The organism is Methanosarcina mangrovi (genome assembly GCF_052057765.1).
GTDB lineage: Archaea > Halobacteriota > Methanosarcinia > Methanosarcinales > Methanosarcinaceae > Methanosarcina.
This window is the reverse complement of record NZ_CP195120.1, coordinates 4,668,922-4,726,592: the sequence shown is the minus strand read 5'-3', so window position 1 is coordinate 4,726,592 and position 57,671 is coordinate 4,668,922. Positions and strand designations below refer to the sequence as shown.

The 57,671-nt window shown below is 43.5% G+C and carries 42 protein-coding genes and 1 pseudogene (2 of these 43 only partly in view); 19 read left to right on the top strand and 24 right to left on the bottom strand.

Annotated features, from left to right (window positions below):
* The 4 genes from ACSAZL_RS20785 to ACSAZL_RS20770 form a co-directional block, all read left to right on the top strand.
* Positions 1 to 285, top strand: partial view of a TatD family hydrolase gene (locus ACSAZL_RS20785; RefSeq protein ID WP_440946454.1) — the 3' portion only. 489 nt of this gene lie to the left of the window's left edge; 285 of the gene's 774 nt are visible here — the last part of the coding sequence; its start codon lies beyond the left edge, outside the window; it ends in the stop codon at positions 283 to 285.
* Positions 286 to 319: 34 nt separating this feature from the next.
* Complete coding sequence (locus ACSAZL_RS20780) at positions 320 to 532, top strand: hypothetical protein (RefSeq protein WP_440946453.1); 213 nt, start codon at positions 320 to 322, stop codon at positions 530 to 532.
* A 52-nt stretch (positions 533 to 584) separates the two neighbouring features.
* The gene (locus ACSAZL_RS20775; protein ID WP_440948924.1) at positions 585 to 1,226 is read left to right on the top strand and encodes an MBL fold metallo-hydrolase; all 642 of its coding nucleotides are present in this window, start codon (positions 585 to 587) and stop codon (positions 1,224 to 1,226) included.
* A 414-nt stretch (positions 1,227 to 1,640) separates the two neighbouring features.
* A complete protein-coding gene (locus ACSAZL_RS20770; protein ID WP_440948923.1) occupies positions 1,641 to 3,479 on the top strand; it encodes a YgiQ family radical SAM protein in 1,839 nt (612 codons plus the stop codon).
* Positions 3,480 to 3,778: 299 nt separating this feature from the next.
* On the opposite strand, the gene ACSAZL_RS20765 is transcribed toward ACSAZL_RS20770, so the two are convergent.
* The 5 genes from ACSAZL_RS20765 to ACSAZL_RS20745 all read right to left on the bottom strand — a co-directional run bounded on the left by ACSAZL_RS20765 (position 3,779) and on the right by ACSAZL_RS20745 (position 7,885).
* Positions 3,779 to 4,033 carry a hypothetical protein gene (locus tag ACSAZL_RS20765; protein WP_440946452.1) on the bottom strand — a complete coding sequence of 85 codons (255 nt, stop codon included), beginning with the start codon at positions 4,031 to 4,033 and terminating at the stop codon, positions 3,779 to 3,781.
* A gap of 421 nt (positions 4,034 to 4,454) precedes the next feature.
* Entirely contained in the window at positions 4,455 to 4,736 is a 282-nt protein-coding gene (locus ACSAZL_RS20760) for a hypothetical protein (protein WP_440946451.1), read from the bottom strand.
* A 57-nt stretch (positions 4,737 to 4,793) separates the two neighbouring features.
* Entirely contained in the window at positions 4,794 to 5,051 is a 258-nt protein-coding gene (locus ACSAZL_RS20755) for a hypothetical protein (protein ID WP_440946450.1), read from the bottom strand.
* 291 nt (positions 5,052 to 5,342) lie between these two features.
* Positions 5,343 to 6,509: a (Fe-S)-binding protein gene (locus ACSAZL_RS20750; RefSeq protein ID WP_440946449.1), complete on the bottom strand. Its 1,167-nt coding sequence runs from the start codon at positions 6,507 to 6,509 to the stop codon at positions 5,343 to 5,345.
* 5 nt (positions 6,510 to 6,514) lie between these two features.
* Positions 6,515 to 7,885: an FAD-binding oxidoreductase gene (locus ACSAZL_RS20745; protein WP_440946448.1), complete on the bottom strand. Its 1,371-nt coding sequence runs from the start codon at positions 7,883 to 7,885 to the stop codon at positions 6,515 to 6,517.
* Between the two features lie 226 nt (positions 7,886 to 8,111).
* On the opposite strand from ACSAZL_RS20745, the gene arcS reads away from it, so the two are divergent.
* Together arcS and rimI are read left to right on the top strand one after the other, a co-directional pair.
* A complete protein-coding gene (gene arcS, locus ACSAZL_RS20740; protein ID WP_440946447.1) occupies positions 8,112 to 9,989 on the top strand; it encodes an archaeosine synthase subunit alpha in 1,878 nt (625 codons plus the stop codon).
* 223 nt (positions 9,990 to 10,212) lie between these two features.
* Entirely contained in the window at positions 10,213 to 10,743 is a 531-nt protein-coding gene (gene rimI, locus ACSAZL_RS20735; protein ID WP_440946446.1) for a ribosomal protein S18-alanine N-acetyltransferase, read from the top strand.
* On the opposite strand, the gene ACSAZL_RS20730 is transcribed toward rimI, so the two are convergent.
* Entirely contained in the window at positions 10,727 to 11,005 is a 279-nt protein-coding gene (locus ACSAZL_RS20730) for a UPF0058 family protein (RefSeq protein ID WP_011024502.1), read from the bottom strand. The two genes, rimI and ACSAZL_RS20730, sit on opposite strands and share 17 nt — an antisense overlap.
* Before the next feature lie 362 nt (positions 11,006 to 11,367).
* Positions 11,368 to 12,924 (bottom strand): DNA primase DnaG, encoded by a 1,557-nt coding sequence (dnaG, locus tag ACSAZL_RS20725; RefSeq protein ID WP_440946445.1) that lies wholly within the window; start codon positions 12,922 to 12,924, stop codon positions 11,368 to 11,370.
* A gap of 1,656 nt (positions 12,925 to 14,580) precedes the next feature.
* On the opposite strand from dnaG, the gene ACSAZL_RS20720 reads away from it, so the two are divergent.
* Both ACSAZL_RS20720 and rtcA read left to right on the top strand, forming a co-directional pair.
* On the top strand, positions 14,581 to 16,047 hold the full coding sequence (locus tag ACSAZL_RS20720; protein WP_440946444.1) for an NAD(P)/FAD-dependent oxidoreductase: 1,467 nt from the start codon (positions 14,581 to 14,583) through the stop codon (positions 16,045 to 16,047).
* 79 nt (positions 16,048 to 16,126) lie between these two features.
* On the top strand, positions 16,127 to 17,194 hold the full coding sequence (rtcA, locus tag ACSAZL_RS20715; protein WP_440946443.1) for an RNA 3'-terminal phosphate cyclase: 1,068 nt from the start codon (positions 16,127 to 16,129) through the stop codon (positions 17,192 to 17,194).
* A gap of 34 nt (positions 17,195 to 17,228) precedes the next feature.
* Here rtcA and ACSAZL_RS20710 read toward each other — a convergent pair whose 3' ends face one another.
* On the bottom strand, positions 17,229 to 17,852 hold the full coding sequence (locus tag ACSAZL_RS20710) for an RNA 2'-phosphotransferase (protein WP_440946442.1): 624 nt from the start codon (positions 17,850 to 17,852) through the stop codon (positions 17,229 to 17,231).
* Positions 17,853 to 18,007: 155 nt separating this feature from the next.
* Positions 18,008 to 19,090, bottom strand: coding sequence for an MFS transporter (locus ACSAZL_RS20705; RefSeq protein WP_440946441.1), 1,083 nt, complete (start codon positions 19,088 to 19,090; stop codon positions 18,008 to 18,010).
* A gap of 686 nt (positions 19,091 to 19,776) precedes the next feature.
* Between ACSAZL_RS20705 and ACSAZL_RS20700 the strand changes: the two genes are divergently transcribed.
* From ACSAZL_RS20700 to ACSAZL_RS20675, 6 genes are all read left to right on the top strand, one after another.
* Complete coding sequence (locus ACSAZL_RS20700) at positions 19,777 to 21,231, top strand: OB-fold nucleic acid binding domain-containing protein (RefSeq protein ID WP_440946440.1); 1,455 nt, start codon at positions 19,777 to 19,779, stop codon at positions 21,229 to 21,231.
* Between the two features lie 1,035 nt (positions 21,232 to 22,266).
* Positions 22,267 to 22,896, top strand: coding sequence for a CBS domain-containing protein (locus ACSAZL_RS20695; protein ID WP_440946439.1), 630 nt, complete (start codon positions 22,267 to 22,269; stop codon positions 22,894 to 22,896).
* Between the two features lie 310 nt (positions 22,897 to 23,206).
* Complete coding sequence (locus ACSAZL_RS20690; RefSeq protein WP_440946438.1) at positions 23,207 to 24,001, top strand: CBS domain-containing protein; 795 nt, start codon at positions 23,207 to 23,209, stop codon at positions 23,999 to 24,001.
* A gap of 370 nt (positions 24,002 to 24,371) precedes the next feature.
* Complete coding sequence (locus tag ACSAZL_RS20685; protein ID WP_440946437.1) at positions 24,372 to 25,373, top strand: CBS domain-containing protein; 1,002 nt, start codon at positions 24,372 to 24,374, stop codon at positions 25,371 to 25,373.
* A gap of 389 nt (positions 25,374 to 25,762) precedes the next feature.
* On the top strand, positions 25,763 to 26,608 hold the full coding sequence (locus tag ACSAZL_RS20680; protein WP_440946436.1) for a CBS domain-containing protein: 846 nt from the start codon (positions 25,763 to 25,765) through the stop codon (positions 26,606 to 26,608).
* Between the two features lie 293 nt (positions 26,609 to 26,901).
* A complete protein-coding gene (locus ACSAZL_RS20675; RefSeq protein WP_440946435.1) occupies positions 26,902 to 27,678 on the top strand; it encodes a CBS domain-containing protein in 777 nt (258 codons plus the stop codon).
* A 251-nt stretch (positions 27,679 to 27,929) separates the two neighbouring features.
* On the opposite strand, the gene ACSAZL_RS20670 is transcribed toward ACSAZL_RS20675, so the two are convergent.
* Entirely contained in the window at positions 27,930 to 28,721 is a 792-nt protein-coding gene (locus ACSAZL_RS20670; RefSeq protein ID WP_440946434.1) for a TIGR00266 family protein, read from the bottom strand.
* Positions 28,722 to 28,905: 184 nt separating this feature from the next.
* Here ACSAZL_RS20670 and ACSAZL_RS20665 point away from each other — a divergent pair, with 184 nt between their 5' ends.
* A complete protein-coding gene (locus ACSAZL_RS20665) occupies positions 28,906 to 30,078 on the top strand; it encodes an RNA ligase (RefSeq protein ID WP_440946433.1) in 1,173 nt (390 codons plus the stop codon).
* 13 nt (positions 30,079 to 30,091) lie between these two features.
* Here ACSAZL_RS20665 and ACSAZL_RS20660 read toward each other — a convergent pair whose 3' ends face one another.
* The 3 genes from ACSAZL_RS20660 to ACSAZL_RS20650 all read right to left on the bottom strand — a co-directional run bounded on the left by ACSAZL_RS20660 (position 30,092) and on the right by ACSAZL_RS20650 (position 32,930).
* Complete coding sequence (locus ACSAZL_RS20660) at positions 30,092 to 31,045, bottom strand: phosphate signaling complex PhoU family protein (protein ID WP_440946432.1); 954 nt, start codon at positions 31,043 to 31,045, stop codon at positions 30,092 to 30,094.
* 558 nt (positions 31,046 to 31,603) lie between these two features.
* On the bottom strand, positions 31,604 to 31,858 hold the full coding sequence (locus tag ACSAZL_RS20655) for a hypothetical protein (RefSeq protein ID WP_440946431.1): 255 nt from the start codon (positions 31,856 to 31,858) through the stop codon (positions 31,604 to 31,606).
* Positions 31,859 to 31,976: 118 nt separating this feature from the next.
* The gene (locus ACSAZL_RS20650; RefSeq protein ID WP_440946430.1) at positions 31,977 to 32,930 is read right to left on the bottom strand and encodes a nuclease-related domain-containing protein; all 954 of its coding nucleotides are present in this window, start codon (positions 32,928 to 32,930) and stop codon (positions 31,977 to 31,979) included.
* Between the two features lie 1,518 nt (positions 32,931 to 34,448).
* Between ACSAZL_RS20650 and ACSAZL_RS20645 the strand changes: the two genes are divergently transcribed.
* Positions 34,449 to 34,946, top strand: coding sequence for an arsenate reductase ArsC (locus tag ACSAZL_RS20645; RefSeq protein WP_440946429.1), 498 nt, complete (start codon positions 34,449 to 34,451; stop codon positions 34,944 to 34,946).
* Between the two features lie 127 nt (positions 34,947 to 35,073).
* On the opposite strand, the pseudogene ACSAZL_RS20640 reads toward ACSAZL_RS20645, so the two are convergent.
* A pseudogene (locus ACSAZL_RS20640) lies at positions 35,074 to 36,251 on the bottom strand (IS256 family transposase).
* A 356-nt stretch (positions 36,252 to 36,607) separates the two neighbouring features.
* Entirely contained in the window at positions 36,608 to 37,588 is a 981-nt protein-coding gene (locus ACSAZL_RS20635) for an aminoglycoside phosphotransferase family protein (protein WP_440946428.1), read from the bottom strand.
* Between the two features lie 656 nt (positions 37,589 to 38,244).
* On the opposite strand from ACSAZL_RS20635, the gene ACSAZL_RS20630 reads away from it, so the two are divergent.
* Entirely contained in the window at positions 38,245 to 39,429 is a 1,185-nt protein-coding gene (locus ACSAZL_RS20630; RefSeq protein WP_440946427.1) for a glycosyltransferase family 4 protein, read from the top strand.
* Positions 39,430 to 39,546: 117 nt separating this feature from the next.
* Here the strand turns inward: ACSAZL_RS20630 and ACSAZL_RS20625 are convergent, their stop codons facing one another.
* Both ACSAZL_RS20625 and ACSAZL_RS20620 read right to left on the bottom strand, forming a co-directional pair.
* Entirely contained in the window at positions 39,547 to 39,774 is a 228-nt protein-coding gene (locus tag ACSAZL_RS20625) for a hypothetical protein (RefSeq protein ID WP_440946426.1), read from the bottom strand.
* A 354-nt stretch (positions 39,775 to 40,128) separates the two neighbouring features.
* Positions 40,129 to 40,467, bottom strand: coding sequence for a hypothetical protein (locus ACSAZL_RS20620; protein WP_440946425.1), 339 nt, complete (start codon positions 40,465 to 40,467; stop codon positions 40,129 to 40,131).
* A gap of 972 nt (positions 40,468 to 41,439) precedes the next feature.
* Between ACSAZL_RS20620 and ACSAZL_RS20615 the strand changes: the two genes are divergently transcribed.
* Positions 41,440 to 42,387: a phosphotransferase gene (locus tag ACSAZL_RS20615; protein ID WP_440946424.1), complete on the top strand. Its 948-nt coding sequence runs from the start codon at positions 41,440 to 41,442 to the stop codon at positions 42,385 to 42,387.
* A 125-nt stretch (positions 42,388 to 42,512) separates the two neighbouring features.
* Here ACSAZL_RS20615 and ACSAZL_RS20610 read toward each other — a convergent pair whose 3' ends face one another.
* The 4 genes from ACSAZL_RS20610 to ACSAZL_RS20595 all read right to left on the bottom strand — a co-directional run bounded on the left by ACSAZL_RS20610 (position 42,513) and on the right by ACSAZL_RS20595 (position 54,255).
* The gene (locus tag ACSAZL_RS20610) at positions 42,513 to 46,103 is read right to left on the bottom strand and encodes a PKD domain-containing protein (protein ID WP_440946423.1); all 3,591 of its coding nucleotides are present in this window, start codon (positions 46,101 to 46,103) and stop codon (positions 42,513 to 42,515) included.
* 1,424 nt (positions 46,104 to 47,527) lie between these two features.
* Positions 47,528 to 48,292: an A24 family peptidase C-terminal domain-containing protein gene (locus ACSAZL_RS20605; RefSeq protein WP_440946422.1), complete on the bottom strand. Its 765-nt coding sequence runs from the start codon at positions 48,290 to 48,292 to the stop codon at positions 47,528 to 47,530.
* 161 nt (positions 48,293 to 48,453) lie between these two features.
* Positions 48,454 to 52,788 (bottom strand): NosD domain-containing protein, encoded by a 4,335-nt coding sequence (locus ACSAZL_RS20600; RefSeq protein WP_440946421.1) that lies wholly within the window; start codon positions 52,786 to 52,788, stop codon positions 48,454 to 48,456.
* 357 nt (positions 52,789 to 53,145) lie between these two features.
* The gene (locus tag ACSAZL_RS20595) at positions 53,146 to 54,255 is read right to left on the bottom strand and encodes a hypothetical protein (RefSeq protein ID WP_440946420.1); all 1,110 of its coding nucleotides are present in this window, start codon (positions 54,253 to 54,255) and stop codon (positions 53,146 to 53,148) included.
* Positions 54,256 to 54,376: 121 nt separating this feature from the next.
* Here ACSAZL_RS20595 and ACSAZL_RS20590 point away from each other — a divergent pair, with 121 nt between their 5' ends.
* The gene (locus ACSAZL_RS20590) at positions 54,377 to 55,018 is read left to right on the top strand and encodes an RAD55 family ATPase (protein ID WP_440946419.1); all 642 of its coding nucleotides are present in this window, start codon (positions 54,377 to 54,379) and stop codon (positions 55,016 to 55,018) included.
* Positions 55,019 to 55,158: 140 nt separating this feature from the next.
* Here ACSAZL_RS20590 and ACSAZL_RS20585 read toward each other — a convergent pair whose 3' ends face one another.
* The 3 genes in view from ACSAZL_RS20585 to ACSAZL_RS20575 are tightly spaced (each overlapping or abutting the next) and all read right to left on the bottom strand, a layout consistent with a single transcriptional unit that may run on beyond the window.
* Complete coding sequence (locus ACSAZL_RS20585; RefSeq protein WP_440946418.1) at positions 55,159 to 56,508, bottom strand: type II secretion system F family protein; 1,350 nt, start codon at positions 56,506 to 56,508, stop codon at positions 55,159 to 55,161.
* A complete protein-coding gene (locus ACSAZL_RS20580; RefSeq protein WP_440946417.1) occupies positions 56,505 to 57,668 on the bottom strand; it encodes a type II secretion system F family protein in 1,164 nt (387 codons plus the stop codon). Before ACSAZL_RS20580 ends, ACSAZL_RS20585 begins: the two co-directional genes overlap by 4 nt.
* Positions 57,665 to 57,671, bottom strand: partial view of a type II/IV secretion system ATPase subunit gene (locus tag ACSAZL_RS20575; protein WP_440946416.1) — the 3' portion only. Its footprint extends 1,856 nt past the window's final position; the window shows 7 of its 1,863 coding nt (coding positions 1,857–1,863); its start codon lies beyond the right edge, outside the window — the gene reads right to left on this strand; it ends in the stop codon at positions 57,665 to 57,667. Before ACSAZL_RS20575 ends, ACSAZL_RS20580 begins: the two co-directional genes overlap by 4 nt.

Below are 57,671 nucleotides of genomic sequence, written 5' to 3'. Positions count from 1 at the left end.
AGCGGTTCCCCTGAGACCATGCAGGAAATCGTGGACGCAGGCTACTTCATTTCCCTGGCCACCCTTGTCTGTTTTTCCGAACATCACCAGGCTCTTGCAGCTGAAGTGCCCCCTGAGAACCTGCTTCTGGAAACCGATAGTCCTTTCCTCTCCCCCCGCAAAGGCAGAAACGAGCCTGCATATATAGCGGATTCAATCCCGGTTGTAGCGCAACTTAAGAAAATGGAACCTGCAGAAATTGCGAAAATCGTCACTGAAAACGCACGCAGGGTTTTCGGCATCTAAGGTTTAAATTCAATATGTAAGGTTTTAAGATAGTTTGGAGAAAACAGAGAAAACAGAGAATGGAAAGAAGAAGGAGAAGAGGAAAGAGAGAGGAAAAAAGAAAGAGAAGGAGAAGAGGAAAGAGAGAGGAAAAAAGAAAGAGAAGGAGAAGAGGAAAGAGAGAGGAAAAAAGAAAGAGAAGGAGAAGAGGAAAGAGAGAGGAAAAAAGAAAGAGAAGAGGAAGAGAAAGAGAAAGGGAAGAGAATAGAGATAGGAAAAGGAAAGAAGAAGGAAAAGTGAAAACAGAAAGAGGAAGAAATATGGAAGTCCGGTACATCTGCCCCACAGCCTACGATTCCAGTGTTTACCTTGTGAACGGAAAAGTCCTGATCGATGCGGGAATGAGTAGCGACCTGATAATCAGGGAACTTGAAAAATCTATCAAGCTTAATGACCTTGAATTAATCGTCCTGACCCACTGCCACTATGACCACACTGCCGCAGCTGCAGCAATTGCGAAGAAGAGCGGAGCAAAAGTTGGAATCCACAGGGCAGACCTTGAAGGTGTAAACGACGAGTATCTCAGCGTTTCCGTGCTCTTCGGAGACCGCGCCCCGGCTGTCAGGCCAACAGTCATCTACGAGGAAGGGGACAAAATTCCCATCGGAAACGGAGAATTTCTCGAAGTCATTCACACTCCTGGCCATTCAAAAGGAAGCATCTGCCTCTATGAACCGGTTTCAAAAAGCCTCTTTTCAGGAGACACTGTCTTTCCAGGCGGAGGTTTCGGAAGAATGGACTTTGAAGGCTCAGAGCCTGAAAAAATGCTCGGTTCCGTAGAAAAACTCACAAAACTCGATGTAAAAACCCTGTACTCAGGACATGGAGCCCCTAATGACAGGGATGGGAACAAACAGGTCATGGCTTCTTATACAATGCTAAAGATGATGATGGGAGTCTGAAGGCAGCAAATAAGAAAAGAGTTTAAAAGACTGGAAGTCCGGAAGCAGATTATGGTAAAAGATACAGCAGTCCCGACAGGAAATAGAAAATTTACCAGGGAAAAAAAAGAGGAAAAAAAAGATAAAGAAAAGGATGAAAAACCGGGTATGGAAAGGACTGGCAGGAAAAATGGTTTCTTTGTCCCAAAAAAAGTAGAAACAGGGAAAAAAGACAAATTGGGACGAAAATCAGAAGGAAGGTCAGAAGAAAAATCCGGAATCAACGCCTCAATAAAACCTGAAAGGACAGCTTCAAAACCCTCAGCAGGAAAAGGAAAAAAAGTAGAATCAAGGCCTGAAACTAAACCCGGAAAGAAGGGAAAAAAGCAGAAAAAAAGCTTTTCTTCATCTCTCCCCGTATCAAAATTTCTCCCGATGAGCCCTGAAGAAGTAAAGGCTCGCGGCTGGAAAGAACTTGACATCATCCTGGTTACCGGAGATGCCTATGTGGACCATTCCAGTTTCGGGACTGCAATAATAGGAAGGGTTCTTGAGGATGCCGGCTTCAAAGTGGGAATAATTGCCCAGCCAAGATGGGATAATCCTGAGGATTTCAAGAAGCTTGGGAAGCCCAGACTCTTTTTTTCCGTAAGCGCAGGAAACACCGATTCGATGGTCAGCAACCTGACTCCGGGCCTTAAGCCAAGAGATAAGGACGCATATTCCCCTGGAGGCAAAACAGGGCTTCGCCCGAACCGTGCCGTGATTATTTATTCGAACAGGATAAAAGAAGCTTTCCCCGATGTGCCGATAGTGCTCGGAGGAATTGAAGCTTCCCTCAGGCGCTTTGCTCATTACGATTATCTTTCGGATAAAGTAAGGCAGGCAATTCTGGCCGACGCCCCCGCAGACCTCGTTGTCTACGGCATGGGCGAACTCCAGATCGTAGAAATTGCAAAGCGGCTTCAGGTCGAAGAGAACATACGGGAGATCAGAGATATACCAGGCACGGTCTGGAAGATGGAAGTCAGAGCCTGGAAAGAACTCAAAGAAAAGGGCAAAAGGACGACTGAAGTTTTAGCTCGGGATACAGCCCCGGAAGCAGCCAGATTTTTCAAGGAATATATCGAAATTCCTTCTTTTTCCGAAGTTTCTCAAGATAAAGCGGTCTTTGCGAAAGCTTTCCGCACATACTTCCTGGAACAGAACCCTGTCACCGGAAAAGGTATTGTCCAGCCTCACCCGAAAACCATCATTGTGCAGAACAGACCCATGCGTCCCCTGACAGAAGCGGAACTTGACCATGTCTATGAGCTGCCTTATACGGGTGAAGCCCACCCTTCCTACACCGAACCCATCCCTGCCCTTGAGATGGTAAAGTTCTCCCTGACAACGCACAGGGGATGTTTCGGAGGCTGTTCTTTTTGCGCTATCACCCAGCACCAGGGGCGTATGATCGCAAGCCGCAGCATCGAGTCCGTCCTGCGGGAAGCAAAGAAGCTTACGGAAAAGCCGGACTTCAAAGGCATAATCAACGGGGTAGGGGGTCCCACTGCCAATATGTACGGCATGGGGTGCAGATCCTGGGAAAAGAAGGGAGTCTGCCTGGATAAAGCCTGCCTCTATCCGCGGGTCTGCCCGGCTCTCGATACCAGCCATAAAAAACTGCTCGAATTGATGCAGCGCCTGCGAGAGCTTCCCGGGATCAGGCAGGTCTTTACGGGCTACGGAGTGCGCTACGACCTTGCCCTTGAGGATGAGGAATACCTTGAAGAACTCTGCGCCCACCACATAAGCGGACAGCTGCGGATCGCCCCTGAACACTTCTCAAAGCGAGTAACCGATGCAATGTCCAAACCAGGAAAGGAAGTATACAAGAGGTTTGTCGAAAAGTTTACTGCCTTTAACAAAAAATGCGGCAAGGAACAGTATATCGTAAACTATCTGATGTCAGGACACCCGGGCTGCACCCTTGAAGATATGATCGAAATGGCAGAATATATGCGGGACCGGGGAGGCTACACCGAACAGGTACAGGACTTTACCCCAACCCCCATGACAGTATCGACCTGCATGTATTACACAGGGCTTGACCCGTTCACAGGCAAAAAAGTGTACGTTGCAAGGGATAAAAAAGAAAAAGCCATGCAGAGAGCCCTTATGCACTACAGGAGCCCTGTAAACTACGAACTCGTATATGAAGCCCTGGAAAAGGCAGGAAGGCTGGACCTTGTGGGAAACGCCCATAAGTGTTTGATAAGGAGAAAAGAATAAACTTATTAAATATTCTCCGGGATACGAAAAAGAATTCTGTATCCCGGATTTGAATTAGAACCCGAGAAAAACGTTAAAATTAAAACACTTCGGCAGTATGCCTAATTTTCTGTAAAATCACGACTCTCAAGAAGTTACAAGGTAGAAAATTCCATACCGGAAGAACAAAATTACACACAGTACACAAAAAATTGACTTAAAATTTACAGTAAATCCGCGACACTGCCAACACTTCTTTACAAATCTGTAATTTCTACTGGTGGTTAGAACCAGCTACAAGCTTTTCTTAATCCTTTCTATCAAGCCCCGCACTGGTGCACAAAGTCATGAATCTTTCCTGTTGCAGTACCGCAGCTGACGAAAAAAGGCTTGTCCTTAACCGTGATAGTAAGTTTTTCTGTGCCGTCCCAGTCAAAATCGACTACAACTCCGTGCCCTGAAATCTTTCCTTTATTCCCTGAAGGCACGTGAAGGCCAGCAGCTTCAAGTTTCTTTTTCATGCAATCGAATACGTTTGACGTAACGTTATGAAACGTTACCGGATTACATCCCATTTTTTTCCTCCTATGATTTTTGAAAGAATTGACTGTTGGCTGCAAACAGCAATGCGGGAACATTATCTGTGAAAAACTCTGAATCATAGCAAGAGCAATGAACTTCATTCTCCAGAACAGCCTAAAATAATCAAAATAGATAACACTCAATAATATAAAAAAAATTTGACAATTGGAAGACGTAAAAACACATAAAAACAGCTCATAAACTCTTTTTTGCAGGAAAAAAATTACAAAAAAATACAAAATATTTAGTGAGAAATGTCGTTAAATATTTTTAGAGAAAAGTGAGAAAAGTATTAACTGTATAAAATTCATTATGGATAAATTCAATCAAAGCTTAATAAACAAAGGCTCAGCAGACTTTCCATTTTTGTCCAGAGCGGGATAATGACAGGAAAATACACTTTCCTTTATCGCCTCAAAACCCCTGGCAGTCGCGCATAAAAGCCCTCAGTTTTCCACATACTTGCCCGCAGTAAGTATTTAAGGGCCTCTCCTTGATCTCAATTAACAGGTTTGCCTCCCCATCCCAGCTAAAATGAGCAACTATGCCGTTGCCTTCAAGCGTTCCGGAGTCTCCAGGTGAAGCTTCAATCCCGTAAGCATGGAGTTTTTTCTTCATGCAGGAAAAAACGTCTGGAGTTACGTTCCTAAATTTGATTCCCTGGCAGCCTTCAGTATCCAGTTTCCTCTCACCCATTTCCTTCTCTCCTCCTGTCCTTTTTCCTCCTGCCAGAAGAAAATTTATCCGGAGCTTTCAGGAACCGTGGCACTCTTTCACGAATTTCTTCAGCATCCGGGCTGCAGTATCACAGCTGACAATAAATGGTTTTTCCGTGATTGTAATCGTAAGATTGGACTGTCCGTCCCATTCGAAATCTGCTACAACCCCCGATCCCGAGAGTTCCCCTCTGTTTCTCGGAGGGACTTGGATTCCCGCTTCTTGAAGTTTTTTCTTCATGCATTTGAACGTATCAGGCGGAACATTATGAAATGTTATCGGTTTACAACTCATAGACCCTATCCTCCCGACCCATCTTCAGGCTTATATCCAGCTGAGGCTTCATTAACATGAGTCGTTTTTCAGGAATAAAAATATGCTGTTAAAAGAAAAGAACTGCCTGTCGTTTTGCTTGTCCAGAAAATAAAATTATTCTAAAATCGAAAAATAGTTAACCTGACAAGATTAACCTGACCAGGAATGGTCAAGCCGGATAAGACCGGCCTGCAGTGAATGTCAGCTAAAAAACAAACAACAGTTAAACCATAGCTAAGCTCAAAGTAGCTAAACAATGGATACCTAAACTTATTCCATTGCCATTGCCACGAGTTCTACAATATCGATTATTTCGATATCTCCGCCTGCATCCCGGAGGTTCCTCACGCAGAGAGGACAGGAAGTTACGATGTAATCTACGCCTTCGGGAACGTCTTCGAGCCTGTTTCTGGCAAGCTCAAGGGAGATGTCGGGATAGCCTATCCGGACTCCACCCCCACCGCCGCAGCAGCGGGAGTTTTCTTTGATGTTTTTCATCTCCTTGAGGGTGCAGATAGCCTGAATAACTTTTCTAGGGGCGTCGTAGATCTTATTGTGCCTGCCCAGGTGACAGGGGTCGTGATAGGTAACCGTGAGGTTAAGGCGCTTGAGGCTTAATTCCTCAAGATGTTCCGCAAGGAATTCGGGGAGGCTGATAACCCTGAGCTCTTCGGGGTAGTTGTTCTTGAGAGTGGTGTAACAGCCTGCACAGCCCGTGATGACGGTGTGAGCTCCCACTTTCTGGATCTGTTCAAGGTTGCGCTCCATAATCTTTTCCGCATCTTCCCGGAAACCCGTACGGAGGAGGGGAGAAGCGCAGCACTGTTCATCCGGCAGGAGGGTTACCCCAAAGCGCTGCAAAACCTCGAAGGTCTTTTTTGCAAATTCCGGGTAGCGATAGGAATCAAAACAACCCACAAAGTAGACATAGTCGGACTTTTCCGGGAGTTTTTCACGTTCCGAATCGGAAAGCCAGTGCAATCGGCTTCTTGTTTCCCCGAAGGAGTTGCCGCTGGTCATAACTGCAGCTTTCAGTTTTTCCTGGGCTTCGGTTGTCACCCCGCATTTTACCAGCTGGGCGCGAGCAGTTTCCACCACTTCAGGAGGGTTTGCTCCGGCAGGGCATTTGGCAGCGCAGATCCCGCAGGTCGTGCAGGAAGCAAGGCTTGAGAGGACATCTTCGGACGGCGGCCTTCCTTCAAGCAGGCTTTTAATGATAAGCATTCTTCCGCGTGTATTGGCAGACTCCCAGCCGACCACATCAAAGACCGGGCAGACTGAGCGGCAGGTTCCGCACTGCACGCACTTATAAACCGAACGGCGGTCAACTTCAAAGGATGATTCTTTGCTTTTTTTCTCGCCCGTTTCTTTTCCATTCAATTCCTCTGCCCTCACGGTTTCTTTTTTTATTTCGTCCTTTTTTCCTTCGTTTTTCATAATTCTCACAGCCCCAGTTTGCCCGGGTTCAGGATACCCTTCGGGTCAAGGGCTTTTTTGATCGCACGCATTACTTCAAGAGCGGGGCCCCACTGGGCTTCCATGTATTCAGCCCTGGCTGCGCCCACGCCGTGTTCGGAACTGACCGTGCCTCCAAGCTCGATTGCAGTCCTGTGGACCAGATCGGCAGCCTGGTTCAGGCGATCCCATTCGTCCTTATTCAGGACATCAATGAAAAGGGCAAGGTGCAGGTTTCCGTCTCCGATGTGCCCGTATTTCATGGCAGGAAGGTTGAATTTTTCGGAAATTTCCTGTGCTTTCCTGAGGAGTTCCGGGATTTTCTTTATAGGAACTCCCACATCCTCACCCACATAAATCCTGGTTTTCGTGGGGTCAAGGCGGGAAACAGCAGCTCCTACAAGCTTTCTGGCTGCCCAGATATCTGCCATTTCCTTTTCGCTTTCCGCAAGCTTTATGGAGATGGCAAGGGGAGAGCAGACCTCTATTATTTGCTCTGCAGCCTCATGAGCGGAGTTTTCCGTGCCGTCGACCTCGAAAAGGATTACATCACCCTCCGAGGGGAGCACAAGTTTCGGATCGTAGCGTTTAAGCACCTGCAAGGAGACCCGGTCAAGGATCTCACAGGCTGAGGGGATGACCCCGTTTGAGAAGGTCTTGACAACTGCCTGCCCTGCAATCTCAGCACTTCTAAAAGAAGCAATTACAAGTTTCCGGGTCTTAGGGAGAGGGGCAATCTTCAGGCTGGCTCTGGTGACGATTCCGAGCGTGCCTTCGGAGCCTATGATAAGCTGGGTCAGGTCGTAGCCTGCAGCTGATTTCAACATTTTCGAGCCTGTGTGGATGACGGTCCCGTCCGCAAGCACCACTTCCAGGTCGCGGACATAGTTTCTGGTGGTACCGTATTTGACACAGCGCATCCCGCTGGCATTATAAGCAATCATGCCCCCGATAGTGCACATTGCAGAACTGCCAGGGTTGGGGGGAAAGAAAAAGCCGTACGGTTTTAAAGCGTCATTAAGGGCATCCTGGATTACCCCGGGTTCCACGACTACCTGGATATTGTCGATATCGATTTCAAGAATCCGGTTCATTCCCGACATGTCAAGCACAATACCTCCGCCAACAGGGACAGCCCCCCCGGCAAGTCCGGTGCCTGCGCCCCTTGCAGTCACAGGGATTGCATTTTCATAGGCAAGCCTGACAATATTGCTGACCTCGTCAGTGCTTTTAGGGCGTACTACGTAATCAGGCATCCCTTTGACCTGGGATGCGTCAGAAGAATAACAATAAAGTTCGGAAGGCGAGACCGAGAGCCGTCCGCCAACGATTTTTCGAAGCTCTTCAGTTATATCCATTATAGACCTCAAATCTGGAATTCGGATGTGAAAAATAGAAAGTTCTGTCCGGGCTGGGCAGAAATGAGAGTTAGTTTGCAGCAGATAATCAATATTAATAATATATAAGAATATACCATCCTCCTTCCTCCTGAAGTTTATTTAAAAACCGGAAGAAAACTTGCAGGCTTTTCAGAAAAAAGTGCAGGGCAAACCTTTACAACCTGATAGACATAAGAGGACAAACATGACACAGTACTTTGAAATAGAAAACAGAGATGGAGCAGCACGTATAGGAAAACTCCTGCTCTCTCCCGAAATCCGCACTCCCTGTGCCCTGCATACGGCAGCACTCGGAGACCTTGAAAACCCGGGACCTGTTGTTGATGCGGGCAGCCTCTGGACTGCTGACCGGAAAGAACTCGAAGCACGCATAAAGGAAATCCGTGAAAAAACCGGAAAAGGAACTCTCATAATTCTTCCCCATCAGACTTATCCGCCTGCCATTCCAGCCGAATCGCTCGGAAAAGTAGAAACATTTACCGCAACGAGCGATGAAAACACGGAAGTTGAAGGGCCCACAGGTTCTCTCCTTAGAGCAGAAGGCGAGATCCAAAAGAGCGACCTTTATATAATGGAAGGGGCAGGGACTCTGGAAAATAACGCCAGGAGGTTTCTGGAAACCTTAATTGACCTGAAAAACCGCATTCCTCCGGATACTGCACTCTATGCTCCCAACCTGGCCCTTCCTGAAAATGCGGCAATGCTTGCCTATGTCGGGATTGATGTTATGGACGACACAAGAGCAGAAATTGCAGCCTATTCTGACATCTACCTTACAACTGCAGGCAGTTTCTATCTTGACTCCCTTGTAGAGTTCCCCTGCAGGTGCAGGGTATGTGCCGCCACCGCGCCCGCAGAACTTAGAGCTCTCCCTAAAGCTGATAGGGCAGGGCTTCTTTCAGCCCATAACAGGGACGCCCTTGATGCCGAACTTGCCCTTGTCAGGGAAAAAATAAGGGCAGGAACCCTGCGGGAGTATGTGGAAGGACAGTGCAGGGTCAGGCCCTGGCTTACAGCCCTGCTGCGTCTTGGAGACTTTGAATATTCCTATCTTGAAGAAAAAGTGCCCGCTTTCCGGCAAAACCAGCTCCTTGCAGATACTTCCGAAGCCCTTTCAAGGATCGAAGTGGTCAGGTTTGCGCGCCGCATACAGGAACGTTATGCACCTCCTGACCTTGATGTCCTCCTGCTCCTGCCCTGTGCAGCCAGAAAACCCTATTCGACTTCCCAGTCCCACCAGAAGTTCATCCTTACCCTTGGCAAATACCGGAAGTTTGTGCATGAGGTGATCATAACCTCCCCCCTGGGGATCGTGCCCAGAGAACTCGAACTTACTTATCCGGCAGCCCATTACGATACTGCGGTTACGGGACACTGGGATGAAGAAGAAAAAGCCTGGGTTTCCGGTTGCCTTGAAAGCTATCTCTCAAAACACAGGTATAAGGCAGTAGTTGCCCATGTTGAAGGGGCGTACAGGGAAATCTGTGAAAAGGTAGCTGAAAAGCTGGGGATTGACATAGTTTATACCACAGGGGAAAGTCTCACGTCTTACGAGTCTCTTTCGAACCTGAAAAATACTGTTGAAGCTATCTGCACCTCCGAGAATTTCAGCAGGAAAAGCCAGAATGCCGAAGAAGAGAAGAAGAATTTCGTAAAGGCTGTTGCAGACTACCAATTCGGAGAGGGCGCAGGATATCTCTTTTCGGAAGAAGCAGGAAACCCTGTGGTTAAAGGTCGTTTCCCGAAATACCAGCTCTTTACCGGAAAAAAACAGCTTGCAACCTTAGTCCCCCAGTACGGGATGCTTGCCCTCTCTCCTGAAGGAGCCGAACTGGTACTAAAAAGTGGGAAATGCGTGGTAAAGATTGACGACTTTGTCCCACGCGGTTCCATTCTCGCCCCGGGTGTGCTTGAGGCAAGCCCCGAAATACGACCAAATGATGAGGTAATAGTTCTCGGGAAAAAAGCTCTCTGTGTGGGAAGGGCTATGATGAGCGGAAGGGAAATGAAAGAATCAGGCAGGGGTGTCGCAGTAGACGTCCGGCATGTTAAAAAACTTTGAACCTGGTGTCCTTGAGGCTGAAAACTTTAAGGCTGATTATTTAGCCTGATCTGATTATTTAGCCTGATTTTCAGCCCGGACAGGTGCACAACAGCGCAGAACATGCCCCGGAAAAGATGTGCCTGAATAGAAAATATATAGAACAGAAAGCCATACAGGCTTCTTCGGGAGAGTTGTTCTCCCCTCGAAGAAGTAATAAAATGGCAGGGATATATAAGATATTATGATAAGACGTTTCGCACCTGAGGACTTCCAGGAAATAGTCGAAATTGAAGAAGAGGCTTTTTCGGAGCATAATTCCCTGGTGTATATGAATTTTTACGAAATGGTTGGAGACGGTTTCCTTGTTGCGGAACGGGACGGAAAAGTGGTAGGGTATGTGGTCGGCTACCGTTCCGCGGAAAACGAAGGGCATATTTTTTCCGTTGGTGTAAAAAAAGAATATCGGGGAATGGGAATAGGCACGGAACTGATTCATGCCATATGCGATATATTCGTTGCAAACGGGCTTAAATACGCGAGACTGGAAGTAAGAAACAGTAATACTGGAGCGCAAAAATTGTACAGGTCAATAGGATTCATACCCTGCTGGACTGAGAAAAAGTATTATTCAGATGGAGAAGACGGTATGGTTATGAAAATGCACCTGCATCCATACCGCCTCTTGGTCTCAAAACAAAAATACCTTGAACCCGTATTCTCGGACAACGAATTCTTTACTACAATAAGGGGCCCTATCAGTTATTACCGATAAGCTTTATGACGGAATTCAGAGAATCTCTCATATGGGTAGATGCTTCCTCAAAGATAGGATCATCCCTTGACATGAGAGTGGCAAGCTCGCCTCCCAAAATAAAAATTGCGCGCTTGTGATCCGCCTTGCTCCTGTGAATGTGGACGGGGCTTATCGATAAAGCCTTGTAGTCGTCGAACTCGTGCGTTACACCGTGCCTCTCGAAATATCTCTTCATTTGAGCCATATATGTGTGCAGTTGTATTAGTTCTTCCTTGTGCATAGCGAACAGACCTACAATTTTACAAGATCAATTTAATATTATCTTGAACCGAATAAAAGAATTACCCGAGGAAACTGGCTTCCTAGTTTTTATTAATAAACTTTTCTATATAATGTATATGAAAAATAATGAAGAATTATGGGAGAGAGTGTGAATTTTAGTACTATAGTGTGAAACTATACCAAATCGTAGTGATCTCACCGAAGAGATACATAGATGTCACACATAAAATAATAAGAATGTGATAATTAGATCCTGATAGGGAAAATAATTAACTTTAAGACGAAAATCAGGCGTAAATAAAGATTTTTTCAACAAAGAAGAAATAAAAAAGGATAAAGAAAGGAAGTAAAAAGACCTGCTCAGAGCATGCCGGAGGTCAAAACTTCCATATCTGCAGGAACTTTGGCGACGTTCCCGATTTTTACTCCTACGAGATTTTTGATTGCATTGCTCGAAGCAATATCAACAAGTCTTTGAGTAATTACGCCATCAAAAACCACACTTTTCACATTGTCCCTGTAGGTTTTTAGCCTGCTTGCAAGGTCCCGGACTGCGATTTCCTCTATAATTTTATCTTCAGAATCCAGAATCCTTGCCGTCAACGTCCCTTTAAGGGCGTCCACGTGTGGTCTGAACCTTGCAGCTTCTGCAGATGGAGGAGCGACCGGAGCCTGTCTGGAAGGAGCGGGTGAAACTCTTACTGCCTCTCCTCCAGGGACCTTCACAGCCGAAACCTTCTCAACTGAGGGTTTTCCTCTGGGAACTCTGGCAGCTGGAACTGCCCTTGCCATAGGAGGCTTTGAGATAGTCTGTCTTGCCTCAACTTTTTCTGCCGCTACAGGAGTTTTTTCCAGGAGCTTTTCCGGTACTTTTTCAGAAGCTTTTCCCGGGGCTTTTTCAGGAGCCTCCTCTTCCATTTCTTCAGGGGATTCCTCTTCGTAAGCTTCCGTCTTTGGAGATACCCTGTGAACTTTCACACGTTTGTGCAACTTCTTTTCCGCAATTCTGGGAACGACTTCGGGGGCTCTCATCTTTCTCTTGGAAACGCGTTCGAGCCTGCAGGCACTATCTTCACTTTCCTTTTCCTGAATTCCGTATTTCTCAATAATCTGTTCCACAGGAACCTTCCGGCGCAAAGACCTGATTATTTCTTTCTGGACAAGGTCTTCCACACATTTGCCATCGGGAGCACGGGCAACATAATCGATATCTGCCACCTGAAGGAGTTCACGGATAATGAGTTCTCCACCCCGGTCTCCGTCCGTAAAGGCAGTTACTGTTTTCTTTTTAGTAAGTTCAGCAACCTCAGGGGGAATGTTTGTTCCGCCCACGCAGATGGTGTTCTTTATACCGTAGCGAAGCAGGTTCAGGATGTCAGCCCTGCCTTCAACGATAATGATAGCATCCGAGTTAAGCACGTTCGGCCCGCAGGGTATCCTTGACTTGCCGTAATAGGTCAGCTCGTCAACCCTTACGGATTGCCGGACCTCGTCAGCAAGTTCCTGAGATTCGGGTACAGTCTCATCGAACATCTTCGTGAAGATGAGTTTTGCCCTCTCAATAATTTTTTTGCGCTTAACAGCCCTTACGTCTTCTACCTGGAAAACTTCAATCTTGGCACTGCAGGGGCCTACCCTGTCAATGGTTTCCAGAGATGCTGCAAGAATCGAGGTCTCTACCTTATCGAGGCTCGAAGGAACGAAGATATTACCTTTGGTTTTTCCCCCTTTGGCGGTAACCATTACCTCGATCCTGCCAATCCTTCCGGTCTTCTGCAGATCACGCAGATCAAGATCGGCTCCAAGCAGCCCTTCAGTCTGACCAAAAATTGCGCCTACGATATCGGGACGCTCGATTACCCCATCAGCATTTATTTTAGAATGAATGATATATTTCGTGGTATCAGTGTTTTGCATGTGAAATTCTCCCTGAACGGATATTATAATGATTTATCATGAACTATTGATTATGGACGTTTTTCTTTGGGTGACTCTTCCTATTGGGTGATTTTTCCTATTGGACGGCTTTTCCCATTTATCGACGGAAAATAGCCCTTATACAATCGAACAATTCCGATGTACAATTCTTTTTCCGGCTACAGGCTCATAGTACTTTTCCGGTAGTACAAGCCTATCCTCTATGTTCTGGAAACGTGCTGGAAACCATAAAGGGGGACTGGAAAATGCAAAAATAGTAGTAAAAATCAGATTTAAAACCAGACCAGGGATAATACACCCTTGAAAAGGCAGAGTTCATAATTGAAGATTAAAATGAACCGAAAACGAGGTTCCGAAGCTGCCTGTAACTGCCTTTTGTGCTTATGCCAGGAGAATTAAACTGGCGGAATACTTCCCGGACTGTTTTTCAATGAAAACTCTTACCAGCAAGGCAAGATAAACCCCAGCCTTATTTTAAAGCTTTCACAGATAGAGCTATTCCTGACTTTCGATCAGAGCAAACAGTATATCTCCATGACATCCATGGAGGATTTTCTGTACCTGCCCGAAAATCTTTGCCTTAACATAAGCTTGTTGAAGGGTCTGAAATAACTCTCAGAGCCCCAAGTCAAATAATGTGTTTCCATTCAATATGCCTGATAACTGAATACTTCCAGAGATGTTCCCAGGGATGGGATTAACCTGAGGCGTGAGGGGCTAGCTAGGGCCCGGGCGCCTTTTATTGAACAGAATCCCTAAATGATGAGCGGTAAAGCAGTGAATGGAATGCATCAGGTTTATTGAAAGCATTTTTTGACTTTTGCATCATGGGTGATATAATGTATAAGGTTTATTTTTGGACTGAATGGTATTAGCCCTGAATTGGTAATATGTGTAATCTGAAATTGCTATTAAGTTTGCATACGTTTAGTTACGTGAAATTCTTTACGAATCCAGTAGTGATGAATTGATGAAGTTATTAATTTATGATATGACCTGACGAAACAGCTCCCGCCCGCCTCAAAGCGACTTCGGCGAAACAGGAATCCCGCGCGTCACATGTCTTAAATTCATATGTTTAATGGTTGCAGGCTTTAAGAACTTTTTGGTTATTTAAAGTGTTCGCTAAACCTGAATTATTTTAACCCACTATCAATAAATTTAGGGATCGAGACCTTCTGGAAAGATTTTCAAATTTTGAATAAAGAACTAATTGGAAAAATTTAGAAAAGTATATATAAAACAAAGGACGTCTAAAAATTTGAACGAGCGAGATAAATACACTGTTTTATGTATTAACCCCCCCACTCCCAACTCGCTCGTTCACCCCACCTGAAACCGTTATCATTTTCTCCTGTTTTCAGGAAAATAGCTTCAAATGGGTATTTTCAGAGAAGAGGAGTCTCCTTCAAAAATGAGATTCAAAACAAAATTCATTTCCAGAAAGAACTGGTTTTCAGTCAAACAGCCTTGAGAGTAAAAGATCATAGAGGGTCAGGGTCTGATTAAATCGATTCTATTAAACTAATGTAAATGATGCTGAAAGTTTTCCCGGCTCATCTGAAATCGCTAGGATGCTGAAGGTTCTCTCCCTTTAAAAACCTATAATAGGCGCGAAACACCATTGTAAAAAGCATGGGAAGCGACTTTGGTGTAAAAGATGCTGCAGGTGAAGCCATGCAAACTGCAGCTGAAGTTCAGGAAAAGGTTTCCGGAAAAGTCCCCGCACAGGCCCGTACAGAGAAAAACCTTACAAGGGTGGTCATTATAGGAGGAGGAGCCTGTGGGATGGCAGCTGCTACCAAGATCAGGAGGCAGAGTGACTTTAAAATAACTGTGCTTTCGTCTGACTCCCACACAGCTTACAGCCACTGCGGAATTCCTTTTGTCCTGGGCAGGGAAATTGAAAGTTTTGAAAAACTGATCGTAAAACCCCCGGGATTTTTCAGGGAAAAAAACATAGATGTGAAACTGAACGAGAAAGTAAGGTCGATAAACCTGGTAAGGCAGGTCGTCCTGACCGGAGAGGGAACCTATCCTTATGACAAACTGGTGATTGCTACAGGGAGCCTGCCTTTTATATCTCGCAAAAGCGAGGCAAATATCCTGCCTTACGGAATCTTCACGCTCAGGAGCCTTGCTGACGGCAGGCTCTTCGGAAAAGCCCTCGAAACTGCCCAAACAGTATGCATCGTAGGGGGAGGTACAATAGGAATCGAATGTGCCTCAGCCCTTACAAAGCGGGGGATTGAAACTATCCTTATTACCAGAAGTAAAGACCTGCTTTCCAGCCAGTTTGATTCCGATATGTCTGCTATTGTCAGGGCACACCTTGAAGCCCTCGGTGTGCAGGTTATTACCGGAGAAACTCTATTTTTACCTGAAAACTTCTGGAAAGAAAAAACCGTATACATAAATGACAGGCATTTTCCTGCAGACCTTATACTCCTGGCAACCGGGGTAAAACCTGAAGTCTGCCTTGCCAGCGAGGCAGGGATAGATATCGGAAAAGCAGGAGGAATAGTCGTAAATGAAATGCTTCAGGTAAAGGCAGGGGGGGAATTCCTCCCCAATGTGTACGCAGGGGGGGAATGTGCGGAGGTCACTGACCTTCTAACCGGGGAAAGCAGGCTCAGCCAGCTGGGCACAACCGCACGGCATATGGCAGATGTGATCGGAAATAATATTACAGGCAAATACTCAACTTTCGGGCCTCTTGCTGACCCCTGGGTAGCTGTCGCCGGAGACCTGCAGTTCGGAGGAGTCGGGCTTACCCCCGAACAGGTGGAAAGGCAGGGAATAAAAGTTGTAACCGGATTTTCCCACGGGCGCACGAGAGCTTCCTACTATCCGGGTCGTAAGGATATACATATAAAACTCTTTTTTAAAGGCGACTGCCTCGCAGGAGCGCAACTTGCAGGAGGAGAGGGAATAAAGGAAAGAATCGATGCCTTCTCCCTTGCAATAAGAAAGAAAACAACAATCAAAGACCTTCTTAACCTTGAAACCTGCTATGCTCCCCCGGTTTCCATGCTTGTGGACCCCCTCACGCCGGCTGTAAAAGCCGCAGTCAGAAATATGAGGGAGGAGAAAAAAGAGTAATAGGGTCCGAACAAGATATCGGATGAAAGATACGGTTAAATCCCAGAAGAAAAAACGGAGTGAAATAAGGGAGAGGGAAATGATAGAAATTGATGGTTCATATGGGGAAGGAGGAGGACAGGTAGTCAGGACAGCTATTGCCCTTTCTGCAGTTACCGGGAAAGACGTAAAGGTTACGAACATAAGGAAAAACAGACCGAAGCCCGGCCTGAAACAGCAGCATCTGAAAGCTCTGGAAACTGCAGCCAGGATCTGTGAAGCACGCGTTTCAGGGCTTTTTCCGGGTTCTTCAGAGTTATTTTTTGCTCCAGTGGAAATAAAGGGGGGGAAATATGAGATTGATATAGGGACTGCAGGAAGCATAACCCTGCTTCTACAGAGCCTCATGCCAGCCTTGCCTTTTGCAGAAGAAAAGGTCGAACTAACGATAAGGGGAGGAACTGATGTTGCCTGGTCTCCGACAATTGATTACCTGCAGCACATAACCCTCAGGGCACTTGAACAACTCGGATATGCAGGCAGCGTAACCCTGAAAAAACGCGGTTACTATCCCAGGGGAGGAGGAGAGGTCTCAGCTGTTTTTAAACCCTGCAAGCTTCGTGGTTTTCATTTCCGAAAAGAAGAAGAAAACGGAAGAACCGTAGAGGACCGAAGAGTAGAGGAAACCCGGAAAGGAGGGAGGAACCCGACCCAAAGGACGGAAGTCCTGGGAATTTCCCATGCATCGAATCTGCCAGCACATGTGCCAGCCCGCCAGGCTGAAGCTGCCGAATCAATGCTTCTGGAAACCGGATATGGTTCAAGGATCAATATCCAGTCCTTAGAATTGCTTTCCACAGGAAGCGGGATAACCCTCTGGACTGGTTATTGCGGGGGAAGTGCCCTTGGAGAAAGAGGACTGCCTGCCGAAAAGGTGGGAAGGCGCGCGGCAGAAGAAATAGTTTCGGAACTGAGATCAAATGCCTCTGTAGATGTACATCTTGCAGACCAGCTAATCCCATATATGGCACTTGCAGGAAACAGCTCTTACACGGTCCGTGAGCTGACCCTGCATGCGGCAACAAACATCTGGGTTACGGAACAGTTTCTGGATGTGAAATTCAGGATAGAGGAAAAAGAGGGGCTTTTTGAAGTATCGGTAGACTGATTAAAAGGCAAAGGGAAAAAATAGGTAAGGGGAATTATTCCTCGAGTACATACAGGTACTCGGGAGGTATCTTTTCTGCAAGTACGATGTAATCCGTCGCAAGCTTTAGAGAAATTCCATCTTCTTGAGCTCTATAGGCATCAACCTGCAGGATCACAGGACTTTCGGTATGGATCAGGGCAACTTCAGCTGCCTTTTCATATGAAGTACTGAGATGAACATAGCGCTGCTTGATGGGGAAAATTCCGTTTTCGAGCAGGACATCGACTTCTTCCGGGCTTGCCCCATAGTACACGTACGGAGCGTCGCTTTCCTCGTAGTCAAGCTCAATGTTAACAGAATGTCCGTAACGCGCCCTTATCATGGACCCGCTGATCTGGTATCGTCCTTTTTCATCGGATTCCACAAGAGCATAAAGGTACTCTTTTCTCATCCAGTTATAGCGCTTCTTCATAACATCACAGAAGGCGTTAAGGTCCACCCAGCCATATTCGTCCATTTTAACCCCTGCGGATGCCGGGAAGTGCCGAAGAGTACCTGATACAAACCTGCCGAGCTTTTCTTCCCTGCTGTCGTCCAGTACGTATCTGCCGGGGCGTTTACACTGCTGACAGCTGCCTCCTCTAAAATAGCCGTGCTCAGTGCATTTTCGAATCATAATACCACGTACATAATGAAACTTTACCATAAATAAGGTTTTGTTTTTACTAACTTTGTTTCTTAACTGGTTTTTATAGAGAATTTTAGGCTCTTAACTTCAAAATTCTGATTCCCCTGTCTTCAGGTATATTTCTCTTCCTCTCAGGAATCTTCTCAGAAATCCCCAGTGCCTGCACCCTTTCCCAGAGTTTTGTAGAACAGGAAGCCTGAAATAGAGAAGACGACAGCCCCGAGCATTGTCGCCCTGAAGCCAAAAAGCTGGGAAAGGACTCCTCCTAGAATGGCTCCCGCAACCCCCGCAGCCCCGATCATCGAATTGATCAGACCTGCTGCTGTAGCTTTATCGGAGTTCAGCTCCACAACCCTGCGGGTTGAGCCCACATAGAGAAAAGACCAGGAACAGGCAACGACAAACATCCCGGGGACTACATAAAGATAGGAGGAGGCAAGAACGTAGCTGATAAAACCGGCTGCTGAGAGCAGATAACCCGCAAGGATCAATTTTTCGTTTTCAAACGGGTCAAGCCGGCGCATTATCAGAAACTGGACTGCAGGATTTATAGCATAAATAACCCCGATCCAGAAGGCACTTGCTCCGAGTTCCCGGAGATAGAGGGGAAAAATTGTCCAGACCCCGACAGCTCCGGTATGCCGCAGGAAGAGGGAGAAATAGGTCCCTGAGTTCTTCAGCAGGGTGTTCAGGGAGAAGTAAGGAGCGTTCAACTGTGGCTTTTCAATGTCTTTCAACCTGAAAGTCTGCAGGAAACAGAAGGCATAAAAGAGGGATGAAAGTCCAAAAAGCAGGTTCATCCTTACCCCTATCAGCCCTGCCAGAAGAAAACCAGCCATCCAGCCGAGAGAACCCAGAGAAATAAACTTTCCAAGACTTTCTTTCTGATAATGGACATAGGCTATCAGGGCTCCCGGGTGAATCCCAGCGCTGAAACCGGCTAGAGCTCTTGCAAGCATGAGGGTAGGAGGGTCGGTAGCAAAGACCTGAAGAAAAAAGGCAACTACAGCAAATCCAAAACCTCCTCTGATCACCGTACGCAGGTGGTGAAGGTCAGCGAGCCTCCCGAAAATAAAGGAAGAAAGAAGAGTTGTGACCGAATAGATTCCCACTACAAGCCCGATCTCGATATAAGAGGCGCCGAGGGATGTGGCAAAAACGGGAATAAAAAGAAGTGAGAGAACATTGGCCATGTTTGAAAGAAACTGGACGTTATTTATTCTCATCAAGAGGATTCACACTATAAGAGCACCGACATAACTTATTATGTTTTCCCAGACGTGAGGTCAGATAAAAGCCGATGACTAAATCTGCTCATTTACGACACTCATTCACGATACTCATCTACGACACTCATTCACGACACTTCAAGATATACTCTCAGGGCACTTACTCTCAGGGCACTCACTCAGAGCATGAAATGAATCCATCCCAGCTATCGAATACTTTCACTCTGCATACATTAGCCTTTAGTAAGAAACTTTACATACCGTATCAAGGGCTCTTTAAAAATAACCAAAAAGGAACGACTTACCAAATAATATTTAATTTTCAGGGATATTCTTATTATGCATTAATGAAAGGACTTATAGAACCTGATGATTTCTCACATGAAATTGAAAGGTATTTTAGCTTAAGTTTGAAAACATCCGGTCTGATAGCGGCTGCATAAGGTCTGAATTTTCACTCAAGATTTTACCTGAAATGTCCCAGATTTCCAAAATCAGATTTATCAGACTTATATCATATTTCCAAAAAATTTCACATCTTAAAATAAAACTCACATCTTAAAATAAAACTCACATTAACGGTCTTTCGGGAACAAACATTGACACTTAAGGCAAGTTATACGTATGGAAGAACAGCACTACCAAACATTGAAGGCTAAGTATCAACAATTCAAGGGAGCAACATGACCGATATTGACACTATTTATAAAAAGCTCAGCCATGTCATCAGCAGAGAGGATTTCCTGAAGCGCATAGAGGAAAAGGTCGAGAACATGGGAGGACTTTGCGACGAAGCGATGGCTGCCATGCTGGTCGCCAATGAACTGGGATTCTCGGATGCAGGCAGGGAAAACATAAAAATAGAAAATATTACCCCTGAGAGCGGGCCTGTTAATTTTATCGCAAGAGTTGTTTCGGTTTTTGATATCAAGGAGTTTACTCGAAACGATGGCACTATAGGAAGAGTAGGAAACCTGATCGTAGGAGACGAGACCGGAAAACTGAAGTTAACCTTATGGGACAACATGGCAGACCTGATCAAAACCGGAAAAGTAAAGGTAGGCCAGACAGTCCAGATTAGCGGATATGCAAAGCAGGGATATTCCGGAGTGGAAGTTAACATCGGCAACAATGGCGTCCTGACCGAAAGCGAAGAGGAAGTTGATGTTGCTGCGAGCAGCCAGAAAATAAAGGACATAAAAGACGGGATGGGGGATCTCAACCTTACGGGCAAGGTACTTGAGGTTTCTGAAGTCAGGACCTTCCAGCGCAAAGACGGCAATAGCGGAAGGGTTGGAAACCTGCTGCTCGGAGACGAAACGGGCACGCTCAGGGTAACGCTCTGGGACGAAAAAACCGATTTTTTAAACCAGCTTGAGTACGGGGAAACTGTTGAACTGATCAATGCTTACGCCCGTGAAAATGCGTTTACACAGAAAGTGGAGCTGCAGATAGGAAACCGGAGTATAATCCGGAAAAGCGAAAAGAAGGTAGAATACGAAGAAGCGTTTACCCCTGTTGCAGATATAAAGGCTGACATGAATAATATCAATATATCGGGAAGGGTACTTGATATCTCGGAAGTCCGAACTTTCGAGAAAAAAGATGGGACTGCCGGCAGGGTTGCAAACGTCCTCCTGGGCGATTCCACAGGCAAAATCAGGCTTACAATCTGGGACGACAAAACCGAGAGTCTTGATGAGATCGATTTCGACGATACTGTGGAAGTCCTCAATGCCTATTCCCGGGAAAACACATTCAGCCAGCAAGTTGAACTCAGCTTGGGAGCGAGAGGGATAATTCAGAAAAGTGAAAAAAAGGTTGAGTACAGGGAGAAATTTACTGACATCGCCGACATTATCCCGGGAGAAAGTTATTCCGTCCAGGGAAAAGTTTCCGAAATCGGAGAACTGAGAGAGTTTGAGAGGGAAGACGGAACCGAAAATGTGGTAGCCAACCTCCAGCTTGAGGACGAAACAGGCAGTATCCGGCTAACACTCTGGGGAGAACAGGCTTATGTGATAGAAGACCTGGATATCGACTCCGAAATTCAAATTATTGACGCTTATGCCAGATACGGGTTAAACGAAGAAATTGAACTTAGCGTTGGGAACAGAAGTAGAGTGATTATTCTCTGATCGCTCCCTTTTTTCACCGTTTTTATCTGTTTTCACCTATTTTACCCATTTTATCTGTTTAAATCTATTTTTGCCTGTTTTTATCTGTCTTTTACCTGTTTTTACTGAGTGATTATCGCTTTTTATCAATTTAATCTATTTTTGCTGAATGACTATCGGCTTCTATCAATTTAATCTGTTTTTGCTGAATGACTATCAGTTTCTAGCTAGTTTTACTCATTTTTTGCTAATGATTACCGGCTTCTATCTGGTTTTTTCTTTTCAGTTTTTGTCTGGATTTTACTGAATTTTGCCTTAATCTTTATTTTACCTTTTATCCAGTTTTTGTATTTTTCAGTTGCAATCTAATTTCTGTACTCTTTTTTACTTTTGACATATACTATTAGCAATTTTAAATCCGGAAAATTTTATGTAAAAAAATTAATAAGTGAGTTCCAGTGGAAATAAAGGGGTCTGAAAAAATTCCTGTGAGAAAAATCAATAGCATCATAAATATAATTCTGAATGTTTTATTATGTTTAAATTTATTTTCGAAGACGAATTTCTTCCCTGCTCCGTCTCCCTGATATTTTTTCAAGAATTCTCGATGTTTTTCATTCTGAGCAAAAATCTCCAGTGGAAATAGAGGGGTTGTGAAAAAATTCCTGCCGGACTTCCGTAAACCTCTTTGGGAGAAAACGAAAACTTTAGCTTCAAAAAAAGGTTTCTGCGCCTTTTTTTCGTAAACCATTGTGTTTACGAAAAAAAAGAAATGCCGTTATCATTATGTACTATAGACTCGTATATATAGTGTTATAAAAAGGTCTTAGAAGTGCGGGAAATACCTTTAGAGGGAAAAGAGCCGGAAGGAACATTTGAACGGAAAGCTTACCGGAAAGCCGGCTTTTCAGGGTTTGATTCCAGAACTGTGTAAAATGAGGAAGTTAAAAAGGATCTGGAAGGTTTTTCCACAGGAAACTGGAAACCTGAAGAGATTTTAATAGTAAATTTGCCGGTTTTTGGGACGCTGAAAGAATAAAGGGGGAACGGCAGTCAATGGTTGATGAACCCGAGAGGGAAGCAGGTACTGATATTCACAACAGGGAAATTGAGAGGGAGGTCTCGGTTGCTGAAGTGATGAATAAAACAGTCATCACGATGGACATTAACACAGATATTTCTGCCATTGCAAGGGAAATGACCCAAAACGATGTGGGAAGCGTAATTATCACCCAAAACGAAAAAGCCATGGGGATCATTACCGAAAGGGACCTTGTGAGGGGTATTGTTGCAGAGAACAGAAAACCAGGGGAAGTAAATGCAAGTGAAATCCTTTCCACCCCGCTGCTAACTGTAGGACCTGAAACAAATGTCGTAAAAGCTTCCGAAATCATGTTAAAAGCCAATATTAAAAGGCTGCCAGTCCTGGAAGACAGTACAATTATAGGAATTATTTCTCACACCGACATTCTGATGATTACACCCGGGCTCAGCACCATTCTCAAAGAACTTATCGATATGAACCGGGAAGCTCTCCTCTCCACTCCTGCAATTGAAGAAGTCGAAGGAGACTTCATTACAGGAATATGCGAGTCCTGTCTCTATCATTCAATAGACCTCAAATTAGTTGACGGCAGGTATTTGTGCGAAAACTGTCGGCATGAGGAAGGGGAAGATTATGAGTGAATTGCTAAGATCCAGCTTAAGACCGCCTGGTTTTTGAGGTCTTTTACCTCTGGGCTCAGAGAATTTGAGATTGGCCTTCAAAGGTTATATTGACTGCCAACGAAAAATAAAAGCTGGGTTATGGATACAAAACTAATCTATGGCTGTCAACTCTGATCAATAATCTTTGACTAACAATCTTTGACTAACAATCTTTGACTAACAATCTTTGACTAACAATCTTTGACTAACAGACTTTGATTAATGAGACTTCAACATCGGGACAACAGTAACTGGAATAAAATAAACCAAAAAGAGAGGAAAAGTAACAATGAATGTCAGCGAGATTATGTCAGAAGGGCCTATAAGTATCAAAGAAGGGGATTTCGTAACTCACGCCCGTCAGCTGATGCGTGATTACTTGCTCCGAGGTCTTGTTGTTGTTGATGAGGGAAACAGGCTTGTGGGAATGCTGAATGACCAGGATATCATGAGGGTTACGTCCACGCGCTCAAATGTCACGGTGGGCGGATATGCAAGGCAGTCCCCAACAATCACTCCGGATATGGATGTTGTGAAAGCTGCAAAATTGATGGTGCAATCGAAACAGAACAGAGTTCCGGTTGTCAAATCAACAACAGACCATACGGTTGTAGGAGTCCTGAGTGACGTTGATATTCTCCGAAATGCGGAACTTCCCAGAAGTGCTTCAAAAACGATAGACACAGCTATGACAAAAAAAGTCAAAACCTGTTCGCCGGACGAAAGGGTCTCCAAGGTCTGGAATTACATGACAGAGACGGATTATACCGGGATTCCAGTCGTTTCAAAGAAAGGCGACCCTATCGGGATGATAACAAGAAGGGATATAATCAAATCAGGAATTTTGAGAATGTCCGTAGAAGATGAACGAGCCACGAGGCCAAACGAAAGCCCCAAAGTTGAAAAGATTATGTCAACTCCTGCATACACGCTTTCAGAGAACGATTCCGTTAAAAGTGCGATTGAAATGATAATTCAGCATGATATCGGAAGAGTTACTGTAGTAAATGAGCAGGGGAAAATATCCGGAATCGCTGACAGACAGGATCTCATGAATGCCTTCGTCAACGGGTGGTCGGAGTAAGACATAGGCGGCAGAGCCGAGCATCTAAATGTCTTTAATGACATTTTAACCCTTTTAAGAGAAAAGTTTCCAGTGGAAAAGCAAATTGATCACGGAACTGATCACATATTACATGAGAGGCAATAGAGAGGTTTCCGCTCAAAAGTATTATAACGATTAAAGATTATAATTAATAAAACTTACAGATTGACAAACAAAAGTAAGTGTTCAGAAAGATTCGAGAGAAGATTGCTTTAGGTTTTGTTTGTTTCCAGCAACAACCATGAGTCTGCTAAAAATACTAATTGCAGACCCGGGAGAAAAACTTCTGCAAAATACAGGTAGAGGAAAAACGGAAGATAAAAAAAGCAATTAACTGCAACTCGATTCGGTGATACTATTGAACAAAAATACGACATTTGTACCAGTCGAAAAAATGAATATTCAGCCGCAGCCGAACAAATCAGGTAAAAAGGCGCACCAGAAAGACCCACATGCGGTCAGCAGCATGGGCACAATGAGAATAGGCCCCAGTTTCAAGTCCCGCATTTCGGAACATGAGGGAAAAATTCTTGCCCTGGCAACAAGGGATGTAGTAACCCTCCCTCCCACTGCAACTATCATGGAAGCAGTCAGGATTATGACTGAAAGAAGATTCAGGCGTATCCCGATCACAGACGCTGGCACAGGGAGACTGGAAGGAGTCGTTACCTCTGTTGATATTATCGATTTCCTGGGAGGCGGCAGCAGGAACCTTCTTGTCGAAAACCGTTTCAAAGGCAACCTTCTGGCTGCAATAAACGAAGAAGTACGCCAGATTATGCAAACCGATGTTGTGTACCTCAATGAGCAGGCAGATTTCAAGGATGCCGTTACAACAATGCTTGAAAGGAGGACGGGAGGCCTGCCAATCGTAAATGATGAAATGCAGGTCGTTGCAATCTTTACCGAAAGAAATGCCGTGGAACTGATGGGTGGGATTGTGACAAATAAAACCGTTGATGAATATATGACCAAAAATGTTACAATGGTAACAACAGATACGCCCATCGGACATGCAGCAAAAGTAATGGTGCAGAACAGGTTCCGAAGACTTCCTGTAGTAAAGGACGGAATTTTTGCAGGAATAGTCACTGCCTCGGATATTGTCCATTTCCTTGGAAGAGGGGATGCATTCAGCAAACTCACAACAGGAAACATTCACGAGGCTCTGGACCAGCCTGTAGGCTCCATTGTTTCACAAGAACTGATCTGGACCAGCCCTGGCACAGATATGGGAAAAGCTATGGAAATCATGCTCGAGAAAAAAATAGGCTCACTTCCGGTTCTGGAAGATGGGATGCTGCGCGGAATTATTACAGAGAGCGATTTCCTGAGAGGGTTTGACCTTTAAACAGGAGTTTTAAACGGGAATAAAACTTCTGCTAAACCTGAACAGAACTAAACAAGCCAGAATGAAGCCCGGAAAAGATCTGGAAAAAGATCCGGGCTTGATTTAAAGAGTTTGGAAAAGGAGGCAAACTTTCTTGGCTGGACAGACCAGAATAAACCCTGTATTCTGGATTTCTTGAGAGCTCTGAGCGTAGCTGATCTCGAAATAGCCGAAGATGCTTTCTAACTGCCCTATACTCCCCAATCAGTCTGTACTTCTATAGGACTTGCAGGAAATAGGCAGAGATTATGCAAAATATAGGGATTTACAGCTAAATTGTAAAGTTCGCGTTTGATTCAAAAACTATAATTGTTAATACTTATATATTGTAGAAGTGAAGGAGGTATTCAATGAATGTGGCGGACATCATGAGTTCACCTGTGTATGTTATAAACATGGATGAACCCGTGTCGCATGCAAGAAAACTGATGTTGAGACACAGAATCAGTACTTTGCTTGTCCTTAACGAGGGCAAAATGGTGGGAATCGTCACGAAATCAGATATCAGCAACCGTCTGGCTCAGGCCGAACCTCTCTGGAGGAGAAGGCCTATCGACCAGATCCCGATTAAGTTGCTGATGACAGAATCCGTAATCACCATTTATCCCGAAGCCTCCATTTCCCAGGCAGCCGCCTTAATGCTTGAGAACGGAGTGCATGACATTCCGGTGGTAAAAAACGATATTATAGGTATCGTCACCAGGACAGATATCGTGCGCTATGTTGCCGAACACTCGGACGAAATAGGTACAAAGATCCCAAGAATGATGAATGAAGATGTCGTTTCTGTTCACAGGCACCACACAATCAACCATGTGATAGACGAAATGAACAAAAACGAGATCGAAAGAGTGATCGTTAAAGATGATGCAGGAAAACCTGTGGGAATTATCTCAAGAAGAGACCTTGCCTTAAACATCTTAACTGACAATGAAGGCAAGCTTTCAACAAAAAGCATCAAGATGGCCCGGAAATCCTCGCCTGCAGGTCAGAAAACTTACAGATATGTAAAAGAAGTGCCTTTGACAGCGGAAGACATCATGGTTGCTCCAATAATATCCATTGATGTAAACGAAAAAATCAGCGGCGCTGCAAAAAAATTGATCGAGGAAGAGGTAACGGCCCTGCCTGTCAGTGATGGTGATGAAATAGTGGGAATCCTGAGCAGGACCGACATCATGAAATCCGTGCTCTGAAAAGCGGATCAAGAACTCGAATAATAAAAAAGGAGCAAAATGCCTTTAAAAATATAAGAAGTAATTGGCTATATACCTTTAAAAAGACAATAAATAATCAAATATGACAGTAAGTTCACAACAGCACGTATTGTACGGAGGTATGTACGGCAAAAAAAGGAACAGAAAGGAACAGCTGTAAGCAAAAGAAGGATGCGAAATAAGGATTTGGAAAAACGGATTCTAAAGGTCTGTAAAAACGAAAGTTGTAAAGAATTGAAACTAAAACTCTGGATACGCATGAGGTGAAATGCATGCAAGTTAAAGACATAATGGTACAACCACACAAGATTGATAAGTCAGACACCATATCTCACGCCCTTGATCTCATGGAAAAAAAGGATACAAAGCGCCTGCTGGTAGTGCATGACAACCAGGTGCTAGGTGTACTTACCATGAGAGGTCTGACAGAACAGCTCGGAACCCGCAGGAAACAGAGCAAACCCGCATCCTCTTTGCATGTTGCAACAGCCGTATCCGACAACTTTGTAAAGGTTTTGCCAGATACTGACGCTAAAGACGCCCTCACCCTGATGAAAAAGAAAGGAGGCGTGATCATTGTCACCGACAATGGAAACGCAATGGGCTGGGTAACCCCGCAGGAGTTTATGAAAGTAAATCACTTCATAGGCTTTGCCGGAGAAGTAATGGAAAAAAACCCGATCATTGTCAGCCCCTCAGACCGTGTAAGCCACGCCAGACGTCTTATCCTCGATAAGAATGTGGGAAGGCTGCCGGTAATTGAAAACGGGAAGCTTGTGGGAATCATTGCAGAAGACGATATCGCTTTTGCTATGCGTTCCTTCAGGGACCTGGTAGCTGACAATCAGCAGGACTCCAGAATTAAAAACCTGCTTGTTGGGGACATTATGACCCGGAGTGTGGTCAGTGTGTACACTAACACTCCTCTTCCAGATGCGGTTAATACCATGCTGGAACACGATGTCGGAGGTGTTCCTGTCCTCAATCTGGAAGAAGAACTGGTTGGTTTCCTCGCACGCAGGAATATCATAAACACAATCCAGGAATAAACTTCAGAGAAAAGAGAGAGGGAAAAAGGTCTGCCCTTCAAGGTGCAGACCTTCCTGATCTTTTAATATTTCCTGTTTTACCCGTTTTCACTAACTTATTAACCTTATTTTGAGATCGGCTTTTGTTTGCCTGGAGTTACTACCCAGCAGTTGTTTTTAGTAGTTTACCTGGCAGTTACTACCCAGCAGTTGTTTTTAGTAGTTTACCTAGCAGTTACTACCCAGCAGTTGTTCTTACTAGTTATTTCTGTTTAGAAAGACTTGTCTCCGCCAAGAAGGCCACCGAGGATATCGCTTCCACCAATGCCGGTTTGTTCTCCTCTATTCTGATGGGAAGCTGAAGCTGCATAGATTCTGTCAGCGAGGCGTGAGAAAGGCAGGCTCTGCATATACACGGTTCCCGGACCTGTCAGGGTTGCGAGGACAATTCCTTCGCCTCCAAAGAGGGCATTTTTGAAGTCCCTGGACCAGGTTATGTCGTAATTTACAGTTTCAGTAAAAGCTGCCACACAGCCTGTGTCAACATGGTAAGTCTCACCCGGAGCCAGCTCCTTTCTTACAACCGTGCCTCCGATATGGACAAAGGCAAGGCCGTTCCCCCGCAGCCTCTGGAGAATGAAACCTTCACCACCGAAAAGCCCTGCACCGATCCTGCGGGTAAAAGCCACTTCCACATCCACGCCACGGGCAGCACAGAGAAAAGCATCCTTCTGGCAGAGGATACTGCCTCCGAACTTTGAAAGGTCAAGGGGGATAATCTTACCCGGGTAAGGAGCCGCAAAGGCCACATGTCCCTTTCCGGAACCTTTGTGAATAAAGCTTGTAATAAAGAAACTCTCCCCAGTCAGAGCTCTTTTCAGTCCTTTTTTCAGACCTCCCAGGAGCCCGCCCCCTTCACTGCCCATACTTGTCTGCATCTGGATTCCGGGCCCCATATAGGCCATAGCCCCGGCTTCTGCCTGAACAGCCTCGCCTGGATCAAGCTCAATTTCAACGATTTGCATATCGTTGCCAATAATCTCGTAGTCGATATCGTCAGCCATTTTGTAGCCTCTTGACTTACATTGAAATTTAAGTACAGAAGAAATTAGAAGCCACATATTTAAAAAGATTTTTGATAGATTGGATTATTCTTTAGAAAAAAATCGATTTCTTGTGAATGGACCTGTCCTGAAGCTCAGGAAAGAAATGATAACTTATTTCATGCCTGAACACAGATAGACAGATATGAAAAAAGAGGAGAATGGGGAATTAGATCCTGACTTTATAAGCCGGCTTGCGAGTTTCCTGGGCTTTGAGGAAGAGAGAGTCCAGCACCTTTTTGAAAAGAAGTACCTTGCCTGGAACTGGGGAAAACACGAGCACATGCTCCGTTTCGACAAGGAAATTTCCCATATCGAGCATGGGACCGTACTTTATGAAAAAGGCGGTTCTTTTGAAATTATTATGGGCTTCCCGAAGATCCGGAGAGCCATGGTCCTGGACCCCACACTTAAGAAACACTTCAACGGCCTCAGTAAGCTGGCTGTAGAAGAAAAGATGAACGGGTACAACGTCCGGGTAGCGCAGGTCGACGGAGAAATCCTTGCAATCACCCGGAGCGGGTATATCTGTCCCTACACAACAGAAAGGGCAAATGTAAAACTGAACCTGGAGTTTTTTGAAGCTTTTCCGGAGCTTGTGCTCTACGGGGAAATGGTAGGTCCTGACAACCCATACGTCCCAAAGGCCATCTATGACATCGAGTCCGTAGAATTTTACATCTTCGATATCCGGGAGAAGAACACAGGAAAACCCCTGCCCACGGCAAAAAGGCGTGAGCTGATGGAAAAATACGGTTTTTTCCAGGTGAGGTCCTTTGGGGAAATTCCCCTGGAAACAGCCCCCGAAAAAATCGCAAACATCATCCGGGAACTGGGAAAAACCGAGCATGAAGGCGTGGTCGTCAAAGACCCGGAAATGGTTCTTCCCTCTCTTAAGTACACCTCCTCCCAGAGCAACTGCTCCGACCTCAGGCACGCTTTCAAGTTTTACAACGAAGCAGGAAGAGACTACATGCTCTCCCGAATAGTCCGGGAAGGTTTTCAGACTGTTGAATGGGGAGAAGACGAAACCGAGTTCAAGAAACGCTGCATACAACTTGGAGAAAGCATACTAGCCCCCCTGAGAGAGTCAATAAGAAGTGTAAAGGATGGGGAAAGGCTCCACGAAGATGTCAGGATTCGGGTCAGGGACCCGAAAACTGCGACAGAGTTTGAGAATTACCTCAAAAGGCTTGGGGTGGATGCAATCTTTGAGGCCCCGCAACCGGTAGGAAACGAGTATCTGGTAAACATCAAGAAAGTAAATAAAAGCACCAATGATAAAACTCAGGCGATATGGGAAGGAGAGGTCTGGTAACAGGATTTCAGGTTCAGATCTGCTTTACATTCATGTTGATTGAAACTTCTGCTATATCGGCGCTATATTCGGCTACCCTGCGCAGGCTCTCCAGAATCATGCTAAGTGCAACGTTACGCGGACTTCCATCATCCCGGGACTCTAGAGAAATCCCGAACTGGGAAACATTTTTGGCATCCACAACAATTTTGTTGATAGCCCGCAGGTCTTCTTCTGCTATTAAATCTATAGAACTTTCAAAAACTTTTCGTGAGAGTTCAGCCATTTTAAAGATGGGGTCGTCAGCATTTATTCCTGAATCCATTTTCAGGACATTCGTAGCTATCTTGACCGCGTGATCTCCTACGCGCTCGATGCTTTTTATAATAAGCCTGTACCCCAGACAATCTCGTGGATTCCTGATACCTATTTTTTCAGCAAGTTCTATATCATCAAGTGAAGCCTTGAGCTGGCGGACAGCAAGAAGATAAAAGCGATCGACGTCATCGTCTCTCTGGATCACGTCTTCGGCAATTTCCACATTATGGTTACGAAGAGCCGTCATGGAGTCCAGAAGCATGGAAAGCACAAGTCCATACATGTTTTTTATTACCCTGCCAAGGGGAAGGTCAGTGTAATTAAGCAAGCACAAGAAGACCAGTTCATTCCTGGATTCTTCCACAAGTTCGAGACCTATTAATTTCTGACGCACCGAATCTTTGATAAACTTGCGGTCATAAGCACTGAAACCTTTGCTGGTAGTCAGCCTGAGAGAATCATAACCCGCAAGATAATGAGAAATAATAATTCTGAGATTGTTTTCTGCACTTTCGGTGTGGAGATAATCTATAGATGCCTTAAGAACAGAACGTTCTTTCGAAACCACATTTGAGGAAACTAAGAGAGTTTTGTTCGGCATCGGTGTAAGGTTCAGTGTGTCTCCTGGTTTAAGCCCTATATCTCGAACCCATTTTATAGGAAGGGACACGATATAGGTAGAATTTCCGGTAAACTGAATTTTTCTTCTATCCTTGGTAATAAGTAATCCTCCTTAAGAGGGCCTAAGTAGTTCAGCAGAATCTATATAGACAATGGGCATATATAAGGTTATCTTTAAAGTATCATTACAAATCTCCCAGGTTCTCTGTTGCCTACAATCTTTGATACAGAGAGGATTTGAAAATGAATCTGGAAAAGTGAATAATTAGTAGTGATGTAAACAAGTTAAACGAATGTATAAACGCACATCTGTACGGAATCTCAGGGGATAATCTGCATATATAATACGGCTTTCTATCAGATTTACCCTAAAGAGTACTTTTTAGTTTCAAATAGTACTATTTAGAATACCTTCAAAAGATATATATAAGTCCGTGTTCAGTGAGTGAGTGTAGGTCAGATCCGTGACTGCTCTACTATGAACATGAATTGAGAGACCTAACGTAGTTATGTATCTGATGTGAGAACCCCACAACTCTTCAACACACCAGCTTTTCTAGGCTGTAGGTATGACTTCCCCACAGCCTGGAAGACCTATTTTTAATGTTTATTGTAGAACTTTGGATTTTTCAAGCTCGGTAGAAAGTGTTGCATGTGCTTGAAAATCATGCATAAAATAAGAAAACAGGTCAAGAAATGTTCTTTCACCGTATTCTACCAAAGGCCGCCCGGAACAAACGGAACCAAAACCTGTAAAAAACCAGTCCTTCCAGATTGGAGAAAGCGAAGCCCCGTATGCAAAGGTAAGGAGAAGGACGAGGTTTGCCCCGCCCCAGGTGCGGAACCCTGCGTCAACGGCCAAAAGTTGCCTAAAGATGAAAAAGAAATGTTTAATTTACAATCAAAGTTGCACTGGTGCACCCTGCTGCAAGCTAGCAGGGTATTCGACTGAAAATAAAAATGAAATCGAATAATCTTAATTAACCTCTCACTCGAGGAATTAATTTTTCAGCAATCTCATGGGCTTCTTCTTCAGAGAATACTTGAGGAGCTCTCCGTATATGGCTGCTTAACTCATTTGTGCGTACTACATATGTGTGCTTTCCTTTTATATGTGGCATGTCTGCACCGCTAATAGCTATTACTGATTTTATTTTAATCTCATTTTTTGCAAGATTAAAATAAATTTTCTCAAATATGTTTCCGTATTTCAAGCTGTTCAAATATTTATATGCAAGATAACTGCTTCTCCGAATTTGATCGTAAGGAGTATAAGAGTCTTCACTGAATACTTTTTGGACGTATTTAGAGCTCCAGTTCTTCGTCTCAATAACAAAAACTCCGGTCGGGCCTACAACCATATGGTCTATTTGTGCTGACCTTAATTTTGATCCGTCGAAGTTTATATACTCGTCAAGTTCCAAAAATAGATCGTTGAGCAGGAAATAATCGTCAGGTAAGTCCTGAAGGTTCTTAATCACTTTCAGTTCTCCAACTGCACCACTATACTCTGGAGAATTCTTGATTTTCTCAATATATTCGACGCTTTCGCATAGTGGACCCATCCTCTTTTTTACTTCATCGTTTTTGTTATTTTCCAGATAAGTACATTTTTTAGTCAAAAGTTGAAGTTCAGAATATTCTTTATTCAATAGCCTGTCAATTTCTTTTTGAGGATTGAGTTTCAAATTCTGTAAAAGTTTTCTTTTATTGTATAAAGTAAATTTAGCACTCAAAAATGAAAACAATGAACTTAAGCTAAACTTGATGCTCCTTAGTTTGTCTATTTCTCCTTCAAGGTTTTTGACTCGCAGGCTAATATCGTCTTCGATTTCCAATGATTTGGATTCGATTGTTTTTTCAAGCTTTTCTATTTCAGCTTCCAAAAGGCTTGTATCAGCATCAACGCTAGCAAGTTCCTGTGGATATCTCACCTCATACTCAGCTTTAAGAGATTTTTCCTCTTTAGAGATGTCATCAAAACATCTACACTGAAATCCAAATCCTCTGGCACTTTCAATTAAACTCTTTTCGGCACCCGAATACCCGCAAATTGTAACGATTTCAATCCCTACCTCTATTTAACCATTTAATTTTTATGTAAATTTTCTCCAGATCAATAAAGTTGCAGAATAAAAATTATAGTACTGAGACTTTTTTCGAGAAGTACTGTACTAAAATCTCACCGGCGACTATTAAAACTCAAAAAATAGAGGTATAAAAATTTACTTGCCATGTCCTGTGAGTCCTTTAATAGATAGTTCATTTTACTGCCTAAGCTAAAGTAAAGATTGCTTCCAGAACCAGGTATTATGTTTTACCGATATCGATTATAAGACAGCTCTTTTAGCTTGACATTAAATGTTACATTGTAGTCTCAGTTATTACTATATAGAATCCATTCAAAAAATATATATACTTTGAAATCTAGTAAGTAAAACTTGTAGATCAGATCAGTGTCTGATCTATGAGGGACATGAATTGTGGCTTGGCGAGTATAAGTTTGAATGTGAAAACCACATCAACCAACCTACCGACTGTCTTTCTAGGCTGTAACCATAGCTTTCCCAATCAGCCTAGAAAACCTACTTTTGGTGCCTGCTGTAGAACTTTGGGTTTTGACGTGGTTTCACAGGCAAACTTTGAACTCATGGACACGAATTGCTTTTGAATTTCGATTAAATACGTTTCTGCATACTAATTATGAGTCAACTTTTTGGCAAGGTTTACCTTTAAAAACACCCTTTAGTTTTTGATAGTACTATATAGAATACCTTCAAAAAATATATATATCTCTATGTCTATCAAGTGAATGTCGGTCAAATCCATGACTGCGCTGCTTGGGACATGAATTGGGCGGCCTGGCGCAGTTATGGATCCGAGTGTGAGAACATACCTCAACTCTTCACCACACCAGCACTTCTGGGCTACAGGTATAACTCCCTGCAGCCTGGATTCTGTTTTTGATACTTACACTCCGGTGACTGTTTTTAATGCCCGAATGTGACTCGAAAAAAATAGAGGATGGAAACAATTCAAACTTGGTAATATTTGTTGTACCATTTTTCAGATCCAGCTTAAAAATTACTCTTTAGTTTCAAGTAGTACTATTTAGAATACCTTCAAAAGATATATATAAGTCCGCGTCTATCAATTAATTGGAGGTCAGATCCGTGACCTCTCCACACGAATCTCGGAATTAAGTAGCTTGGTGAGTATAAAATCTAAAGCGCGAAAACATAAACCCGTCGAACATACTGTCTCTCCGGGCTGTAGGTATAGCTCCCCTGCAGCCTAAAACCTATTTTTTGATGCTTATTGTAGAACTTTGAATTCTGATGTAGTTTCACAGGTAAACTTTGTACTCATGGTCACGAATGGTTTTACGAATTCTTATCGTACAACTTTTCAAGAATAAACCTTTTAAAAACAGCTTAGGAGGAACAATCATAATGATAATTTGTATCATGTGCAATAATGGTAAGATGACATCAAATACAGGATCACAAGAAAAGAAAAAGGTTCTCTTTCTGTGCACCCACAACTCAGCCAGGTCCCAGATGGCCGAAGGCCTTTTGAGGGCTATTTATGGAGATCGATATGAGGCTTACAGCGCCGGTGTCAGGGCCACAACTGTTAATCCTCACGCTATTCAGGTCATGAAGGAAATTGGAATCGATATCTCCGGTCAACGCTCCAAAACCCCCAAAGAATTTCAGGATACAATTTTTGACATGGCGGTCACGGTCTGCGATAGGGCTAAAGTGTCCTGTCCCATATGCAGCACGAACCTGGAGCTCCCGACCGAAGCTCCCAGAGCAAGAGAAGTAATTCATAAAAGCTTCGAGGATCCTGCTGCAGCTGTGGAACCAGAGGAAGAGCAGCTCAGAGTCTTCCGCCAGGTCAGAGATGAGATTAGAGACTGGATTTCTCAGACATTTGGGAAATGATAAACAAAAAATATTTCTTAGTTAGGAAGTCGATTTACAGTCTCACCTCTGAGAAATCAAAAAATTTGGGCAGTGTGCCAATTTTTCTGTAAAATTCTCTCTATATCCTTTTAGTCTTCTTTTTTGATTACTGTTCCATTATTAAATACTTATTTCCTGTGATCCAATCTTCATTAATATCGATCAGTATTGAGACAATCAGTCTCAATACTGATTCCTGGTTAAGGAATGCCCCTACCACCTTGCTTCTTCTTTTTATCTCCTTGTTAGTTCTTTCCATGATATTTGTTGTCCTTATTCTTCTCCAATGACTCTTTGGAAACTGCATATAATTCATTACATCATACTGAAACCTTTCAAGGGTATCAGCTGCGCCTTTATATCCCATCTTATCCAGTTCCCTTATCAAATCGCTGTATTTCTGACGGTCTACCAATGCTTCTTTTATCTTCTCTGCTACTTCTTTTTGCTTTTTTTTTGGAACCTTTTTTAGAGCTTGTCTTGTCAGATGTACATGGCACATCTGCCAGCTTGATCCAATAAAGGATTCTCTAACTGCTTTTTGTATTCCTTTATGACCATCAGAAACAATTAACTTGACACCTCTTAAACCTCTTTCTTTCAGGTCTTCGAATAGATCTTGCCAGAGTAGGGAGTCTTCACTATCTGCCAATCTTGTTCCAAGAATCTCACGATAACCGTCATCCCTGATTCCAGCAACTATAAAGAGAGCTTTATTTTCATAATGAAGTCCGTCTCTTACTTTCAAATAGGTTGCATCGATAAACAGATAAGGAATTTCTTGTTCTATTGGCTTTGAGAGGAATTCAGAAACCTTTTCATCAAGCTCTTTTGTAATTCTGGAAACAGAAGAGGCTGAGATTCCCTTAATTCCTAAGGAAGTCATAACCTTATCCACCCTTCGGGTGGAAACACCTTGCAAGTAAGATTCAGCTACAGCGGATAAGATGGCCTGTTCAACTCGAGAATATTTCTCAAAAACCTCTGTTTCAAAGGGAAATTCACGGAATTGAGGCTTTAATAATTCAAGCTCTCCATACTTGGTAAGGAGAGTACGGGGTTTGTAACCGTTTCTACTGGCTTTGCGAGAATCAGTTCTCTCATAACGTTTTGCACCAGCCTGGAGGAGGGCTTCCTCCTCCATTACAAGGTTTAAAAACCAGGTAATTAACTGGCGAATTCCATCTTCCTGATCGAAAAGATAATCTTTTATGAGTGAGAATAAATCTACCATTGACTCTGCATCCTGTTTTTTTGTGGTGAAGAAAAAGGATACAGAGTCAATCATATTTTACAGAACTTTCGGTACACTGCCAAAATTTGCAATAATGGGTAAAACTCAGAGGGGAGATTATAGAAGAAAACCTGGTAGTTTCCAACACATTGGGCAGGAAAAAGCTTGGTGCGATTTTTACTAATGCAGGTATTTGGAAATGGAATGAAAAACTTGGAAATGGAATGAAAAACAAAGAGGAATGAAATTTTTGCTTAATTCAGAGAACTGGAATGAAAAACTACTTTCTACTTTGATAATTTGTTGAATCGTAATAGAAGCAATTACGATATATTGTCCTTCGGATTCTAACAGAGAACAGTATCATTAGACATGGTGAGAAGGGTATCAAGAGTTAGTAAAGCAACTACATTTTCTCTATTGCTTTCAGACAGTTCTTTGCTTCTCTCAGGAGATAATGCCTGTATTTTGCGTTCCATTTTAGTATGGCAATTCTCAGCAGGCCGTAAGCCATATAAAAAGGAATTACTTTAGTTATTTTACGAAACTCTTCTTCATTTCTGCTGTAATGCCACAGGAAATGACTAATATACGGCTCTGCCCTCCGACTCGACCCTTTCCGCGCAAAGTAGTGCTTCAGTTCGGCGCAAAGTATCCCTAAGTCGCATGCGAAATGCCCATGCCCGGATGCCAGCTCCAAATCGAGAAGAAACGGTCTTCCTCTATGGAATATATAGTTAACAGGAGTGGCATCGTTGTGGATAATACAACCTTTTTCCCTATCCAGAAGAGGACTGTGCCACCATTTCCCAAGCAGACGCTTATAGTTTTCTTTTTCATGCCGGCTAATTTTGAGGTGCTTCAAAACATAATTAAATTTTGAAAATTCTTTTTCTTTATCGTAATACGTCTGCGTATTATCGTGAAGCTTTCTGAGCATATCTGCTACGAGTCCTAACTTTTCCTCAAGCTTTCTCCTGTGATTGAAATACCAGAATAAAAACCTGCCAGATACGTATTTACAGACAAGGACACAACTGAAATTTTTATTTATTGCAATCGGTTCCGGGACATCAATTATTTTTCCAGCTTTTTTAAGGTATTCATATTCTTTTTTCATCAAAGCATAACTATCGTATTTTTTTATCATCCCTGTGGGTATTCCGAAAAATTTAGCTATAACACTGAATCCTTCCCCTTTGAATTCGTATCTGCATATCCTGTGCGACGCATGACTGAGTTTAAAGACACGAACTTCGCAGTCTTTATCCTGTATTCTAGCCCCGAGCACTTCGACAAGCCAGTCCCTGAAAATATCACCTGACTTAACCGTCCTGACATATTCAAAATATGCTACAAATCCCCCTCCCTTCGTTATTGAAAACAACTTAAACTTCCCTAAGGACCAACTTAAATTCCCCAAAGACTATACGCGTTCAAACTGATAAATCGATAGCATTAACCTCTCAACTGTATTTAGCATCAATTTAATCAACTTAACCATAACCTGATTATGTACTGCAAATACTTATAGACCCATAGGTCATGTCGACTCGCCAGCTGGTTGACATTTCATCCTTGATTAAAACAAATAATATATATAAAGAGCCAGGAATATAATTAGTTTGGAACTCAAAATCGAATAGGTTATCAAATCTATTTTTTTGGGGAGGGGGAAATGAGAAAAAAGCCAGTTATTGACAGCTTTTTATTTAACTTATTTTGGGTAATATAATGCACAGGTAAGGCAAGATATTTGGAGCTAGAATTGAGAATTTTTTAACAGTTTTTGACTGTAATATTCCGTAGATTATAACGCAGATTATAAAAAATGAATAAACCTGGACCTGGATACCTGTGCAGCCGTAGGGATTGACTTTTAAGCCAGTAATCTTTCAAATAAACTACCATAAAACATGCATTCACCAGAAAAGTACTAAAAGCAAATACCGTAACTGCTAATGCTCGATTGGCCCTTCGATGAAAGACGTTGGCAAAATGAAATAAAGGTTTTGGGAAAGTTTGACAAAAAGGAGTAAGTCTATGAGAAGTATCCAGATAGGAATGTTTTCCTGGGAGAGCTTGCATTCTATACGCATAGGAGGAATTTCACCCCATGTATCTGAGCTCTCTGAAGCCCTTGCTGCAAAAGGGCATAGAGTTCACCTATTTACACGAGGACATGAAAATAGCGATGAAATAATCAATGGCGTCAACTATCATAGAATCGCCTGCGATCAAAATGGGGATATAGTGGAACAGATGAACCGGATGTGCAATAGTATGTACTTCCGTTTCCTGGAGGTAAGAGAACGAGCAGGTGAGTTTGATATCCTGCATGGGCATGACTGGCACCCCGTAAACGTTCTCTGCAGGCTAAAGGCACAGTTAGGGCTTCCCTTTGTCCTGACCTTCCACAGTACAGAATGGGGACGCAATGGAAACAGACATGGACACTGGTGGGAAGCAAAGGAAATATCGCACAGAGAATGGCTTGGTGGATATGAAGCTTCTGAGGTGATCACTACCTCGACCGTACTGAAGAATGAAATCCAGCTCATTTACCAAATTCCCGACTATAAGATCTGGGAGATTCCTAATGGCATAAATGTGGGAAAAATAAAAAGAAAAATTGACCCCGGAAAAGTGAAAAAGCACTATGGTATTCATCCATCTCTTCCAGTTGTGCTTTTTACGGGAAGGATGTCTTATCAGAAGGGACCTGATCTGCTGGTTGAAGCTGCAGCAAAAGTCCTGAGGAAAAGGGATGCCCATTTCATGCTCATAGGAGAAGGGGATATGCGGGCTCAATGTGAACATCGAGCTCGAAAACTTGGCATTGGCAATTCCTGCAATTTTCTTGGTTATGCTCCGGACAATACTGTCATAGACTGGTTCAATGTCTGTGACCTTGTATGCGTCCCGAGCCGCAACGAACCCTTCGGAATAGTCGTGCTTGAAGCCTGGGATGTAAAAAAGCCTGTAGTGGCAAGCGATGCGGTCGCACTTGTGGAGAATTTCAAAACAGGCGTTATTTCTTACAAAAAGCCCTCTTCCATCGCCTGGGGCCTTAATTATGTTCTTGAAGGACTTGGGAATAATAGGATGGGGAAAAAAGGCCACGATCTTCTCAAAGAGAAATATAACTGGAAAAAAATAGCTGAAAAGACTCTTGAAACGTATGAACATGTGATTGATAAAAAAATCAAAGGCAGGAAAAGTAGTTGAAAAGCAAGAGCTCAGAGCATCGGGTTCCATTGTCCATTAAACCATTCGTATGCCTGGGATCCTTTTAGTGGAAAGGCTGTTGCAATACCAGCTGTTAGTTGACTGATAATCATCACTTTATGCATAGGCGGCTGTATAAGCCTCTTCTTCTTTGAGTCTAATTATTTTTCCGTCACTTTCTAAATTCTTCACGGCCTGCGTTATATATTCGTTTGGAGCTTTTATACGGTTTTGGATATCTGCGTATGTTACGATCTTGTTCTTAAGTACGAATAATTCAATGTCGTCTTCCAGTGTTATGTTCTCACCGCCATTTCTAACTAGCAAATATAAACTTGATTTCACTAGATTGTACTTTATGTAGATATAATTTGCCTTTTATGCGTATATATATTGCATCTTTACATATTTTATATGTATATATATTGAATAGTGTAGTAATATTGTGTCTATATACTTAAGTTCGAAAAATTAAAAATTTATTTATACTTGTAATAGTCATTTTCATGCATGTGAATGTGTTTCTGTTAACGTTTTTACGAAACTTCTGTATTAAGTGTATAAAAATACGGAAAACCGGATGGTGCCGAGGAAAATGTTATCGGGCTATTAAATAAGGAGAAGCATTTAAACAAGAGGTCGTAAATTGATTGAATCTAGAAAAAAGAGGATAGTGAGTAAATTTAACCAATACTCTTTTTATTCAGTTCCGCAATGCTTCGATATGAACATGTCAATTGCTTTTCTCACAGCTCCCCTCAAACTACCGTGGTTTCCAGCAGTCGCCAGGAGACAGATATTCTCAGTCAAGTCTTCAAATTCTGATTTCTCGAACATACTCCACTTATCAAGAAGTTTTTTCAGTTCGGGTGATGCCGGGGCACCACCGTACAAACAGTGATGAACGTCGTCGTGTAGATCAAGGAGCAGTTTAATCGATTCGTTTGCGCTCAATTCATCACCGAGAGATTCCAGCCGATTCAGGTTATCATCACTTATAAGTATCGATTTCATTCGCCTGCCGCCATTTTCACCCAATAAGGCATCACTTTATCCGGGTGCTATGTTTCGATGTATTCTTTCGGTTTCTGGTATCGTGTCGACTTTTATCCACAATAGGGAAAAACAATGTTCCTATGATATTTCGACGGCATACTTCCATGTTTGTAAGCCGTCGGTTAGTTTTCCTCCCAATACTTCATGAAGTCCTGTTCCATTTCATGACACGGATTATCAGTTTCATTCTTCATTCTTCAACCTCGTTGCATTATCTATACATTCACACTCTATTTTTTTTACACTTTCATCGAGACTTCGACATATCCGCAAACTATACAACCCACACCGAACTTTCTTCTTTTTTGCTTACCATCAACAATTTCAGTGTACTCCAATCGATGCAGGTAATCTTACTCACATTCCGGACACAATTTTTTAAGATTTCCTTTTCTATCAGGCCTTCTTGTTGTCTACGCTTCGGTTTTTTGAATCTTTACTCCCTTACTATCTGCACATCCTTTAATAGTGTCAGTATGACCTAATCGACATCCGATATATTTAAATGTAGTGTATAGAAAAGCAGTATATGTATAGACTGCGCCAGTGCATATATAGAATTTTTTTATTTCTGCATTTTATTGGAATTTACGTTGGAGTGGAAATAGAGGGGTAGATTCCTGGCAAAATATTAAGATTGAAATTAATCTTGTATTTTGGATGATTCCAGTGGGATTTCACGATGATTCATAGAATGGGGGGTCAAATTAGATCGGTCGCACGACTCTTAGATTCTACAAAAATATAGGAATATTAGAGGGCAGGAAGTAAGGTCCTTAGAATTAAACACCAGCAGTAATATAGTTACCCGATCAATACAATAGATTATACTGGCAGATCTTATAGAATCAAAGAGTGAAATTGACTTTTTCGTGATATTAGAAGTTTCAGAAAAAATAATCTGGATAAAGAACATAATTGCTGGAATATTTATTGAAACGGGGGTCATTTGAGGTGGAATATCGCCATGTTAACACTTTAAGCCCTGGGGATCCTTTCAGGGACTGGCTTGTTAAGAAAGTTACAGGATGTCGACTTCAGGATAAGCAGTGTCTGGTTAATGTCTTCAAACATAATTCTTCACACACTGTCTGTAAGTATCAGTTCGAGGGTGAAAATTTCAGCGTAATGGCAAAGTTTTTTTCCGAACCTACCGGACGATTGAAAGATTATAACCCTTACAAAGGTATGATGAACGAATACAGGAACCTGAAGCATGCGGCTTCCATAATAAACGTTGCAAAGCCCCTTGCAGTACATAAAAAATACAACTGTGTTCTTGTAACCGAATATATACCTGGAAAATCTTTGGGCTGGTACATAAAACGTGAAGAAAAACTCTATGAACGGCTTGCTGCCGTGGCGCACATGCTTCGACACCTTCATGAAAATACGAAATCCTCTTACAATAAGGAAAAAGAATTCAAAAATTACCATGAAGTACTGGGTCATCTAAAACTGGATCATGATACCAGGGAGACTTTCAATAAATTGCTTGGAAAATGGTGGTATAGCTCCTTGCTCGACAGGGAGTACGGTTGTATGGTTCACAGAGACGTTACTCCCGCCAATTATATATTTTATAAAGGTAAGCCCTACGCGATTGATTTTGAAAGCTCCTGGTTCCAGGCACATCCTGTAAGAGATCTCGGGATCCTTACTGCAGAACTTAAAAAAGAATTCGAACTGCATAAAGGCGGAGGCTGGAGAGCCGAACCATATATAGGGAATTTTCTATGGGAATATTGCAGGGATGAAAAGGACTTCACCAGCATTACCGGCGTTTTACCTTTTTTCATGAGCATAGGGTTACTTCGTTCGGCACGGATTCATGGGGGCCATAACAGAAACTACTTGATAAAAGAAGCATGCGAGTGCTTAAAGGCGATTAATAGAGGTTAAACAAAAAAGGAAATTGTATGATGAGGCTTCTGGTGAGAGAATACACCCGTCATCCACCAGCTTCCTCAAACATTCGAGTCTGTATATGGTTCAGGTTTGCCACTTTCACCTTCAGCGAAGAGGATTTAAAGCGTATCGTTGCCTGAAAATGTTGTATTGCCTGAAAGTGTTGTATTGCCTGAAAGTGTTGTATTGCCTGAAAGTGTAGTTTTGTTCGTTACGGTTGTTCCGTTAAAATCGCTGATCTCTGAAGCTGACGGTTGAGGCTTGCCTGTTACACTAATTGTTGCCTGAGAGCTACTCTTATCTCCATTGCTTCCGGTTGCAGTCAGAATCACCGTGTAATTGCCTTCAGTGGTGTAAGTGTGACTCGGATTCTGATCAGTTGACGTATTTCCGTCACCGAAAACCCATTCATATGACACTGCGTTTTGAGACTCGTCGGAAAAGTGGACCGTAAGTGGGGATTCCCTACCTGTCCTGTCCTGGGTGAAGGCAGAAACTACTGCCGGTGTTTCGGTGATAATGATCAGCATGTCCTTTGTGGCTGAGTTGCCTTTACCGTCGTTTACCGTCAGAACAACATCATAGTTACCTTCAGCTGTGAAGGTATGTTTCGGATTCTTTTCAACCGATCCCGTCCCATCACCAAAGTCCCATGACCATGCCGTAGCGCCACCTTCAGATGCATCAGCGAAATGAACTTCACACGGGGCTTCTCCGCCGGTCTTATCGGTGACGAAGTCAGCGGTGAGCAGGACAGGGCTTTCAGCAACACTAATTGTCATTGTTTTTGAGGCAAAGCTAGTACCGTCACTTACCGTCAGGTTAACAGTCCAGGTTCCGGCTCTGAAGGTGTGCTCAGCATTCCGGGTCGTTACTATGAGACTATCATCGCCAAAGTTCCACTTCCAGGAAACTGCGCCTGTCGATCTATCGGTGAGCTGAACACTCAACGGGTCAAAACCACTCGTTTTGTTAGCATCGAAGTCTGCAATGAGTGGAGCGGACGTGACAGTTATCAGTATGTCTTTTGTGGCTGTGTGACCTTTGCCATCATCGACTGTTAAGACAATATCGTAGCTCCCGGTTCTCGTGAAAACATAGGACGGATTCTGTTCCGTTGATTTGCCAGCGTTGTCTCCGAAGTCCCATTCGTAGGTAATTGCACCAGTTGATGCATCTGTGAATGCTACGGACAACGGTGCAACGCCACCTGTGTGGCTAGCTTCGAAGTTTGCCGCAAGTGTAACAGGTGTCTCGGTAACAGCAAGTGTCTCATTGACAGTGGATGTCTCATTGACAGTGGATGTCTCATTGACAGCAGGTGTCTCATTGACAGCAGGTGTTTCAATAACGGTTATGATTATCTCCTTTGTATCCCCGCCTGCAGGACTGTCAGGGTTTGTTACCGTCTGAGTAACGTGGTAAGTTCCAGGGGTATTATAGACGTGTGAAGTGTTTCTGCCACTGCTTGTGCCTTCACCACCACCAAAGTCATACATGACTGTAGATTCCGGCATGGTAGTGTATTGAGATTTATCTGTGAAGTCAACTTTTAGAGGTACGTTCCCACTTATGGGAGTTGCTTCAAAGTCAGCCACAGCGGGGGTAAGCACGCGGTTTACATATATCTGAACATCTGCAGTAAGTGTGCCATTCGGGTTTATGACAGTCTGAGTCACATTGTAGGTTCCGACAGCCGCGTAGATGTGTGAAACATCCGTTCCAGTCGCTTCATTATCTACAGTGTCCCCAAAGTCCCATTTTGTGGTGACTGCATTCCGGGCAGTGCTGTGGAAATTAACGGTGAGAGGTACAGTTCCACTGCCATCTAACGGATCAGTTACGAATCCGGGCACTGGCAGGACAGGTTCGGGAGTTGGAATTACTGTCTCATTCTGTTCGGCAGATTCGTTCTGTTCAGAAGATCCGTCGGCCCATGGTACCGTCGTCAAGGTCTCATTATCCACTTCATCAGAAGTTGTTGATGCTCCGCCACCTAAGCCGCCAAACATCGACTGGTTAGAGGTCGCATCCTGAGTTTGTGACTGGTTTGTTGGGATTTCATTAACGGAGTTGTTAACTGTCGACCGGTTAGAATTCCCGCTGGAACCACATGTGGAATCAGTTTCAGATTGCGAGTAATCAATAACCACTAATTTGAACTGTACGTCCCCACAGGCAGGATCGGTACTAACTTCATTGACAGGAGGTTTCTCAGCAATTATGCATGAGTTCTTCTTCGTGTTATTGAGATCTCCGGTTATTGCTACTATGAGTGGCACATCATAGATACTTGGACATGTGACTTTAGACTTATTGCATACCGTCACGTTTTCCGTTACGTTTTTCAACGGACAGGTATTGTTTATGACGGGAACATAAATTATTTCATGTAAATCCGTATCAGTTATGTTAGTCAGGTTCGTTAAGTCTGTGATATTGTTATTCGTACATGTGTTGTTTGTTGTGTTTTCAAAAGTCGAAGTGCTGTTAGTATCGTTTATGCATGTATTATCTGTTACGTTTTCAAAGATTACTTCTTCTAAAATCGAATTTTCAGTTATATCATTTTCCAGGCTTATTATGTAGTCGCATAACCATTCTACACCGTCCCATGTCCAGCCGGAAGCTGTATTATGAATGGTAGGGTTCTGCAAGTCGTCTCCGATCGACTCTGCTCTAAAGACGTTTCCATTAAAATTATTGAAGAAACAGTTATTTGATATGGAGATCTCAGCATCCCGTCGGTTGTTGATGCCGTATCCGGTGCCGGACTGAGATATTGCAGGATGCTCAGCTGTGTTAATTATGATATTTTTTTCGATACTGGTATCTTCCCCGCCGTCCAATATCAGAATGCCTGCATTATTGCAGCCATCAAACACATTATTACTTATGTTTGTGCCCTGTACCCCGTCAATCGTGATGCCTGCAGTATAATAGATGTTGTAGGATACCCCATCTTTTAATATCCGATTGTGGTCAATCGTGATGTTTTGACAGTTGTCCGAGCCCGAATCATATGATATTAGCCAGATGCCGGCTCCCCATGTTTCATTAATCATATTGGCAAATACCCTTACATTATCCATCGTGCCTTTCGAGTCCTCTATCTGTATGCCGGGATTCCCCCCCAAACTGTCAAGTTGTGCATTTATCCTGTTACAGAAGAACTGGACATCTTTGGAGTTCCAGATCCGGAGTCCCGAGTTTGTCCTTGTTGTCAGGGTGTTATTCCATGCTGAGATATTTTCCGAATCAATTCCAAAAAAGCAATCATGGCCCAATTTATATGCAACATTATTGTAAAATTTAACATTACTGCAGTATTTCGTCCTTAATCCGTCCCCTTTGCCGTCATGAAATACGCAGTTCCGAACAATTACATCGCTACAGCTTATTAAGTGGATGCAATTATAGTATCCTCTTCCATGCGGAGTCTCATCATTCCCGTCGGCGTTGACATTAAACTCTATCCCTTCTATCGTGACGTTGTGTAACCCCGTACCCTCCATAAGAGGGACCCAGGCGGACCAATCCGCACTATCAGGTATCGTAATTACAGTCGAATTCTGTCCGTTCAGTCTGAGATCGGAAGATAACGTGATCGGACCTGTTAATGTGTATGTCCCGGATATGGTGACATTTCCACCATTTTTAATCAATTCATTAATCGAACCCTGCCCGGAAGCTCCAGCGATTCCAGGCAATAACAAAAAAGATAAAAGCAAAAAAGCACCAAATTTTTTTAATGTAGTCACTTCGACACCTCACTATTTTTTCAGATTTATCCCCTCCATTGTAAGGTAAAGGGGAATTTCTGCCTCTTCCCTATAATTATGCGTAACTGTAATCCGATTAGAACTCTCAATCGGCTGTAGAGACTTACTTTGAGAAGGAATCAGGGGCCTCATGCCGTAGTCCGAATACGAACTTGAAGCCAGACAGTAAGAAAATATCAAGATTAAAGGCAACGGCAACGGCTTCGGTCAAATATGTGGAAACGAACAGCCATCAAAATCCGATTTCAATCTCAAAAAATTCTAATTATCCGCAGACTTCACAGAACCCTAGTTTCCTGTGATTCAACATAAATAAAAAAAATATATAAAGATTCTCCATGTATAATATAGATAAGTATGTAAATAATATACGTATGGAATTTGAGAAGTTAGCATATAGTTACTATACAAAATATTGATAATAAAAGAACAACATCAAGAAAGAAATGAATAAGATATTTCTATCTCAGCGTGAAGATTAAAGATTTATAAAACCTATTTTCTTAATTAATCAGAAAATTAGAACTTTAATTAATATAAAAGACTTAAAAAGAGATTTTACATAAAAATAATTCATTATTATCCTTTTAATAGGTAAAAAAAGTTGAAAAACACTTAACTTCGAAATTTGCATTAATAGATTTGAAATTATGCCACTTGAGTGGTATTTTTGTGGATTCGGGACTGGAAGTTAAAACTACTGGAGAAAATGCTTTTAAAAATTAAAATTAAAGATTTTTATTCTCTAAACAACAGATAAGCTGCAAACTCGCCCACTTTATTCAAAACCACCGTACCCGGGACCAAAAAATAAATCGCCGTTTAGCGGAAAAATATGTAATATTGAAAATCGTGAGCAGGAAAGATTTTGAATATATAAGGTAAACCACAAACTCAAGAAGACACTGCCCAATTTATCAGATACACACTGAAGATTGCTATTTAGTTGAAGTTAGTACTATGTAGAATATTCACAAAAAATATATATAACACTATGTTCGTAATATAATTTGTAGGTCAGATCCGTAACCGCACTATAACGTGGATCTCGAATAAAGCGGCTTAGTGCAGTTATGCGTCTGAATGTGAGAGCTTGTCAATTTTTGAACAGACCGTTTTTTCCAGGCTGCAGGCGTCTACTCCCCTGCAGCTAACAAGATCAATTTTGATTTCCTTTATAGACTGGCTGATGCGAGGTTTGTTTTTCGGAACCGTGTACATTTACCGTGTACATTGCCGTGTACATTTACAGTGTACATTTACAGTGTATATTTAATACGTTTTCAGACATTCAGTCCAGTTTTATAAAATCAGGCCGTGGAGCCTGCTGTATTATAGATTCAGGATTTAATTCAGCCCAGTATAAGACGCATGATAATATAAAATATAAAATCCCCAAAAATAATTGAAGTTATAAAGCCCACTGTAATTGAGAGCATAAAAGGCAGGCCAGGGGTAACCCAGATATCTTTTCCGATTAACCCTTTTTTCATATATTCTTCAAGTTCAGGCTTCTGATTCGCATCAAAATCAAGCCCTGTCCTTGCAAACTTCCTGATGACGGCCCCATTTTCATCAAGCTCGAACTTTTCAAGTAGACCCAGATGCTCTTTGTTTTTCAGGGAAGAAATCTCTGTTCTGTACCCGATGAACATGTAAAGGGGTTTTTTTAGCATTTCCGGGGAAAAATGCAGAAGATTATAACAGAACATCCCGAGAGGGACAAGAGTTGTCAGCAGGAGAGCATTTCCCAGGACTGTTAAGGTAAAAAGTCCTATCAGAGGTTTTCCGAGCAATGGGTAGGTCTCTTCCGAGAACTGGAAGATAGGGTACAGAGGGAAAAGGATTGAAAGCACTATAAGCCCTTTTGCATCCCCACCCCCGAAAGCTCCAAGGTGGAAGAGGATATAAACGGAAATAAAAACGATCACTCCCGAAAGGAACAGAGCTTTGAGATAGGGGGTCCCGCCCGTAAATATCTCATAAATTACAAACACCGAACCCGACACCAGCATGTATTTCCAGACCCTGTTTGAGACCCTGCGGATTTTCAGGTCTGAGTAGCACGAATAGAGCAAAAAAGGCATTGTAAAGAGTATTTTGAGGATTTCGATCATGGGAACACGTTTAAAATGTTTTTGTGAGCATTAGCCATCTTATTCAAGGGTCTGCCGAAGAACCCACGAGAGAGGTTCTTCAGCTTTTTTAGTCTCCTCGGCAGTCCTGGTACTTTCGGATTCTACAATGGACTACTTTATTAAGGGGAGTTTTCTTCACCTTAAGGCTTCGGTTTATTTAGTTGAGATATAAAATCCCTGTATGACTCTTTTTTAGCAGAAGCTTCCTGTTCTTCAGCAATTTTGTCACTTTCGGATGCTTCATCCAACTTTGAAGCTGCTGCAGACCCCGGCAAAGTTACTTTCGCATTTCCTGTTTCGGAAGATTCTCTTTCATCCGTTCCCGAACCAAACGATTCGCTTTCTCCGAAGATCACATTTCTAACTTTACCTGTGACTTTATTTCTGACAGGTGGAACGGCAAGCACCAATCCGATAATTAAAGCCGGTACTATAAAAATAAAGAAACTTCCTCTTTTTCCGGAAGAGTTTCCGGTTTCGTTTTCTTGAATGCCTGCAACCTCCGGCACTTCATATGCAGACTTTTCTTCCCGGGAAACGGTCTTAATAACGGTTTTTGGCCCTTCATTATAAGAAAAAACTTCTGTTGACTGGAGTTTCTTTTCAGAACCCGTGATTGCAAAAGGTGAAAATCCGGGCGTTTTAGCCTTGAAATAATAAAATGCTCCGTCTTCTCTAACCTGCGTAGCAGGAAGTGCAGTCCAGGAGCCTTCATTGTACCTGTGTAAAGTGATGGTGGACAGACTTATGTTGTTATCCCGTATCCAGGCTTTCTCTATTTTAAACTGTATAGATGCATTTCCGATGCTGTCAGGAGTTACAACACCACCTGAACCTACCCAGATATTGAGGTTTTTATAGACCTTTCCTTCAGGAAGGGACGTAACTAAAGTTGATTTCCCTTTGAGCATCTCAACGAATGTACTGACCTTGCCAAAAGACCTTCTGGCATCAAATTCAATAGATGAAACAACGGTCACGCCTCTCGGAAAAGCAAACTTCACATGAGTGCCACTGATAACAAATTGCTGGTTGAGCTCTTTGACCTCAACGTTATCCTGGTCCTCCGGTGAAACACTTCCTCCACCGCCTCCCCCGGAAGAACTCCCACCTGAGGAACTTCCACCTGAAGAGCTCCCACCCGAACTGCTCTCCTCCTCACTTTCGTCTTCGGGTGCCGATGTAAGGGACATAAGCGATGCTACAAAAGAACCTTCAGAAGAGAGGCCTGTAGAAGAAATTCCCGTAAATTCAAAGGACGAATCCAGAGTGCTGTTGCTTGTCGTTAATCTTTCCGCGTCTCCGTTACACCAGCTCATAATTATGAATTTTTCAGGGCCACCATCGGTATCGACATAACCCGAAGGTGCGGTCATGACAAGACTTGCATCACTTATATCAATTCCTTCTAACCCATTCTTTTCGATGATAAGGGAGTACGCAACCCTGTTAAGGGAAAGGGATGAAGCATCAAGTGAACCCTGGAAAGCCTGTTCTATGCTGCTGTTCGGAGTTCCGGGCACAAGCCCGCAGGTAATCCCTGCATCGGAATTTAAAAGTGCGGAAAGCTGTCCGTTGAGATTGGCACTGAACGAAAAGCCAGCAGTTAAATCATCCCCGAGTTTTGACGATTCCGGGGTTTTTTCCAGCTTTACATACTGGTATTTACCTTTAAGGTTGCCGTCTGCATCCTCCTCGAAACCGTTTTCCGAAAATATGTACAGGTTTATTCCTTCAAGCCGGACCAAAACCGCCTTATCGACCAGTTCGACATTTTCATAACCGGATTTGATTACGATTTCCTTCGTATCTTCGTTCAGGCTCACAACATATTTTCCTATTGAAAGGGAAGAGACAACCGGTTCTGCGACAAAGATCCGGGAAGTTTTGTATGCCGCTGTTTGGCCATTGCTAACCGTTAAATTGACGGTATATTCTCCGGCACTGCGGTATATGTGGTCAACAGAGCCGGTATAGGTACCGTTTATATTATTTTGTCCGCTCTCAACAGAGGTCCCGTCTCCGAAATCCCAGCTCCACTGGATCGGCCAGATTATGCTTGATGAAGATGCCGTTAAGCGAACCGGCAGAGGAGCAAGCCCGCCCGTAAAATTAGCCGAGAAATCAACACGGGGGGGCACCCCTGCAGGATTGGAAAGCGGAAGATAATCAATGTTGTTCTTGCCGATAGTGTATGTCTGTCTGCAGATGTAGTCCTCACCCACATCCGTGCAGGTCTGGCTAAACCCGGTTCCCTGTAGAGTTTCCCAGTAATTCCCTCCAAGCATGGGGCCACCAATTATGTTTACTCCCACTATTGCTGTCGTACTCCAGGTGTTCCCGGAATTGTCCGTTCCCAGGTTTACATTGTTGGTGTTGTTAAAGTAATTGTTGTAAATCAGGTTGTCACCGGAAGAACTGAAGCCGATTCCGGAGACTTCATTTTCCGTAATGGTGTTATTGATGACCGTGTTAGAGTCGGAGTCGGAAAGGTAGATGCCGTTATTTGTGCTTTTACTGACAGTATTGCCGTCCAGAATGTTTCCGGAAGACGCCTCAAGGGAGAGCCCGTCAAAGTTATTCCGGACAACATTATTCAGTATCTTCGAATTGCCGGTATTGTAGAAAGAGATGCCTCTGGGGTTTCCCTTCAGGACCAGATCCTTTACGGTAATGTTATTACAATCGATGCAGTACACCGTTCCGGCATTGGAAGAGGAACCGATTTCTACGTCCGATTTATCGCAAAGATAGTAAACAGGTTTTCCTTCCACGGTATTGCCGGTACCGATTTCATTCTGAAGGGTGCCGCTATCCTTAAAGTTGTATGTATTGGAGGACATACTGTTATTCAGGAGAGTATTTCCTTCGGAATTGCTCAGGCAAATTCCTGCAGAATTTTTTGATACGAGGTTGTTGCTCAGGATACAGCCCGAGACTCCGTCAAGGTAAATCCCGGACGAAGAATCCGTACCAGTTGCTCCTGTTATAGAAAATCCCCTGATGACCGCCCCGCTTGAGCGCACATTGAATACGTGCGTTTCCGGGTTACTTGCAGTGACTATTGTATTTTTTGGCAGTTCCGAGATGGCTGCTATGGCAAGTTCCTTTGTAATCTCTATGTTTTCACTGTAAGTTCCCGGATAAACAGCAATCGAGTAGCCACCGGATGAGGCACTCACAGCGTCCTGAATTCTTGTATATCCTTTTTCACCCGAAGGGTCTACTATAACAGTCCTTGCGAGGGGAAGGTAGTCCACGTTGCCGTTCGCACCTGTACCGGTGAGGTCATACTCAGAATCAAGAAAACCATCTCCTGTAAGGTCACGGCCGACCTGGCTGAGCCCCGTACCGTCCGGTCTTGCCCAGAAGTTCCCGCCAACAAACGGGCCACCGGCCACGTTTATCTGTTCGGCTTTAGTTGTGCTCCAGCTGTTTCCTGTATTCGACCCCTCAAAATAGGTGTTCTGCGTGTTACTGAAGTAATTGTTGAAGATACGGTTGGAATTAGAATTGCTCAGGCAGATCCCGCGACTGTTGCTTATGATCCTGTTGCCGTCAGTCACCCGGTTGTCCCCGGAAGAACTCAGGTAAATTCCATAAAGCGTATTCGAACTTATAGTATTGTTTTTGAGATAATTGCTGTTGCTGGCAGCGCTGAGGTAGATCCCATGTCCTCCATTAGTATCTACTATGTTATTCACCAGGTTATTGCCTATGCACTGGTTGTCTAACAGGAAGCCCGCTCTGGTATTCGAACTTGCCAGGTTTCCGGTAAGGGTATTGGTGTTACTATTATCTTTCAGCCAGATGCCGTTCCGATAGTTGGAAGAAACCGTATTGTCTGTAAGTTTGTTATTAACCGAACTCAGCAGGTAGATGCCTGTGCCCGAATTTGAGCTTACCGTATTATTACTCAGAACGTTACTTGCTGAATTGTCCAGGTAGATGCCCGTATCCGAGTTTGAGCTTACCGCATTATTACTCAGGGCGTTGCTTGCCGAACTGTCCAGATAGATTCCATACCAGTTGCCGGATATGATATTGTCCTCTACGGTGCAGCTTTTCACCCTGGAGAGGTAAATCCCGGAGTACGGGGAATTCTGATTCGCCCCGCTAATAGTAAAACCACTGATTTTTACATTATTTGCATTCACATAGAAAACGTGGTCTCCCGAAGAAGAAGCCCGGACAACAGTATCAAGAGGGTTGCCTGAATACGACCTGATGGTCAGCTGCCTGTAAACGTCCACGTTCTCAACATGAGTACCGGGATAAACAACTATAGTAGCCCCATCACTCGCAGCATCGACTGCTGCCTGGATTGTGCCGAAGAACTCTCCTGTATCCAGGTTTTGTACCGATTCATTGGCCCCGATAGTATCAACCGCACCGGCATACTGCACCAATGGCAGCAGCACCATACCGGTCAGTGCAAATAAAATTAAGTACCTGTTTTTTGCAAAAGAAACCATTAGCTATCCACCTACCCATTCCACTGCATATTTTGAAAGTTTAGAACCAGCATGAAGTCCAATTTTTTAAAATCCCATCCCGAATTGACTGGATATAAGCTCGGAAATTATGAAATTCAATATATAGTATTAATAGATTATATGTATCTATACAAACTAAATCCTTACTTCCTGATTTTCTAAGGATATTTCAGTTAAAGTATATTGTAATCCTAATAAGGAATTTTCATCTAAATAAATTCATCTATTCTACTGAAGCAAATGCCCGGAGAGGTTAATTTTTGAAAAGAAGAAATTTTTTGAGAACTCAGGTCAAAATAAATAAAAGGCTGAAGGAAACCGATTTACACTCACAGTTCAGGGAATAGTTATGTTTCCCGAAGTCTCGCTGAGCTTTGAAACCATGCCGGTATCGTCTGTGACTTCAAGGTCAATTGTGAAAGGGGTATCGAGGAGGTTCAGAGCAGGTCTTACCTTGATCCCTCTCAGAGGCGCATCTCCTTCATCAAAACCATACACCTTTGCACCTGTGCCGTTATAGATAGCCCATCTGTAGCCGGTTATAAACCCGTCGGAGTCCGGGTCATAGGAGTCTGAAGCATCGAACAGGAGATACTGATCAACACTGCCGTTTGGCCTCAATTCGCTTTTGTACTGCACTTCAGCAAGAGGTATGGGAGGCACAAACATTTTCTTATATACGTTTATCCTGTCAGAGATGATTTCAACGGTTATGGGGTCGTTTTTTGATACCTGCATGGGTCCCATGTTACCGCCAAGGAAGGTTGTGTATTCGACGGTATAATTTGTACCTGGTACAATGCTATCATTAAGAAGGGTGAGAATAGAACTATTTTCGTCTACAGTAAAATCGGAACCGTAATTAAAAGAAGCAGTAGAATTGTAAACCCTCACCAGGTAGCTGAAGTCTGAGTATGCTTTATCAGGAAGGTTATTTAGAGACACATTTACAGGTGAAGAGGATAAAGGGGTTATATTCTCGGAAGTATGGATACCGCCGATATGTATCTGCCTGGCCTTCCCGGCAGGAATTTCTGCTCTGCGTCTGGAATCAAAAGTCATCGGATAATCGGTACCGCTTATCAGGAATGGCTCCCTATTTTCGTCTATGAGGCAATAGTTCATCATATAGTTCCCGTTTATACTGACGGCGCTTACCCTGGAATCGAGGATGTCAAGGTTAAGGACGGTAATATTAAGGGAATCCCAGTAGGAAGAGTAGAGAGGGTAATCGGAAGCTGTGGGCTGAATGGAGACTATTTTCAGGTTTTCGTTCTCTGAAGCCTCAATTGCGCTCTGTCGATCCATGGCATTTTTTTGAGCCACCGAAATCGAAAGTGCAAGCGCGGATACAACTGTGATTGTCACGAGGATGATGAGCAGCGTCCCGAACACAACAGTTGCCGCTCTCTCGTCCTGAAAAATCCCTCTACCCTTAAAAGACATGTTAAAAAAAGATATATTTCAAGATTATATATCTTTTCACAATAATCTATGTAGTACACTGAGGTTCTATCATGAATACATGTGAAAAGAATATAACTCAGGAAAACATGGAAAAATAACAATGTTGCTCAAAAGTTTAGGATTGGGGGAACTTCCAAAAAATTCCTTACTGCTCGTTGAAGAAGACCTTGGCGGGACTAAATCCGTCTTTCTTCAGCGGTTAGTACTCGATTCTCTGAAAAAGGGACAGAAGGCTCTGTATATTTCCACAAGATACTCGGCAGAGGAAATCCTTGAAGAAATAGGGATCGGGTTGAGAGCAGGTGAGGAAATGCAGGAACTGACTGTTCATGGGGATTTAGGAAGCAGAGAATCCCTTGTTGAGATTTGCAAGTCCCTTTCAGCACAGGGTGATGCCAGACACGTAAATATCTGCGTTGTTGATACATTTTCTTCCCTTTTCATGGAAGAGAACCTGCATTGCCTTATCAATGACCTGAAACTGCTTCTGAAGACGAGCAGAAATTGCAATATCACATTCTATCTCGCTTCGGATATGGGAGTGCTTCAGGGAAGAGAAGAACATATCCTGCGTTCCATGGTAGACGGGATAATCCAGTTCCGGACCGAGTACCCGGCAGGAAAAATTAACAGGTTCATCAATATCCCTAAAATGAGGGGAGTCCCTCCTATCGAAAGGCTGATACCCTACAAGATAAAAGAGGGCACTATTTCACCGGATACGAGGGAAAGGGTCGGTTAAGGGTTTACTGCTATGTAAATGGTTCAGAAACTACTGCCTGTGAGAGGCAGGTTCTGACCACAGTTCTGCGTTATTTTCTCCATCATTTTTTATCCAGAACTTTCTTTTATCTGGAACTATTTTGCTCCTCCACTCCAGCATTAAAGTTGTTGAACTGTCACAGTCGCGGAATTGTACGATCTTCCAACCGTGGCTTTAACTATGTAGACCCCTTCCTTTTGTGAAGGGACCGGTTTAACCCTGAATATTCCTTCATTATTTGTTGTCCCGCTGGTGACCGAACCCCCTGGGGAAATGCTCATTTTGACCTCCACGTTCTTGGCCGGGTTCCCTTCCATATCTGTGACATTAAAAACTACAGGGTCCCTGAGAGGTATACCTGGCATTACTATCTGGTCTCCGCCGGATTCGACTGTAATATTATAAGTCTCGATAGGAGCTACTGGCAAGATGATCATCACACAGGCAATATAACTGGCTGCAAGCAAAAGGTTTGTATGTTTCAACCCCTGCTTCAAATCTCCCTCGGTAATCATCCCGATAATCATGCCCCCGAAAAGTGCATTAAGGGTGATCATGTGGAAAAAACCCTGCTTGAAGTCAATATCCGAAGCTCCCTGCCCGCCCAGCATTGCCATGCCTGTCCCCTGTACAAGGGGCAACAGGGAGGTTGAGAGGATGTATACGAGCATGACCATTATACCCTGGGCAAGATAGAAAACTACGGCATATTGCTTCAGGTTGTTTTCTTTTTCCCTTTCAAGCGAAATGACGGCGCGCATGTCTTCTGAAGTCCTGAAGACAAGGTCAGCTACATTTCCTCCTGTATGCGCTGCCTCGACAATGATATTGATGTACTTCGCAACCAGCTTGCTGCCGATCGCCTCATTCAGCCGGTTCATGGAGTACTCAAGGGAGTGCCCCAGTACCAGAAACGAAGCGCAGTCCTGGACTTCTTTTTTGATTGATCCCAGTTCCCCTCGCGAGAGGGCTATTACTCCTTTGACAGGGTCTATGCCTCCCCTCATCAGCTCGGAAAGTTTGTAGAGGAACTCACTGAAGGCAACTTCCTGTTTTCTAAGCTTCCTTTTTTGTATTAAGACATCAACAGAATAGGGCAACGTTGCAATTATGAAAGCAATGACAAGCATCTGATCCATATCAGCTTTGGACTTTTCTTCCAGAGGCAAAGTTCCGGCTCTTGACACGTTTTCTTCCACTGCTGCCGTGCCACCGCTTTCCTGAGCTTCTATCTCTGCTATTAGCTGCTCGTATGCATCCATTTTTTCCGCACCTGCCCCGCTTGCAGAACTACCTGCTTCTCCTACAGGAAAAGTATGCCCTGCGAGCAGGGCCCACGAAAGGAAGAGGATTGCAAGGAAAATAGGCACTCCTAAGGTTACATGTTCCCTTTTGATATTGAACCTGACTTTTATGACGAAGAGATAACGCTCGATAATCAGCTTTTTTTCCTCAAGATTCAAATTCATACGACACTCCTCGAGTATTTCATCCAGAGCATGAGGATAAACATGAGATTTATGAAAGGCAGTGCAAAATAGACGAAGAAGTTAAACAACTGGCGCGGGGTCATTATTTTAAGGTCGATCCCAAGGGCGCTGCAGATTACGATCATGAGCACCACAAGCACCACACTCATAACGATGCCGCTGAGGTAGCCTTCCCCATAAATGGAAAGTGAGTCAACGAAGGCTTTCTGGGCCTGCCGACGCATCTCCATGAGCTCTTTTGATTTCAATTCAAGGTAAGCCTGCAGCCCTCCTCCCGCCTGCATGGCATTGGAAAGGTCTATACAGACCGCTCTCAGGTGTTCGGAAGAAGTATTCTGGATCAGGTATGACATCGCAGTATTCCCGTCTTCCCCGAGAGCATCAATCCTGTACATTACTTTGGAAAGCTCTCTGGAAATTTCCCCGTAGTCTTCCGCAGCTACCCGCCTGATTACGTCCAGAGGTTGGGAACCTCCGCTTGCAAGGACTGACATGTAGCTGAGGGCAAAAGGGATCTCATGCTGGATATTCATATTTTTGTTTGAGACCTTGTTGTAAAGAGCGAAAGGAAAACCTCCGAGGCTCAGCCCCAAAGTAAGAAACGTAAGGGAGAAAACGTAAACAAAAGCGTTCGGCATGCCGTAAAACAAAACAGTAGAGATGATGAACATAAAAAACGAGACCAACAGCGAGGTTATAATTGCAAGGGAGATGAACATCCCGGGAGTTATCTCAACGTCTGCCTGGTACAGGGACTTTGCAAGGTCGGTATTCGGTTTTCTGTCGAAATAGATCCCGAAGCGATAGCAGAAATGTTTATATTTTTCAGCAAGATTCGGCTTTGCTTTATGGCCTGCGGGCTTACCGGCCGAAGCCTTTCCGGCCTGAGCTTTCGGGCCTCCAGAAACCCCTTTTTCCTTTTTAATCTTTTTTATGAACCCGAAGGGCTTTAAGGGCTTTTTTTGACCTTTTCCTTTGCCTTTTCCCTTGCCTTTTCCGGCACTTATACCGCCTGTACTTTCAGCGGTGTTTTCAACACCTTCAGCGTTATTTTCAGCCCCTTCAAGGCCTTTTTCTCCGAAAGCCCCCCTTTTCGGGCCATTTTCGGACGAATCGGAGGGTAAACCGGGTTTGCTCACTTC

Coding starts and splice junctions, on each gene's coding strand:
- ACSAZL_RS20775 (WP_440948924.1), top strand. CDS start 585: ATGGAAGTCCGGTACATCTGCCCCACAGCCTACGATTCCAGTGTTTAC.
- ACSAZL_RS20770 (WP_440948923.1), top strand. CDS start 1,641: ATGAGCCCTGAAGAAGTAAAGGCTCGCGGCTGGAAAGAACTTGACATC.
- ACSAZL_RS20765 (WP_440946452.1), bottom strand. CDS start 4,033: ATGGGATGTAATCCGGTAACGTTTCATAACGTTACGTCAAACGTATTC.
- ACSAZL_RS20760 (WP_440946451.1), bottom strand. CDS start 4,736: ATGGGTGAGAGGAAACTGGATACTGAAGGCTGCCAGGGAATCAAATTT.
- ACSAZL_RS20755 (WP_440946450.1), bottom strand. CDS start 5,051: ATGAGTTGTAAACCGATAACATTTCATAATGTTCCGCCTGATACGTTC.
- ACSAZL_RS20750 (WP_440946449.1), bottom strand. CDS start 6,509: ATGAAAAACGAAGGAAAAAAGGACGAAATAAAAAAAGAAACCGTGAGG.
- ACSAZL_RS20745 (WP_440946448.1), bottom strand. CDS start 7,885: ATGGATATAACTGAAGAGCTTCGAAAAATCGTTGGCGGACGGCTCTCG.
- arcS (WP_440946447.1), top strand. CDS start 8,112: ATGACACAGTACTTTGAAATAGAAAACAGAGATGGAGCAGCACGTATA.
- rimI (WP_440946446.1), top strand. CDS start 10,213: ATGATAAGACGTTTCGCACCTGAGGACTTCCAGGAAATAGTCGAAATT.
- ACSAZL_RS20730 (WP_011024502.1), bottom strand. CDS start 11,005: ATGCACAAGGAAGAACTAATACAACTGCACACATATATGGCTCAAATG.
- dnaG (WP_440946445.1), bottom strand. CDS start 12,924: ATGCAAAACACTGATACCACGAAATATATCATTCATTCTAAAATAAAT.
- ACSAZL_RS20720 (WP_440946444.1), top strand. CDS start 14,581: ATGGGAAGCGACTTTGGTGTAAAAGATGCTGCAGGTGAAGCCATGCAA.
- rtcA (WP_440946443.1), top strand. CDS start 16,127: ATGATAGAAATTGATGGTTCATATGGGGAAGGAGGAGGACAGGTAGTC.
- ACSAZL_RS20710 (WP_440946442.1), bottom strand. CDS start 17,852: ATGATTCGAAAATGCACTGAGCACGGCTATTTTAGAGGAGGCAGCTGT.
- ACSAZL_RS20705 (WP_440946441.1), bottom strand. CDS start 19,090: ATGAGAATAAATAACGTCCAGTTTCTTTCAAACATGGCCAATGTTCTC.
- ACSAZL_RS20700 (WP_440946440.1), top strand. CDS start 19,777: ATGACCGATATTGACACTATTTATAAAAAGCTCAGCCATGTCATCAGC.
- ACSAZL_RS20695 (WP_440946439.1), top strand. CDS start 22,267: ATGGTTGATGAACCCGAGAGGGAAGCAGGTACTGATATTCACAACAGG.
- ACSAZL_RS20690 (WP_440946438.1), top strand. CDS start 23,207: ATGAATGTCAGCGAGATTATGTCAGAAGGGCCTATAAGTATCAAAGAA.
- ACSAZL_RS20680 (WP_440946436.1), top strand. CDS start 25,763: ATGAATGTGGCGGACATCATGAGTTCACCTGTGTATGTTATAAACATG.
- ACSAZL_RS20675 (WP_440946435.1), top strand. CDS start 26,902: ATGCAAGTTAAAGACATAATGGTACAACCACACAAGATTGATAAGTCA.
- ACSAZL_RS20670 (WP_440946434.1), bottom strand. CDS start 28,721: ATGGCTGACGATATCGACTACGAGATTATTGGCAACGATATGCAAATC.
- ACSAZL_RS20665 (WP_440946433.1), top strand. CDS start 28,906: ATGAAAAAAGAGGAGAATGGGGAATTAGATCCTGACTTTATAAGCCGG.
- ACSAZL_RS20645 (WP_440946429.1), top strand. CDS start 34,449: ATGATAATTTGTATCATGTGCAATAATGGTAAGATGACATCAAATACA.
- ACSAZL_RS20630 (WP_440946427.1), top strand. CDS start 38,245: ATGAGAAGTATCCAGATAGGAATGTTTTCCTGGGAGAGCTTGCATTCT.
- ACSAZL_RS20605 (WP_440946422.1), bottom strand. CDS start 48,292: ATGATCGAAATCCTCAAAATACTCTTTACAATGCCTTTTTTGCTCTAT.
- ACSAZL_RS20600 (WP_440946421.1), bottom strand. CDS start 52,788: ATGGTTTCTTTTGCAAAAAACAGGTACTTAATTTTATTTGCACTGACC.
- ACSAZL_RS20595 (WP_440946420.1), bottom strand. CDS start 54,255: ATGTCTTTTAAGGGTAGAGGGATTTTTCAGGACGAGAGAGCGGCAACT.
- ACSAZL_RS20590 (WP_440946419.1), top strand. CDS start 54,377: ATGTTGCTCAAAAGTTTAGGATTGGGGGAACTTCCAAAAAATTCCTTA.
- ACSAZL_RS20585 (WP_440946418.1), bottom strand. CDS start 56,508: ATGAATTTGAATCTTGAGGAAAAAAAGCTGATTATCGAGCGTTATCTC.